This is a genomic window from Frisingicoccus sp., assembly GCF_048388605.1.
Classification (GTDB): domain Bacteria; phylum Bacillota; class Clostridia; order Lachnospirales; family Lachnospiraceae; genus Frisingicoccus.
Window position 1 is genome coordinate 1 of the sequence record NZ_DBGCTU010000038.1, and the last position, 57,671, is coordinate 57,671.

The window sequence follows — 57,671 nt, forward strand, 5'->3', positions numbered from 1 at the left end:
TTCGGTTGTAAGTATTAAAGGCTTTGGCGTATTCATGGTTATACTCCTTTCGATAGCACTGATTAGAGTATAACACAAAACAAATAAAAAGTGTAGTCAAATAATAGATGATGTACTAGATGAAGTCCGGATAAGAAAGGAAGAGCTTTAGATGAATCTTATAGTTTCGGGAGAGAAGAAAACATTTGCGGATGGAATTACTGTCCGTGAGCTGATCCAGATTGAAAATGTAGAGACACCGGAGTATGTGACCGTGTCATTAAATGACGAATTTGTGGAAAAAGCAGCCTTCGGGTCAACCCTGTTAAAAGACGGAGATGCGGTGGAATTTATTTATTTCATGGGTGGAGGTTTGTTAAAATGGCATTGACAGATGGGCAGCTGGAACGTTATTCCAGGCATATCATATTAAAAGAAGTTGGCGTAAAAGGTCAGAAAAAGCTGTTGAACAGTAAAGTGCTCATTATCGGGGCCGGCGGCCTCGGAGCGCCGGCAGCCATGTATCTGGCAGCCGCCGGTGTGGGGACCATCGGCATTGCTGACGCGGATGAAGTCGATCTTTCAAATCTTCAGCGTCAGATCATCCATGCCACAGAGGATGTGGGAAAGGCAAAAGTGGAATCGGCTAAAGAAACGATGGAACGGATGAATCCGGATGTTATTGTGCATACTTACCGGAAATATGTCATGGCGGACAATATTAGGGAATTGATTCGGGATTATGATTTTGTTATTGACGGTACGGATAATTTTCCGGCCAAATTTTTGATCAATGATGCCTGTGTTATGGAGAAAAAACCTTTTTCCCATGCAGGGATCATCCGCTTTAAAGGACAGCTGATGACTTATGTGCCCGGGCAGGGGCCGTGTTATCGATGTATTTTTCAGTCTCCTCCTCCGAAGGATGCGGTGCCGACCTGCAAACAGGCCGGGGTCATCGGCGCCATGGGCGGTGTGATCGGAAGCCTTCAGGCAATGGAAGCCATAAAGTATATACTTGGTGTGGGTGAACTGCTTGTCGGGAAACTTCTGACCTATGATGCGCTTAAAATGGAATTCCGTACGGTTCCCCTTCCTAAAAAGGTATCGACATGTGCCGTTTGCGGCGATCATCCGACAATTACCGAATTGATCGATTATGAACAGGCTGTCTGTGATTTGTGAGGTTAGATATCATGCTGTTTATTAAGAGACGAGACTATCTGAATATGATCTCCTATGCCGAACAGGGGCTGCCAAATGAAGTGTGCGGTCTTCTGGGCGGTTTGATTGACGGTGATATAAAGATAGTAAAGAAAATATATTATTTAACAAATGTGGATGCAAGCAGAGAGCATTTTTCGATGGACCCGAAGGAGCAGTTTGAGGCCATAAAAGATATGCGAAGAGAGGGACTTCAGATGATCGGAAATTTTCATTCCCACCCGGAGTCTCCGTCCAGACCTTCCGAAGAAGATAAAAGGCTGGCTTATGATCCGAAAATCCGGTATCTGATACTTTCTCTTATGAATCGTCATCAACCGGTGTTAAATGCTTTTGAGATAAAAAAAGGACGGGTATCCATAGAAGAAATTCAGTTCATATAATTTATATACAGGATGTCCTGCGGTTCATTTCAGATGGCTGTCAGGGCATTTTCTGTGATCAAATGTGAGGTGCAGGAAATGAAATTTAATACACAATTATTACATGGAAAGGGCGTAGGTAAATATCCGGATGGGGCGACGATACCTCCGATTTCCCAGGTCAGTGCATTTGCCTATGAAACAGCGGAAGAGTTGGAGAAGATATTCGATAATAAAGCGCCGGGGTATGCTTATACCCGTATCGGAAATCCCGTGGTGGCGGAGTTTGAACGCCGGGTGAACGACCTGGAAAAAGGGATTGGCGCGGTAGCATGCGCATCAGGTATGGCGGCTGTGACGGCTGCGCTTTTAAACATTTTGGGTGCGGGCGATGAGATCATAGCAGGCAGCGGCTTGTTCGGCGGGACTATTGATCTGTTTGGAAATTTCGAGGCTCTGGGTATCCGCACAAAATTTGTCCGCCATATCACGGTGGAGGAAATTGAACCGCTGATCACGGAAAAAACGAAGGCAGTTTTCGGCGAGGTCATCGGTAATCCGGGGCTGGATATTATCGATGTCCGGGCGGTTTCGGAATTTTTGCATGACAGGGGAATTCCATTCATAGCGGACAGTACAACAGCTACCCCTTATTTGTTTCAGCCGATTGCCTGTGGAGCCGACATTGTCATTCATTCTTCATCCAAGTACATTAACGGCGGCGGAAATTCCATCAGCGGTGTGATTGTTGACAGCGGTCGGTTTAAATGGGATGTAAGCAGATATCCCGGGCTGGAAAAATATAAGAAGTTTGGACCGTTTGCTTATCTGGCCAGGCTGAGAAATGACATTTGGAGGAATATGGGAGGCTGTCTGGCGCCGATGAATGCTTTTTTAAATATTATCGGTATGGAAACGCTTGGCCTGCGCATGAAGACCATCTGCAGCAATGCCCGTCAATTGGCCCTGGCAGTGAATACTCTTGACGGTATTTCGGTCAATTATCCGCTGCTCCCGGGAAATCCATATGAGGCTTTGGCACGACAACAGTTTAATGGTTTTGGCGGCGGCATCCTGACATTGCGGCCGGGTTCAAAGGATAGGGCCTACAAGTTAATGAATCGATTGAGATATACTTTAAATGCGACAAATATTGGAGATATAAGAACACTTGTAATTCATCCTGCATCCACAATTTATGTTCATAGTACGGAGGCTCAGAGGGAGGCGGCCGGTGTATATGAAGATACCATTCGAGTGAGTGTGGGGATTGAAGATGCGGAAGATTTAATTGAAGATTTTGTTTCAGCCATTCAGTCTTTACAATAAAATCCAGCTGGGGGATTGACGCAGCTGGAAAATAACACTATAATACATAGTAAACAGATGGGATTTGTATATAAAAAGGCGTGAAAAAAATGGGTTTTGATTTGGATGATGCAGATGAGAGAATGATAAAATCCTATTTAATATGTAGGAATTAATATGTAGGAAAAAATATCAGAAGAGAATTGGGGAGGCAAAAACATGAGTGATGAGATTGCAACGTCGATCAGACAGTTAAAAGAAGAAAAGGATGCGGTGATTCTTGCCCATTATTATGTAGATGGAAAAGTACAGGAAATTGCCGATTATGTAGGAGATTCTTATTATCTGGCCGAGCTGGCTGCGAAAGTTCCCCAGAGCGTGATTATCTTTTGCGGTGTTTCTTTTATGGGTGAGAGTGCAAAGATTTTAAATCCCGGCAAAAGGGTCATTATGGCTGACAGGTATGCGGACTGTCCGATGGCCCATATGGTGGATTTGGAACGTATTCGGGAAGTCCGCAGGGAACATCCGGATGCAGCGGTTGTCTGCTATGTGAATTCGACTGCGGAAATTAAGTCGGAATCGGATGTTTGTGTGACCTCTTCCAATGCGGTAAAAATTGTACGGAAGCTTCCGAATAAGAAAATATTTTTTATACCGGATAATAATCTGGGGCGTTATGTGGCAAAACAACTTCCGGAAAAGCAGTTTATCTTCCATGATGGTTTTTGCCATGTTCATAAGAGTATACATAGGGAAGAAGTGTTAAAAGCAAAGGAAGTACATCCTGAGGCACTGGTACTTGCTCACCCGGAGTGTACAGAAGATGTGCTGGAACTGGCAGATTTTATCGGAAGCACCTCCCAGATCATCGACTATGCCACAAATTCTGATGATAAAGTTTTTTTAATCTGTACCGAGATGGGCATTTTTTATGAGCTTCTGATGAAAAATCCGGATAAGAAATTTTATTCGGTGGGGCATCGTCAATTCTGTCCGAATATGAAACGGATTCACCTGGAGAGTGTTCTTACGGCTTTACAGTCGTTGGAACCGGAGGTGGAATTGGAAGAAGAACTTCGCAAAAAGGCAGAACGGCCTTTACAAAAAATGTTAGAACTGGCAAAATAAAAGAAGATCCGGGGCGGGATGCTATCGAAATATCATGAAGACAGCGGAGGAGAGTATGGAATCAATAGAAATAGAAGATCTGTTAAAGTTGGACAGCGGCACTGTCACTATTGTTGATATACGGACAGATGAGGATTATCGCCGGGGCACTATACCTCATGCGATTCATATTCCGAAGGATGAGGTCTGCCGGAGACTGAGGGGGCATGAGTTATCGGAACCCCTGTATATTATGTGTCATACCGGTGAACGGAGCAGGGAACTTGTAAACGAGCTGGAAAAAGAAGGATATCCGGCCATCAATGTTTCCGGCGGTTATCGGGCTTTTTTGCGTTATCAGCTCAGTCATTTTCTGGAAGAAAAACCGGCGGCGGCCCGAAAGACCTCGGAGATTGAGCGGAGTATCATTACAACCTACAGGAAGTCGATCTGGCGCAGGTTTACGAAGGCAGTTCACGATTATGAACTGATTCAGGAGGGCGATCGGATTGCGGCCTGTATTTCCGGCGGCAAGGATTCAATGCTCATGGCAAAGCTTCTTCAGGAACTCCAGAAACATGGCAAAGTACATTTTGAACTGGTGTTTCTTGTCATGAATCCGGGTTATAATGCAGATAACTGGAAAATTATTCAGGATAATGCAAAGCTTCTGGGGATTCCTTTGACTGTATTTGAGAGTGATATTTTTGATACGGTGGCGGCGATTGACAAAAATCCATGTTATCTCTGCGCGCGGATGCGGCGGGGATATCTCTATTCCCATGCAAAAAAATTGGGATGTAATAAAATTGCCCTGGGCCATCATTTTGATGATGTGGTTGAGACGATTTTAATGGGGATGCTTTACAGCGGCAAGATTGAGACGATAATGCCGAAGCTTCACAGTCAGAACTTTGAGGGGATGGAACTGATTCGGCCGATGTACATGGTGAGAGAGGCGGATATCAAAGCCTGGAGAGATTATAACCGGCTCCATTTTATCCAGTGTGCCTGTCGATTCACGGAAAACTGTTTAAGCTGCGGCGGCGAACAGGGTTCTAAACGGGATGAAATGAAGGAGCTGATTGCTGAATTCCGCAAAAAAAGCGATGTTATTGACAAAAATATTTTTAAGAGTGTTCATAATATTAATTTAAAAACGGTGATTGGCTATCATAAAGGCAGTATGACCTATAATTTTCTGGATGATTATGATATGATGGATAAAAATAATCCGAATTTGCGGGATAAATAGGAGTTTTGTATGGATGTTGCAGGAAAACTGATTCAAAATCATGAACTTTCACGGGAAGAATATATAGATCTTCTGGAGAATTGGAAAAATCCGGAAACGGCGAAAAGTCTGAGGGAAGCGGCTGTGAAGCTGCGTAAGCAGTATTACGGCGATAAGGTTTATACCCGCGGACTGATTGAATTTACGAATTATTGCAAAAATAATTGTTATTATTGTGGTATCCGCCGGGGAAACGTTCATGCTGAGCGATATCGGCTGAGCCGGGAAGAAATTCTGGACTGCTGTGAAAAGGGATATGCCCTGGGCTTTCGGACTTTTGTGCTGCAGGGCGGCGAGGATCCCTATTATACGGATGAACGGATGGCGGAGATTATTCGCTCCATTCGCCGGGCCTATCCGGACTGCGCGATCACCCTTTCCATTGGGGAAAAATCCTATGAGAGTTATAAGTTGTTTAAAGAGGCGGGGGCAAACCGATATCTGCTCCGGCACGAAACGGCCAGCGATGAGCTTTACCAACAGCTTCATCCGGCGGAAATGCTGCTGTCCCATCGGAAACAGTGCCTCTATGATTTAAAGTCTCTCGGATATCAGGTGGGCGCCGGTTTTATGGTCGGCTCTCCGGGACAGAAGACAGAACATCTGGCAGAAGATCTGGTTTTTCTAAAAGAACTTCAGCCCCAGATGGTGGGCATCGGGCCGTTTATTCCCCATCATGAGACAAAATTTGCCAATGAAGCCGCCGGAAGTGTGGAACTGACACTGTTTCTTCTGTCAGTGATTCGTATCCTTCTTCCAAAGGCGCTGCTTCCGGCCACCACGGCTCTCGGAACAATGGACCCAAGGGGACGTGAAAAAGGACTGGAGGCCGGGGCCAATGTGGTGATGCCAAACCTTTCCCCGGTAAAAAACCGGAGACAGTATGATTTATACGATAATAAAATATGCACCGGTGAGGAAGCGGCGGAATGTCGGGGCTGCCTGGAACGGAGGGTGGCTTCCGTTGGATACCGTCTGGTGGCGGAGCGGGGCGATGCGCTGGTGTAGGATTGTTTGATGTGCAGTTGCGCTGCAGTGGAATTTATTACAAATCCATGATATAATTATTTCATATGTAAGAGATGGACTGGAATTTAGAGTGTGGCGAAAGCTTACATTCGGAAACTTATGCTGAAAGAGGTATAAGTATTTTTTTAGAAGGGACGCTGTATGATGGAAAATGAAGCAATCTTAACGAATGATGAGCGTTATACCATTTTTAAATATGGAAGTTACGTAATCCGGTTTAAGGCTCCGTATTCATTAGAAAGATACACACAAATAAAGGAATGGGATCATGGATATTTAGTAGTTATGGCAAAATATAGTCATAATGCAGAGGCGGAAGAGGAATATATAGATTTGCACCCTATTTTGGAAGGACTTTATTTTGATGCAGATAGCTTTTTGAATCCAATAGAGAAAGTGAGGATTTCTTATGATTGACGTAATAGAGGTAGCTGATAGGGCGGATATGATTATTAATGGCTATGCATTTACAAAAGAGGCTGATTTTATTAAGGTTTTGAATTTAAATAACCCAGAAAAGGCGGTTATGATCGATAAAACAGGGGATGTACTGGAAACAAGTATGGATGACATAGAAATTCAGGTTGTAAAGAGATATTGGGATAAAAATAAAGAGTTGTTGGAGGATTAGCATGCCTAAGTACTATGAATATAAGATTGAAGGCTATTATCTCTATTTTACCTCTTTTTGTACGATTGAATGTATGCATGTACATGCAAGCGATAGAAAGCTGACAGAAGCGGGGTCGGCAAAGTTTTTTGTAAAAGAAAACGGTGATAGCGTACTCCAAAATCGCGGTCTGTTAAATGACAGAGAAATAAGAAAGATTCAAATTTTTATAAAAAATAATTATCTTGAAATGTATTTAAAGTGGTCAAAATACAGCCAAAAGGGTTTTTTACGAAAAATAGAGGTTTATCAGGAAGATGGATTGAAAAAAATGCAGGGTGTATTGTTGAATGTTAGAACAGAGAAATTTTTCATTGACAATACTTTTTAACTGCATTATAATAAATTCAAATTAAAACCGATGAGCAAGAGTAGTAGCTTTGACGGCATATTCCCAGAGAGTTGCGGATGGGTGGAACCGCAATATATGAGTGAAAGTGAATGGACTTGTGAGGGCAAACCGAAATCTGTATATGGGGAGTATATTCAGATGGTAGGGGCGACGGTAATCCGGCCGTTAGAGCGGAGCATGTATGATGGTACATGGCTGAGAGCATTCTTGAAAGAGAATGAATATAGGTGGCACCGCAGGAAAATTTACCTGTCCTATTGAGTTAATAGGACAGGATTTTTTTATTTAGGAAAGGAAGGTAGAAAGATGACAGAGAAACAGCAGATCCCTTACAAAATTTATCTTGAGGAAAATGAGATGCCGAAGCAGTGGTACAATGTCCGGGCAGATATGAAAAATAAACCGGCGCCGCTTTTAAATCCGGGGACATTACAACCGATGACGGCGGAAGAATTGGGCGGCGTGTTTTGTGATGAGCTCGTAAAACAGGAGTTGGACGATACAACGGCTTATTTTGATATTCCGCAGGAGATTTTGGATTTTTATAAAATGTACCGTCCGTCACCGCTGGTTCGGGCCTACTGTCTGGAAAAAGCATTGGATACGCCGGCGAAGATCTACTATAAATTTGAAGGAAATAATACATCCGGAAGTCACAAACTGAATTCAGCCATCGCCCAGGCTTATTATGCGAAACAGCAGGGCTTAAAGGGCGTAACAACGGAAACCGGCGCCGGACAGTGGGGAACAGCTCTGTCTATGGCCTGTGCTTATCTGGGACTGGATTGTAAAGTATATATGGTCAAATGTTCTTATGAGCAGAAACCGTTCCGCCGGGAGGTTATGCGGACTTACGGTGCCAATGTAACGCCGTCCCCGTCAGAGACTACAAATGTGGGACGTAAGATCCTGGCAGAACATCCGGGAACAACGGGAAGTCTTGGCTGCGCCATTTCGGAAGCGGTGGAGGACGCGACAAGCCATGAAGGTTATCGCTATGTTCTCGGTTCGGTTTTGAACCAGGTGCTTTTGCATCAGTCTGTTATCGGCCTGGAAACAAAGGCCGCATTGGATAAATATGGTATTCATCCGGACATTATCATCGGCTGTGCCGGCGGCGGTTCCAATCTGGGCGGATTGATTTCTCCGTTTATGGGTGAAAAGCTCCGGGGTGAGAATGACTACCGGTTTATTGCGGTGGAACCGGCCAGCTGCCCAAGTTTTACCCGGGGTAAATTTGCCTATGATTTCTGTGACACGGGAATGGTTTGTCCGCTGGCAAAAATGTACACTCTGGGCAGCGGCTTTATTCCGTCCGCGAATCATGCCGGCGGTCTCAGATATCATGGAATGAGTTCTATTCTTTCCCAGTTATATCATGATAAATTAATGGAAGCTGTTTCTGTTGAGCAGACATCCGTATTCGAGGCAGCCACTAAGTTCGCGCGGATCGAAGGTATTCTTCCGGCTCCGGAGAGCAGTCATGCCATTAAAGTGGCCATCGACGAGGCTATGAAATGTAAAGAAACCGGCGAGGAAAAAACGATCGTATTCGGATTGACAGGCACAGGATATTTTGATCTGGTTGCTTATGAAAAATTCAACAATGGTGAGATGAGCGATTATATCCCGACAGATGAAGATCTGGCGGTTGGTTTTGCCGGCCTCCCAAAAGTTGACTGAGAATGGATTTGTCAAAGCCGCTGCATCTGCGATTTATAAAACCGTTGATGCAGCGGTTTACTTTTGCACGTTTATTTTTACGCGTTCGGCGGCAAATTTTGTTGACTTTAGTCGGGCGTTATGCTACCATAAATACGTATTTTTTGACAATGAAACAAAATAACAATTCATTCAAAACGGAGGTATGAAAAATGAAATTGAAAAAGTTTCTTGCACTTGCACTGGCCGTAACAACGGTATTGTCCATGAGTGTACTCACAGGATGTTCTTCCAAAAAAGAAGAAACATCTGCAAAAGAAACTACAGCTGAGACAACAGCCGAGACAGGGGCTGAAGGTGAAGAAGCAGCAGGCGCTAAGGTAGATATGGCGGATATCAAGATTGGCTTTATCTTCCTTCATGATGAGAATTCTACTTATGATAAGAACTTCATCGATGCTGCCAATGCCGCAAAGGAAGCTCTTGGTCTTTCTGATGAGCAGGTTATCTTTAAAACCAATATTCCTGAAAGCAGCGAATGTTATGAAGCCGCAGCGGATCTGGCTGACCGCGGATGTAATATCGTGTTTGCCGACAGCTTTGGACATGAACAGTACATTGCACAGGCAGCAGCAGAATTCCCGGAAGTACAGTTCTGCCATGCAACAGGAACAACCGCTCACACAGCAGGTCTGGCTAACTTCCACAATGCTTTCGCATCAATCTATGAAGGCCGTTACCTCGCAGGTGTTGCCGCAGGCATGAAATTAAATGAAATGATCGCTGCAGGCGAATTTACAGAGGAAGAAGCAAAAATGGGTTATGTTGGCGCTTACACATATGCTGAGGTTATTTCCGGATATACATCCTTCTATCTTGGCGCTAAATCCGTATGCCCAACCGTTACAATGGATGTACAGTTTACGGGAAGCTGGTATGATGAGACAGCTGAAAAAGAAGCAGCAAATACTCTGATCAACGGCGGATGTAAATTGATCAGCCAGCATGCAGATTCCATGGGTGCACCTACAGCCTGTGAAACCGCCGGTGTTCCGAATGTATCCTACAACGGAAGTACAGTAGCTGCCTGCCCGAATACATTTATCATATCTTCGAAGGTTGACTGGACTCCTTACTTTGAATATATTGTAAACTGCGTTGCCAACGGCGAAGCGATCGATGCTGACTGGTGTGCAGGATTTGAAGAAGGTTCCGTTGCATTATCTGAAATCAATGAAGCTGCCGCAGCTGAAGGCACAGCAGAAGCGATTGAAGAAGTTAAGGCGAAATTAATTTCCGGTGAAGTTCATGTATTTGATACAACAACATTTACAGTTGATGGAAAGAATCTGGATTCCTATATGGCTGATGTTGATACCGATGCAGACTATACGCCGGATACAGAAGTAATTTCCGATGGATATTTCCATGAGTCCGAGATGCGGTCCGCACCGTATTTTGACCTTCGTATCGACGGAATTACAACTCTGAATGAGATGTTCTAATTTGAAATTTCATCCAACCGGGCGGGGCATAAACTGTCCCGCCCGTATGTTTTTTATGGTATACAGGAGGAATTATGGAGGAACAAAAAAACGCGGCTATTGAATTGCGCAACATCACTAAAACCTTTGGAAAGGTTGTTGCGAATAAAAATATCAGTCTTCGTGTGAACCGCGGCGAAATCCTTTCCATACTCGGAGAAAACGGCAGCGGCAAGACGACCCTGATGAATATGATCTCAGGTATTTATTTCCCGGATGAAGGACAGATTTTTATTGACGGCAAAGAAGCGGTCATCGCATCCCCGAAGGATGCCTTTGATTATAAAATAGGTATGATTCATCAGCATTTTAAGCTGGTGGATATTTTTACGGCTGCCGAGAATATTGTCCTGGGCTTTGAGGAAGAGGGCGGTTATAATATCCGCCGTTCAGCCAAAAGGATTCTTGAGATCAGCGAACAGTACGGATTTCATCTGGATCCGATGAAAAAGATATATGAAATGTCTGTTTCCGAAAAGCAGATGGTGGAAATTATCAAAGTATTGTACCGCGGGGCCGATATTCTGATCCTGGATGAGCCGACGGCGGTATTAACTCCGCAGGAGACCCAGAATCTGTTTGAAATACTGCGCCGTATGCGTGCAGACGGCAAAGCTATTGTTATCATCACCCATAAGCTTCATGAGGTCCTTTCCCTGTCTGACCGGGTGGCTGTTTTGCGTAAGGGCGAGTATATCGGCACGGTAATGACGGCGGAAACCGATGAAGCACAACTGACTGAAATGATGGTTGGCAAGAAGGTTTCTTTGAATATTGAGCGCAGCGAGCCGGTGAATACGGTAAAACGTTTGGAGGTCCGCAATGTCAACTGCAGGGAACATGGAGTGCAGATCTTAAAGGATGTGTCCTTTGAGGTGAATTCCGGGGAAATTCTCGGCATTGCCGGTATTGCGGGAAGCGGCCAGAGAGAATTGCTGGAAGCCATCGCCGGACTTCAGGGGCTCCAGAGCGGTGAAATTTTTTATTACGATCCGAAAAACGGTGAGAAATGTAATTTGAGGGATAAGACGCCTCTGCAGATCCGGGATATGGGTGTGCGTCTTTCGTTTGTTCCGGAGGACCGTCTCGGCATGGGCCTTGTCGGAAATATGGATATTACGGATAATATGATGCTTCGGAGCTATCGTAACGGCAAATCCGTATTTGTTAAGAGAAAGCCGCCGAAGGATCTGGCGGAGCATATCATTGAGCAGCTGGATGTTGTAACGCCGAGTGTCAGCACGCCGGTACGCCGACTGTCGGGAGGTAATGTGCAGAAGGTGCTTGTCGGACGGGAGATTGCCGCGTCGCCGACGGTACTGATGGCAGCCTATCCGGTTCGGGGGTTGGATATTAATTCCTCATATCTTATTTACAATCTGTTAAATCAGCAGAAAAAGGCAGGAGTTGCCGTGATTTTTGTCGGGGAAGATCTGGATGTATTATTGGAACTCTGCGATCGGATCATGGTTATCGGTTCCGGCAGAATCACGGGAATTGTTGATGGACGTACAGCAACAAAAGAGCAGATTGGTTTACTGATGACAAAAGCAGATGGAGGGAAAGCGCATGAACAGTAAAAAGAAACATGAGCCGAAGTTTCATATCGCCAAGCGGGATGACCTTGTATGGTGGAAATCCTGGCTGATCCGTATTTGCGCGGTAGCGGTGGCCCTGATCGTATGTGCATTGGTGACGGTGGTTCTTACCGGGGAAAATCCGATCAGTGTCTATGTGAAGATGTTTGACGGCGCTTTTGGAACAAAGCGGAGAACGTGGAGTCTGGTTCAGAATGTTGCCATGCTTTTGTGCGTGTCGCTTGCTGTAACCCCGGCATTTAAGATGCGCTTCTGGAATATCGGCGCCGAGGGACAGGTACTGGTTGGCGGTCTTGCCACGGCAGCCTGTATGATTTTGTTCGGCAATAAGCTGCCGAGCGTTGCTTTGTATGCCCTGATGATTGTTACCAGTTGTCTGGCCGGTGCTGTCTGGGCAGTGATCCCGGCATTTTTCCGGGCAAACTGGAAAACAAATGAGACATTGTTTACGTTGATGATGAATTACATTGCCATCCAGCTGGTGTCCTATTTCACCTATATCTGGTCGGTTCCTAAGGGTTCCGGGCAGATTGGCGTTATTAATCAGTCCACCCGCAGCGGATGGATGCCGTCTCTTGGAGGTTATGATTATCTGCTGAATATTCTCGTTGTGGCAGCTCTGACTGTGTTTATGTATGTTTATCTCCGCAGCAGTAAACATGGCTATGAAATCGCTGTTGTCGGTGAAAGTGAAAATACGGCCCGCTATGTTGGAATTGACGTAAAGAAGGTTATTATCCGTACAATGATTCTTTCCGGTATGATCTGCGGTATTGCCGGACTTTTATTAGTCAGCGGAACCGATCATACAATTACAAGAGATACGGCGGCCGGCCGCGGATTTACAGCCATCATGGTTTCATGGCTTGCAAAATTTAATCCGCTGTATATGATTTTGACCTCTTTTCTGATCGTTTTCCTGCAGAAAGGCGCCATTGAGATATCGACAACCTTCGGACTGAACAGTTCCTTCTCGGACATTCTTACAGGCATAATCATTTTCTTTATTATCGGAAGTGAGTTTTTTATTAACTATACAATTAAAGTTCACAGTTCTAAGAAAGGGGAGAATAAATCATGATTGCATCCTTTATTCAACGTGCCGTTGTTCAGGGAATTCCGCTTCTGTTCGGTTCCACCGGAGAGATCATTACAGAAAAATCCGGGAATCTGAATCTGGGTATTCCGGGAATCATGTATGTCGGCGGTATCAGCGGTGTTATCGGGGCATTTATGTATGAACAGTCTGTGGCGGATGCTTCGGCAATGAATCCGTTTCTGGCGGTCATCATTCCCCTTTTGACCTGTATGCTCGGTTCCCTCTGCATGGGGTTGATCTATTCCCTTCTGACGGTAACTCTTCGGGCTAATCAGAATGTGACAGGTCTTGCGCTCACTACCTTTGGTACAGGTTTTGGAAACTTTTTCGGGGGTTCATTGATTAAACTCGTAAAAAGCGATATGCCGTCCATCAGTTTGACGGCCACAAGTAATTTCTTCCGGAAGACTCTGCCTTTTGCGGGGAAGTTCGGATCCGTCGGCCAGGTGCTTTTTTCCTATAGTTTTCTGGCTTATGTGGCTATCGTGCTGGCTTTGGTCACCTCTTTTGTTTTGAGCAGAACCCGGGTGGGACTTCACCTCAGAGCTGTGGGAGAGAACCCGGCAACAGCGGATGCGGCGGGCATTAATGTCAATCGTTATAAATACGTTGCAACCTGTATCGGCAGTATTATTGCCGGCCTGGGCGGTTTATACTATGTTATGGATTATGCCTGCGGCGTGTGGTCAAATGACGGTTTTGGCGACCGTGGATGGCTCGCCATTGCCCTTGTTATTTTTGCTCTTTGGCGGCCGAATCTGAGTGTCCTGGGATCTATTTTATTCGGTGGTCTTTTTATCATCTATAACTATATTCCAAATCTTGGAATGAGCGACCAGGAATTGTTTAAGATGCTCCCATATGCGGTGACCATCATTGTGCTGATTCTTATCAGTATCCGGGAAAGCAAGGAGACACAGCCTCCGGCCCATTTGGGTGTATCCTATTTCCGGGAGGAAAGATAGATTTATTATTTTGTGTAATGTATACCCTTTCGGGCATCCCGTATGTCAGATGCTTCGCATGGGCGCGCTGCGTCAAGCTCCGCGCGATAAGGTATAGAAAATGCCGCCGCATCCGTGATTGTATTGATCATGGGTGCGACGGTATTTTTATGTGGGTGCGCCGGGCGGCGCACATTTCTAACCGGTGCAAGTCCGGAATCTGCCCGGTAGCGGGAAGGATATAGCCGAAGGCAGGGGTGTCCATTGTGAATTGGTAGATGGTGGTGTGCAAAACAATTTCAAAAAATAAAAACAGAAAACATGTTGATAAATTCGAAAACAAGTGGTAGACTATTTCTAAGTAGAAAATAAAAACAGGAAATGTGTTTATAAATTTGGAGGCAATTATGAAACTTCTTCGTATTACAGCGGAAGGATTACCGCTTTTCAAGGAAAAACTGGATTTGAGCTTTTATGCACAACAGAGGGTGGCAGAAGAACATAAAAGTATCTTGTCCTCATTATTTTCAAATATTTATCTGAATTCAGCAAATGGATTTATTGGAATCAATGCTTCAGGAAAGACCTCTGTATTGAAGGTGATTTTGCTTGTTTTGGAATTGCTTAATAATGAGCCAATCAATCATATTGAAACCAGGGATATTTTGGGAGATTCAAAAGAAGTTAAGTTGAATATTTATTTCTTTTCCAGAAAGGCGAATGAGGTTTGCCGATTGGAAACGATTATTGCGGCTAAGAAGAGCAAATCAGAGGGAACAAGCTACAGTATTATTGCAGAAACCTTATGGACTAAGAATACTGGCGAGGTAACGACTCGTAAGGCGATGCTGGATTTTGATGGAAGAGAGCCGGCAATTATTAGAAGTAGTCAGGAAGAGTTTTTGTCCGATGATGTAAGTATTATGATTGCAAGGAATAAGAAGATGAAAGAGCAGGTTCATATTGTTAATCTTCTTAAGTTTACCAATATAAATGTTCTTCCGCTTTCCGAGGATATCCCTGCAGAGGTAATTACATTTCTTGATCCTACAATTGAGAGCCTGCATTTTGACGAGAAAGACAAGAAGCAGATTATTTATTTAAAGTTCAAAGGAAAAGAAGAAATTATTCTTAATCATCCGGTGGAACTCAATAATTATCTTTCTTCGGGTACCGTTAAAGGTATGATAACCTTCACTTTGGCACAAGAAGTATTACAAAGTGGTGGCTATATTGTTGTAGATGAAGTGGAAAACCATTTCAATAAGGAAATTGTTACAACACTGATGCGTTTCTTTATGGATAGCAAGTTGAATAAAAATGGAGGCACACTTATTTTCTCAACACATTATCCGGAACTGTTGGATGAGTATGATCGTAATGACAGCATATTCATTACCAGAAACTGTAATGGCATTACGGTAGAGAATCTGTCGAATATACTGAAAAGAAATGATATTAAAAAGAGCGATGCATATCAAAGCGGTTTCCTTGAAGGTACGACTCCAACATACGAGGCATACATGCAGCTAAAGAAAAGTATTGCTGCAGCTCTTGTTTAGGAGGTGCCTATGGAATTAGCAAGATATAAGGCGTGTATCTGTGAGGGTTCAGCTGAAAATGCTATCATGGATATACTCCTGGATCATAACCTTCTAATCTTTTCCAGAGAAGAGATGATTGAGGAGGAAGTGATTCGCTGCAGAGAAGGCAAGAAATTTGAAGAAAAGTATTTGAGAAAAGGATTTGTGGATAAGATTTCTGTAATAAGGATTCTTGATTCAAGGCGTGAAAACTTTAAGCTAAGTAAAGCATATGCCAGTAAGGTGGATGTTATAAATGTAATTACGGCACCGGAGATTGAGATGTTGATTATCTTTAATGAAGATAAATACAAGGAATTTAAAAAATCCGGAAAGAAGCCGAGTGGTTTTTGCAAAGAGGATCTGAAAATGACAGAAGTAAAGTCATATGATTTTGTGAAGGGCTATTTTAGTGATCCAACCGTTCTTGTAGCGGCGATAAAAAAGTATCATGAGATGTCGAAAGTTCAGAAGGGTGAATATACTTTGTTGGACTTGTTGCGGTAGGATATATGGGAAGGAATATGAGAAGGTGCTTGCAGTAATGTATACCCTTTCGGGCATCCCGTATGTCAGATGCTTCGCATGGGCGCGCTGCGTCAAGCTCCGCGCGATAAGGTATAGAAAATGCCAGTCATTTTTATAATGCCTATATGTGCGCGCGCACGGAAGGCGCAGCAAAAGAAAAGGGCCTTGATTTTATTCAATTCCATTAAAAATTATCGAATATGTAATTAAGAAAATAGGACTGTTAAATTCTGGAAATCAGATTTAACAGTTCTATTTTACTATTAACATGAAGCTTTTTATAGATACTGTTCGTATGTTTCTTTAAAGTACTGGCAGAAATAAAAAGGTTTTCGCATATACAGGCGTTTTGAGTCCCCTGTGCTATCAGGCGGAGTACTTCGGTCTCTCTTGGAGTGAGGTGAAACCGACTGCTCAATGCTTCTGCCTTGCGGTTGTATCGAATATCAGGATAGGAATCTTCAGCATTGAGTTCTCGATACAGGCGAAAAGAAAGATGCTTTTTTAATATTTCAAGTATATAGATTTCTCTGTCTGTGAAATCTTCCATTGTCCGCGGGCGGTAAAGAGAAACAACACCAACAAATCGATTGTTGTAGGCGAGGGACAGGATAGCTTCATAATGAATACCGAAGGGAAGATAAGCCTTTTGATAGTAATCCTGGGATTCGCGGACGCCGGGCGCAAAAAGATCAGTCATTCGATAGGCTTTATTCTGATTAGTCATAAAAATCCATTTCTTATAATCCGAGTTGCAAAGTTCGTTTTCATAGGCATGCATTCTCTCATCCGACAAGCCGATCTGAATGGCAGAATGCATATAATGTTCCGGCGTAGAAAGAAAAAATGTCAGTTTATCGCATGGAATCAGAAGACGAATCAAATCCAAAAAAGTATAGCGCATTTCATTTAAATCTGTGATACTGTTAATTTTAAAAATTAAATCATTAATAAAATTCCAATCATTATCATTTAATTTCATCATAATACCATCTCCCGGAATTAATTTTAGCATAATATGACCATATAAGACAATATTTTTTGATAATTTAAGGGAGTAAAAAATACATCTTTTGGACTATTCATAGAACCCTGAAGTGAACTTTTGGCTGAAGATATTCCCCGGGAGACTCATGAAATGGTACATAAAATCATATTTTTGCTCCATGGAAAAAAATTGTGCAAAAACATAAAATAAAGCCATGAATAAATGTTATTGGAGGAGGAGTTGTAATGAAAAAAGAGAATCGTTGGACTATGTTTTTCCCATTGGTCATCATTTGGGCTGCGGCGATTTTGTTATTCCATGGGATGTGTGCGATTGAGCCAACGCTCGCTGCATCGCCGAAATTGTTCAGCTTTGGAGACTGGCTGGCACGGTCGCAGGATGGCATACTTTATAAAGTATTTTGGACCATTGGAGACTGGACGGACTGCCAGGGTTTTCGGTCATTGCCGGGAGGCGCTGCACTGGTCCTTTCAGGGCTTATCGTTCATTTTATTCTGAAAAAAGGATGCAAAGCAAAAATGTATCCGGTGGCAGCGCCGCTGGGAGTTATGCCGCAGATCATATTGACCGGTTTTGTAGGCGTCGGACTTGCCACTGCATTGTATGGTTCCGGCCTTTCGGCAGGCTGGCTTCCGACCTTCCTGCCGTGCTGCACGATTCCGGCAGCGCTGGTTCTGACTTATGGTTCCCATTGGACAGTATGGTTGACCGGTGGCGTTATGGGATGTCTTATTCAATACCCACTTTCGGTGTTGGCGAATAATCTGGCCGGAATCATAGGAATTCCGCCGATATGTACGTTCACGATTCTGGCTGTCGGGTTCGGCGGTATCGTGATGACTGAGATTTATCGCTTTCTGCCATGGTGCCGGGCGGCGGCTAAAGATGAGAATAAGCGTGTGTTCCATCCTTATGAAACGGTAAATGCGCCGGTTCCGGAGGCGACTGTCGGATGGTATATCCGCCGCTTTCTTGCAGATTTTACCGATTTATTATTTTTTGGAAATGAATGGGTCGGCATTTGTTATATTGGGGGTCTGACGCTGTCCTGGGCTTTAAACCCGGCACATATTTGTTACGGCGTTCCCCGGTTATATCCGGCGATGCTCTGCGGCATGATGCTCGGGACAAGCCTGGCAATCTTTCTTTGGTATCCGAAATATAAAGAACTTGGGGCCTATAACACATTTTGCGTCAATGAAGTGATGGCGGTTGTTCCATTGTTTTTTGGACTGGCCGGGGAAGCAGCCACATTTAATCCAATCTTTCTTATTGTCATGGCTATTATTTCGGCCGTTATCTGTCCGCCATTTTGTGCGGCGGTCAGCGGATGGATTGGAAAATTGACGTTTAAGCGTTATGAAGGCGCTTGTGCAGGGGTTATCGCTGCGGCGCCGACACTGGGGCTCAGCATTATTTTGATCACATTGATATTTAAGGGCTTTTTAGCCGTTGGATTATTTTAATATTTAAGGAGGCGCATTTTATGGCAAAGGTAGCAGTTGTTGCAATGAATTGTAAGTTTGATAAGGCTTATAACATGGAAAAGTTTCTTCACTATATTGAAGAGGCTGCAGAGCAGGGAGTAGAGTTGATTCTCTTTCCGGAGGTTGCTCTTCAGATGTTTCCGCCGTCAATGGCGGAGGTCGATCCGGAGGCAGGGTTATATCAGCAGAGAGAAGCAGAGTTAATACCGGAAGGACCTTCAACCCAGACGCTGATCGCAAAAGCCAAGGAACATAATATGTATATTGCCTGGGGCATGGCAGAGAGAGACCCGAAACGGATTGATGTTCTCTACAACAGTTGTGTGCTCGTAGGACCGGAGGGCTATGTCGGACATTATCGAAAAGTACATAATCCGTTGACGGAGAGATTATATTATTTCCCTGGAAATGAATATAAAGTATTTGATACAAAATTAGGAAAAATCGGCATCATGATCTGTTTTGACAAAGCATTTCCGGAGGCAGCCCGTTCACTGGCGGTTCAGGGCGCGGAATTGATCCTCTGCCCGACAGCATGGCCGTCCGTGGAAAAAACAGAAGACTGTCCGTCTTTATATACTTATAATGTCTTTGACAGGGCTCGTGCGGCAGAGAACATGGTGTGGTTTGTTGGCGCCAATCATGTGGGACATTATGAAAAAGGGGACGAATGTGGTCATAGCCATATTATCGACCCATATGGAAAAGATGTATGTAACACATATTATGAAGAAGGAATGGCTGTAGCAGATATTGATATCCAGGGTGAATATATACGCGCCCGTCATTATGGAATGATGATGAGTAATCTTATTAAAGATCGTCGCCCGGATACCTATGGCGCATTGACAGAAATTAACGAATATTCGTTAATGAATGGCCTCGGCGCTGTAACTGAAAAATAAATTCATAACATAGGCACAAAAACTTGCATAAATTTCAAAAACAGGGTAAAATAGTACCATGGTATTTATGGAGTGATTAGAGCGGAAATATCCCTGACAAAGGTGTCGGAATATATTTCCGCTTTTTTTCAAAAAAGGTATGTGAGGCGGAAAAGTTCATGAGTGAAGAATCAACCATTTTAAGTGTCGGAATTGATATCGGAACTTCCACAACCCAGGTCATTTTCAGTCGGCTGACCTTTAAAAATTCAGCCGGATATTTTGCTGTGCCTCATATTGCCATTGTGAATAAAGATGTGGTTTATAAAAGCGATATTTATATGACGCCTCTGCGGAATCAATATATGATCGACGGGGAGAAAGTTCGGGATATTGTGGCCGGAGAATTCAGAAAATCGGGCTTCACCCCGGCGGATACCCAAACCGGGGCGGTCATTATCACCGGTGAGTCGGCGAGAAAAGAGAATTCGGAGATCGTGCTTCGGGAACTCAGCAATTTTGCCGGCGAATTTGTTGTGTCGACGGCGGGGCCGGATCTGGAGGCAATCATTGCCGGAAAGGGCAGCGGGGCCCGTCAATACTCCATTGATAATCAATGTACGGTGGCGAATCTGGATATCGGCGGCGGTACGACCAATGTGGTGCTCTTTGATTCGGGCGAAGTCATTGGAAAGGGCTGTGTGGATATCGGCGGACGGTTGTTGAAGGTGACGCCTGACAGCCGGGTCGAATATATCAGCGACAGTGTAAAGCGGATGTTGGATATGGACGGCATATCGCTACATATCGGGGATGAGGTCTCCTATGGAACAGTTTATCGCATCGGCGAGATCATGTCAGACCTTTTATACCAATGGCTGTGCCGGGAGGATAATCGGCTGTTGTCGGCGATCATGACGCCGGGCAGTTCGGAGTTTAAATTTGATAAATCGATTCGGGCCGTTTGTTTTTCCGGCGGTGTGGCGGATTGTATTTACCATCCGTCCGAGGGCGCCTGGGCCAGATATGGGGATATGGGTGTCGTGCTCGGCGAGGCGATCCGGGCCAGCCGGTTGTTTTCGGATTTTCGGGTGATCGAGGCGAAGGAGACGATTCGGGCGACGGTGGTCGGCGCCGGAAGTTATACGACTTCCGTGTCGGGGAGTACGATCACATATAACAGAGATGTTTTTCCGCTGAAAAATATTCCGGTATTGAAGTTGAATGAGAACGAGCAGCAGGATTGTTTCGCGGGGCAGACAGAAGGGCTTATGGAAAAGCTGAGATGGATGCAGGCGCAGAGTGATTCAAAGCAGCTGATCCTGGCGATGAAGGGAAAGAAGAATCCTTCTTATATGGAAGTAAAACGTCTGGCCGCCTGTCTGGTGTCTGCGCTGGATGCCCTTTTGCCGGAAGGCCAGCCGATGCTGATCGTTTTAGAATATGATATGGCGAAAGCCCTGGGGCAGATGATGATGCAGCTTTCAACCGGGCATCCGAGGGATGTCATTTGCATTGATTCTGTTCAGGTGGAGCAGAATGATTTTGTAGATATGGGGAAACCGCTTGTAAACGGACTGGTTATTCCGGTGGTGGTTAAAACCTTGATATTTGGATAAGGTGGTGCAGTATGGCGTACAAAACATTATTAGGCGGGCAGATTTTTACCTTTGATTCCGTGAAGGAAGTTATGGCAAAGGCAAATGAAGAAAAGTCCGGGGATATTTTAGCCGGAGTGGCAGCCACGTCCGATTTGGAAAGGATTGCCGCAAAGGAAGTGCTTTCAAATATGTTATTGAAAGATCTGAGGGAAAATCCGGCGGTTCCTTATGAAGAAGATGATGTGACCCGGTTAAATCAGGACAGTATCAATGAAGTGTTTTATAATAAGATAAAAAACTGGACTGTCAGTGATCTGCGGGAATGGATTTTGAGCTATTCCACGACAGAAAGGCAGCTTCGTGATATGTCCCATGCGCTGACCAGTGAGATGGTGGCCGGCGTTGCAAAGCTGATGACCAATCTGGATCTGATCTACGGGGCTCAGAAAATTCAGGTTCCGGCCAGATGTAATACGACCATCGGCCTGCGGGGAACGATGGCAACCCGGCTTCAGCCGAATCATACAACGGATAATGTGGAAGGAATTACAGCTTCTTTATTTGAAGGCCTGAGTTACGGCTGCGGCGATGCCTTGATCGGCCTGAATCCGGTGAATGACACCGTATCCAGTCTGGCCGAGGTGCTGCGGCGGTTCGACGAAGTGAAAAATAAATTTGAGATACCGACTCAGATCTGTGTGCTCGGTCATATAACAACTCAGATTGAGGCGGTAAAACAGGGAGCTCCCTGCGATATGATCTTCCAGTCCATTGCGGGCAGTGAAAAAGGCAATAAAGCTTTTGGTTTTACAACGGATACGATTCGGGAGGCAAAAGCCCTGCTGAAAAAGCAGGGAACGGCAGTGGGACCGAATGTCATGTATTTTGAAACAGGGCAGGGTTCAGAGCTTTCCTCCGATGCCCATTTCGGCGCGGATCAGGTGACGATGGAAGCCCGTTGTTATGGTTACGCCAGAGAGTTTGCTCCGTTTATGGTCAATACGGTTGTCGGATTTATCGGACCGGAATATCTTTATGACAGTAAACAGGTCATCCGGGCCGGGCTTGAGGACCATTTTATGGCGAAGCTTTCCGGTGTGCCGATGGGCTGTGACTGCTGTTATACGAATCATATGCAGGCGGATCAAAATGATATTGAAAACCTCGCCCTGCTTCTCGGAGCAGCCGGCGTGAATTACATATTAGGCGTACCGAGCAGTGATGACATTATGCTGAACTATCAGACAAATGCCTATCATGATGTGAATGCGGTGCGGGAAACTTTAGGAAAACGTCCGATCAGAGAATTTGAGATCTGGTTGGAGAAAATGGGAATCATGGAAAATGGGCGTTTGACAGAAAGGGCAGGCGATCCAACCATTTTCCTGAGCAGAAAATAGGGGAGGATGCCAATGTTAACACAAAGTCAGATTGATGCCATTGCCGAGGCGGTCATTCAGAGCATGAAGCCGGCGCCGGCCCCGAATACAGAAAACAGTGCGGGAGCCGCCGCGGGAAATCCTTCGATGCGGCGGGGAGCAGACCTGAAAAAGGACAAGCCGGTGGAAGCTTCCGAAGTTGTCCCGCTGGGCGCGTCGTTTATGATGGAAAAATCCACGGCGGGATCGGACTCGAAAAAAAGAAGTCCGGCAAATGAAGATGGGTTAGTGGACATTACATCTCCGGAGGTCAAGGCTGTTCCGCTGCTTGATCATATTGAGGACAGGGAAGGCCTGGAGCGAATGATGTCCCGGACACCGGCCCGGATCGGCGTCGGAAACTGCGGTCCGAGATTAAAAACAAAAACAATGCTGACTCTTCGGGCCGACCATGCGGCGGCCAGAGATGCGGTCTTTATGGATGTGAGCCAGGAACTTTTGGACAGGCTTGGCCTTTTCACCGTGGAAACTCAGTGCGTGGATAAGACCCAGTTCCTGACCCGGCCGGATCTTGGGCGGATTTTTCCGCCGGAGGGGCTGGAAACGATTAAATCCAAATGCGCCCATGATGTGGATGTGCAGATTTATGCTTCGGATGGTTTGTCCTCCACGGCGGTGGAAGCAAATCTTGAAAATATATTGCCGATCATCACCGATGGCCTGAAGGCCAGAGGACTGAAAGTCGGAACGCCGTTTTTTGTGAAAAACGGCCGGGTGGCGGCGATGGACCAGATTTCGGAGGCACTGAATGCCACGGTAACCTGTGTGCTTTTAGGCGAGCGCCCGGGGCTGGCAACAGCGGAAAGTATGAGCGCCTATATCGCCTATAAGGCGACGGTGGGAATGCCGGAGGCCCGGCGGACGGTTGTTTCCAATATCCATTCGAGAGGTATTCCGGCGGTGGAAGCCGGGGCTTATATCGTGGATGTTATTCAGAAAATTCTGGAAGCCAGGGCCAGCGGAGTTGAACTGAAAAAATAGGAGGGCCTCATATGAAACATGATAAAATAAAGACGACGGTCCTCAGTGTAAAGATGATCCCGAATGCGGATTTAATGCTGAGAGAGGCGTTGAATCTGCGGGAGGATGAGCGGAGCCTGGGGCTGATCACGACAGATTGTGATGATGTTTCCTATGCGGCGCTGGATGAGGCAACAAAAAAGGCGGAGGTCCGGGTGGCCTACGCCCGGAGTATGTATGCGGGTGCGGCCAATGCCAGTACAAAGCTGGCCGGAGAATTTATCGGTATTCTGGCCGGCAGAAATCCGGCGGAAGTGCGGAGCGGCCTGGATGCGGCGATTCAGTATATTGAGCGGGACGCCTGTTTTTATAGTGCCAATGAGGATGATTCGATCGTCTATTTTGCCCACTGTATTTCCAGAACAGGCAGTTATCTGTCCGAAGCGGCCGGTGTCCGGGAGGGAACGGCGATGGCCTATCTGATCGCGCCCCCGCTGGAGGCGATGGTCGGTCTGGATGCGGCTTTGAAAGCTGCCCAGGTGGAATTGAAAGTGTTTTATGGGCCGCCGTCGGAGACAAATTTTGCCGGAGGGCTGCTCACGGGGGAACAGGCTGCCTGTAAAGCCGCCTGTGAAGCCTTTGCGGAAAGTGTCAATAATATTGCGGATCATCCGCTGATTTATTAATTTAATTTATAGAAATAATCGGGAAAGGAGAATATATATGGGACTTGATATGGACCTGCAGTCAATCCAGGAAGTCAGGGATTTGATTCGGGATGCAAAAAAAGCCCAGGAAGTTTTCGGAACTTTTGACCAGCAGAGAGTTGATGGAATCGTCAAAGCGATTGCGGAAGCCTGTGCGGCGAATGCGGAGCGGCTGGCTAAAATGGCTGTCGAGGAGACCGGGTTTGGTGTCTGGCAGGATAAGGTGCTGAAGAATCTTCTTGGCAGTACCATTACATATGAATCTATCAAAGACATGAAAACTGTTGGTGTGATTCGGGAGGACGGCGCGAAGGGAATTATGGAAGTCGGTGTTCCTATGGGAGTGATCGCCGCATTGATCCCATCGACAAATCCAACCTCCACGGTAATGTACAAAACATTAATATCATTAAAGGCGGGCAATGCCATTGTGATCAGCCCTCATCCGGGTGCAAAGAATTGTATTCTGGAGACGGTAAATGTGATTCAGGAGGCGGCCAGAAAGGCCGGAGCGCCGGAAGGCCTGATCGGGGTCATACGTTTGACAACGATGGAGGCCACGGATGCGCTTCTGCAGGACAGAAACATTGGCGTTATTCTGGCTACCGGCGGTGAAGCCATGGTTCATGCCGCTTACAGCTCAGGCAATCCGGCCATCGGCGTCGGGCCGGGCAACGGTCCTTCCTTTATTGAGCGGACAGCCAATATACCGGAAGCAGTTCGCCGGATTTTTGACAGTAAAACCTTCGATAATGGAACCATTTGCGCTTCGGAACAGTCTATTGTGACAGAGAGATGTATCGAAGCCCAGGTTGTCGAGGAAGTGAAACGGCAGGGCGGTTATTTTATGGATGAAGCCCAGTCAGAGAAAGTTGCAAAGTTTATTCTGAGAGATAATGGAACGATGAATCCGAAGATTGTCGGAAAATCGGCCCAGGCGATTGCGGATATGGCGGGAATTCAGATCCCGGCGGGAACAAGGGTGCTTTTATCCAGACAGACAGAAGTATCCAAAAAGAATCCGTATACCCGTGAGAAACTTTGCCCGCTCTTAGCCTTCTTTGTGGAAGAAGGCTGGCAGGAAGCCTGCGAGCGGAGTATTCAGATCCTTCAGAATGAGGGCGCCGGTCATACGATGACAATTCATTCCGAGGATACGGATGTTATTCGGGAATTTGCCTTAAAGAAACCGGTATCCCGGCTGCTTGTAAATACGCCGGGCGCTTTAGGCGGCGTCGGAGGAACGACCAATCTTGCTCCGGCATTGACACTGGGCTGCGGCGCGGTCGGCGGCAGCGCCACATCGGATAATATCACGCCGATGAATCTGATCAATATCCGCCGGGTTGCCTGCGGAGTTACTGAGCTTTCAGATATCCGAAAGAAATATCATGTTCCGGTTCCGGAACAGGCGGCATGCTGCCGGACAGCGGGAAGTGCCGTTCCGGCCGGTGGACTTACCGCGGAGGATGTGGAAGCGATCACCCGGGCGGTATTGGCAAAATTAAGAGGTTAATAATAAAAAATATAAAAGGATTTTAAAACAAGGAGGATAAATATTATGGCAGATGTAGTACAGGCTTTAGGAATGATTGAAACAAAAGGTTTGGTTGGCGCAATTGAAGCAGCCGATGCGATGGTAAAAGCAGCAAACGTTACATTGATTGGTAAAGTGCATGTCGGCGGCGGACTTGTTACGGTTATGGTTCGCGGCGATGTCGGCGCAGTTAAGGCAGCAACAGATGCAGGTGCGGCAGCAGCAGCCAATGTGGGTGAATTGATCAGTGTTCATGTAATTCCGCGTCCGCATGAAGAAGTTGAATACATCCTTCCTACTTTAAAATAAAACAGACAGGTTTGGATGGATTAAAGAAGAGGTTTGGTTATGAAAATTTTAACAGAAACCATGCTGAGAGCCGCTGCGCTTGCAGAAAGTACAACCGAATATCGCGTTGAACCGGATGTGTTTGTGACGCCGCTTGCCAAAGAATATCTCCGGGACAGAGGGATTTCTCTGGTAATTATGGAAAGTCAGCCGGCGGTGATGACCAGAACACCTCTTCCCGGCCATGGCCAACGTACATATATTGACGCTGAGACGGGGGCAGGCTACGGTGAAAAGCCGGAGTATATGACCCATTTGCGGGGAAACCTTCTGGTGCCGAAAACCCATCCCCGGATTGAATTCCGGGGGCAGCTGGATACGCTTCAGGCAGAAATCATCTGTCTTCAGGCGGAGGCCTGCGCGCAGAAGCAGGAAAGGCTGGTGACGGATCTGGGCGATATTCTGTATGGAACCCGGTGTGTTTTGGGCGCCGAAGTGAAAGAAGAACCGTTACAGCCGATGCGGATTCTCGGCATGACGGATAAAGAGCTGCGGGAACATTCCCACAACGTAAAAAAATATTTCGGAATGGATCATCCGATCCCGGATTACACCATGGGCCGGATGGCGGCGGATTTAAACCGCCTCCGGACAAAGGTGCGGGAAACAGAGCTCTCCGCGGCCCATGCCTTTATGACGGCAGACGGCGTTGTGGAGCGCCCGGATATTATACAGCATCTGAATCGTCTGAGCAGCGGTGTCTATATTGTATTTTGCCGATGGCTGGCAGGTTATTATGAGGGAGGCAGAAAGTCATGAGTGCAGAGAGAAAGAAAATTTTAATCGAAGCCTCCGGCTGCCATGTTCATTTAACCCAGGCTGCCATTGAAACACTTTTCGGGCCGGGGGCCGTTTTGAAAAAACGACGGGATTTATCCCAACCCGGGGAGTATTTAAGCGAACAGAGAGTGAAACTGGTAACCAAAGACGGCTGTGTGGAAAATGTTGCTGTTCTCGGGCCGCCGAGGGGTGCTGTTCAGGTCGAATTGTCCAAGACGGACTGTCGGAAGCTGGGCTTGACGGCCCCGGTGAATTTGTCGGGAAATCTCGATGGGGCGTCCGATGTGATGATCATCGGTTCCCATGGTGAACTGAAGGCCAGCGGAAGCGTGATCGTGGCGCGCAATCATATTCATATGCGTCCTCAGGATGCGGAGGCCTACGGCGTTCACGACGGTGACAGAGTCCGGGTGGAAGTAGAAAGTGACCGAAAGGTTATTTTTGAAGATGTACCGATTCGGGTCAATGAGAAGTTTGCTCCGGCAATGCATATTGATTTTGATGAGGCCAATGCCTGTGGGTACCGGGTGGGTACTGAAGCATTTATTCTGTATGGCACGCCGTGTGACGGTAAGGGGGTGTCAGCAATGGATATGGAACAATTAATTAATGAAGTAGTGAAAAATGTCTGTGCCGTATTAAGTGAGGAACAGCAGAAAAGGAGCTGCAGCCGGACCGGCAGCAGTGCGGCGGTATGTTCCGACGGCGGGACAAAAGCCTCTGTTTCGGAAACCGGGCATTCAGGAAATATTATCCATGAAAAGCTGGTAACGGAGAAGCTGGCGAAGGAACTGGTGAATGATTGTGCCTGCGGAACGCTGCGTTTTGCAAAGGGCGTTATCATCACACCGGCCGCAAAGGATATCTTTAAGGCCGAACATAAACAGATAGAAATCGTTTAAGGGGGGCTTATATGCTGATCTGCAGAGTAATCGGACACGTATGGGCAACTAAAAAACAGGATGCCTTAAACGGACAGAAACTTATGATTGTAAAAGAGACAGAGACAGCCCAGGGAAAAGGGGATGTGTTTGTCGCCGCGGATATGGTCGGCGCCGGCGTGGGCGAAGATGTGCTTGTTGTTACGGGCAGCACGGCCAGGCGGGCCGCCGGAAAAGAAGGTGTTCCGGTGGACAGCGCAATTGTAGGTATTATAGATTCTATGGAAATCATGAAAGAAAACAGGAACAGGAAGTGAATCCATGGACTTATTGAATTGTATTAAAGAGGCGGGCATCGTCGGCTGCGGCGGTGCCGGTTTTCCTACCCATGTTAAGTATGCCGGCGGGCCGGTGGAATATCTGATCATCAACGGAGCTGAGTGCGAACCTTTGCTGCGCACGGACAGATATATTATGAAGCATCTGGGTTACCGGGTGGTTTCGGCGGTGGAAGCTGTCGGAGAGATGCTCGGTGCAAAGGAATGCCGGCTTGCTCTTAAAAAGACATATACAGAGGAAATCAAGGCTTTGGAAAAGGTATTAAAGGAGCGCGGCTCGAAAGTGAAGCTGGCGAAAATGGACAGCTTCTATCCGGCCGGAGATGAGCAGACCATGGTTTATGAGGTGACGGGGCGGATTGTTCCGCCGGCGGGAATCCCTCTGGATGTGGGCTGTGTGGTTTCCAATGTGGCAACAATGCTTGGTATCAGCGATGCCATGGAAGGCAAAAGCTTTACAAAAAAATATTTGACGGTCACAGGCGAGGTGAATCAGCCGACAGTGCTGCATGTGCCGGTGGGAACATCCTTTGACACATGTATTGCTCTGGCCGGAGGTACTCGGAAATCCAGATATTTTGTCGTATCCGGCGGACCGATGATGGGTGCGCGGATGACGATGGAGGAAGCGAAAACGGCGGTGGTGACCAAAACAACTTCCGGTATTCTTATACTTCCGGAGGATGGAAGCATTGCGCAGAAAACGCAGATTTCTCTGCAGCATATGCTTAATCGTGCCCGGTCCGCCTGTATTCAGTGCAGCTACTGTACTCAGATGTGTCCGAGACATTTGATCGGCCATCCGCTCCAGCCCCATAAGATCATGCGAAAACTTGCCATGTCGGGCGATGTGACGAAAATTTTAAATGACAAGGATGTGCGGAACGCGGCGATTTGCTGCGAGTGCGGTATCTGTGAAGAATATGCCTGTCCGATGGGCTTACAGCCAAAACGGGTAAATCAGGTGCTCAAAGGTGCACTTCGGGAGGCCGGTATCCGTTATTCGAGAGAAACGGATGTCTATAAGGCGGATCCTAACCGGGAAGGCCGGAAAATTCCGGCAGGCCGGGTGGCAGCCCGTGTGGGTGTGATGCCATGGTATGATCTAAAGATCGATACCTGCGTTGAGGGAACGCCGGACAGAGTAGAAATCCCTGTCAGCATGCACATCGGCGCACCGTCGGAGGCGGTTGTTAAAACCGGCGATATGGTGACAGAAGGACAGTTGATCGCACGTATTCCGGAAGGCGCTATGGGCGCAAATATCCATGCCAGCATTTCCGGAAAGGTGGTTTCCGTTGGAAAACGGATCATCATTGAAAGGACGGGTAGATGACGATGATTGAGACGGTAGGTTTTCTTGAACTGAACAGTATTGCAAAGGGTGTGGAGGCTGCCGATGCCATTTTAAAGGCGGCACAGGTGGAATTATCCTTTGCAAAACCGGTATGTCCGGGAAAATACAGTATATTATTTACGGGGGAGGTTGCGGCGGTCAAGGCTTCCCTGGATGCCGGAATGGCTGTCGGAGAAAGCCATGTGGTGGATTCGACGGTGATTCCGAGAGTTCATCCCCAGGTGATCGATGCTATTAATCAGGCAACGGATTTTCATGGCAAAGGCGCCATCGGTGTGATGGAATTTTACAGTATTACAGCGGCTGTTTACGGCGCCGATGCGGCGGTCAAAGCGGCTAATGTGACCCTGCTCGACGTGCGTCTCGGCATGGGCCTTGGCGGTAAATCCTTCGTGGTTATGACCGGGGATGTGGCTTCAGTCAAGGCTTCCGTGGAAGCGGGCAGCGAGGAAGGAAAGAATAATGGCTTACTTGTTTCCAGCGTGGTGATTCCAAGTCCGCGGCCGGAAATTTTTGAAAGTCTGATGTAATCCGAGGTGAACAGCGTGGAAAATGTTTTTGAAGATAAACAAAGGGTTATTCAGGAATACGTGCCCGGTAAGCAGACGACCATGGCTCATCTGATCGCCAACCCGGAAGAGGATCTATATACAAAACTGGGGGTTATCACAGAGAAACGGGGAGCCCTGGGAATTATGACGATCACGCCGAGTGAAGCAGCGATTATCGGCGCCGATGTGGCGACGAAGGCGGCGGCGGTAGATATTGTGTTTGTGGACCGTTTCAGCGGTTCACTGGTGATCTGCGGCGACGTATCCAGCGTGGAGGCGGCATTGATCGCGGTGAATGATACGCTGGCCGATGTTCTCGGATTTAGTCCGGCCAAAATAACCCGCACCTGATGGGAGGAAAAAAATGAAAAAATTAATGCTCATTGGGAAGGTGTCCTGCGGAAAAACGACGCTGTGCCAGTATTTGACAAATCAGGCTATCAGTTATAAAAAAACACAGGCCCTGGAGGTGACGGACAATATTATTGATACGCCGGGAGAGTATGTGGAGCGGCGCCAGTTTTATCAGGCATTGTCCGTGACGGCGCTGGGGGCCGATGTGGTGCTCCTCTTGCAGGATCCGACGGATATGACTTTCACCCTTCCGCCGGGGCTTCAGGCCATGTTTCAGAAACCATTGATCGGCGTGATTACAAAAAGTGATCTGATTAAGGATGAGGCGCAGCTGACTCGGGCAGAAAAAAGTCTGACGCTGGCCGGCGCCCGTCCTATTTTTAAAATTTGCAGTCTGAACGGCGAGGGAATTAAGGAACTTGTCGATTATCTGACAGAAGATATTGAATAAAGGCTTCTCCGATAAGGGAAAGGGAGGCCTTTTTCTTTTTTATCAGGCAGATTTCACGGCGGGGAATATTTTTTTCCAAAGTAAGCCTGAAAATTTCTCCCCGTGACAGGGCATCTTCGGCAAAGGGTTCGGGCACCATGCCGATGCCCAGTCCGCTGCGGATGACCGGGACAATCAGATCGCTGGTAGCCAGTTCGATATCCGGTTCGGGGGCGAGATTGCTGCTGTGAAAAAAATCATTGAAGAACTGGCGGGTCAGCGTTCCTTTTTCCATGGAAACCAGGGGATAATTCATCAGTTCTTTCAGGGTGACGGTGCGTCCGTCCAGCTCGGAGAAGGCTTTTCCGGCAATCATAATGTCCTGAAAGTCCGTCAGAGAGGTGACGGATAAATCCTCATGTTTATAGCCCTTATTGAGGACAAGAACAGCGAAATCAATATGACCGCTTAATATTTCCTGAAGCATTTCCGGGGTATTGGAATTGAAAAGCTTCAAACGGATGCCGGGATGATCCTTGCGAAAATCAGTGAGGATCGGAATCAGATAATGATGCAGGGTTGTTTCGCTGGCGCCGATGGCGATCAGTCCCTCCGAAAAGTTTTTTGCCGCTTCGAGGCTGGCTTCCGCCTGAAAGATGGTTTCGCAGGCCGCGGCGATCGAGGCATAAAATTTTTCACCTTCCGGCGTGAAGCGGACCCCTTTTTGAGAGCGTATAAATAGGGAACAGCCAAGCTCCCGTTCCAGGGAGCGGATGGCGTGGGTGACGGAGGGCTGAGTGACATAGAGGGCCTTGGCGGCGGCGGTGATATTCTGATATTTTCCTACATAATAAAAGGTACGATAAAAGTCAAAATTCATGAAGGGCATCCTTTCCATAAATGATATTAATAGACAATATAAAATTCATTGATTTTATTTATCAAATATTTTATAGTATAATTCCATTCGGAAATAAAAGCAATAAGGGAAGGATGAAAAACATGATAAAAGATTTGACTGAAGGAAATCCTCAAAAGGTACTTTGGCAGTTCACCATTCCGATGTTTATCAGCGTGGTGTTTCAGCAGTTGTATAATATTGCAGACAGTGTTATTGCGGGAAAGTTCGCCGGAGAGAACGCTTTGGCGGCGGTCGGCGCCTCTTATCCGATCACCATGATTTTTATGGCGATCGCCGTGGGAAGTAATGTGGGCTGCGCCGTTGTGATCTCTCAGTTTTTTGGCGCCAAAGAATATGGAAGGATGAAAACAGCCGTGTTTACGACCCTGTTGTCCTCTTTTGTTTTGTCCGTTATCCTCATGGCTGCCGGACTTTTAGGAACCCGGGGATTAATGCGGATGATACATACACCGGAAAATATTTTTTCGGATGGCGCGTTGTATCTGAGAATTTATATCGGCGGCTTTCTTTTCCTGTTTTTATATAATGTTGCTACCGGTATATTCACTTCACTGGGGGATTCGAAGACGCCGCTGTATTTTCTGATCGGCTCTTCACTTGGAAACATTGCCCTGGACACCTGGTTTGTTGCCGGCTTTCACTGGGGAGTGGCCGGGGTGGCCTGGGCGACCTTTATAGCCCAGGGAATTGCCTGTGTACTGGCTCTTTTAACTCTGATAAAACGGCTCCGGACTGTGAAAACGAAAGAAAAGTATGATATTTTTTCTTTTGTGATGCTGAAAAAAATCAGTTTGATCGCTGTTCCGAGTATTTTACAGCAAAGTTTTGTGTCGGTGGGGAATATTTTTATTCAGAGCCTGGTGAATTCTTTTGGCTCCTCCGTTATCGCCGGATACTCGGCGGCCATTAAGCTGAATACTTTTTCAATCACCTGTTTTTCAACTCTCGGAAACGGTGTGTCCAGTTTTACGGCCCAGAATCTGGGAGCGGGAAGGGTGGACAGGGCAAAAAAAGGATTGCGTGCCGGAGTTCAGATGGGACTTCTGACAGCGATACCTTTTTTCATTGCCTTCTTTATTTTTGGCCAGAATATGGTACAATTATTTATGAGCGATGATGCGTCTGCAGTGGCATTCAACACAGGGATCACCTTTCTGAAAATTGTATCTCCCTTTTATTTTGTCATTTCCATTAAGCTTGTGGTTGACGGAATGCTCCGGGGAGCAGGTGCGATGTTTTCCTTTATGGTCGCCACCTTTACGGATTTGGTTTTAAGGGTTATATTATCCTACATATTGGCAGCGGCTTTCGGGGCAACGGGAATCTGGCTGTCCTGGCCGATCGGCTGGTTCATTGCCACGGTACTGTCCGTCTTCTTTTACTGGCGCGGTAAATGGGCAGATAAATTCAGAGCAGAGTAATAAACGGAAGGAGAGCTTTGGTATGGCGGAAAAAGTGATTATTTGTATTGGACGGGAGTATGGCAGCGGCGGCCGGGAGATTGGCGAAAAGCTGTCGGAAAAACTTGGAATTCCGTGTTATGACAAGGTGTTGTTAAAGCAGACGGCCATTGATTCCGGTCTGGCCCAGTCTCTGTTTGAAAATGCAGATGAAAAACGTACCAGCTGGCTTTTAAACGGCTTCTGCTCCGGTAATCCGACGGCGGATGCGGCGATGATCACATCGATGGATTATCTGACAAATGACAGCCTGTTTATGATGCAGAGCCGGACGATTCGCAAGCTGGCATCGGAGGGGTCCTGCATTTTTATCGGACGGTGTGCGGAATCTGTTCTTGAAAATTTTGAAGGAGTGATTTCCGTCTTTATTCATGCGGATAAGGATGACCGGGTAGAACGGATTATGAAACGCCAGAATATTGACAGAAAACGGGCTGAAAGTTTAATGAATAAAATCGATAAACGCCGTGCGGGTTATCATAATTATTACAGCGAGTCCAAATGGGGGCGGAGCGCATCTTACGATATGTCCATTTCCAGTTCCAGATTTGGCATTGAGGGCACCGTGAATATGATCGCAGAGGCTGTGAAATATAACTGAATATGAGTAGATTAAAATGCAGAGTCTTAATCAATGATTAAAACTCTGCATTTTTTATGTACAAAAAATTAAAATTTGAAAAAAGGTTGTGTTCTTCAAGCGACGATGATATAATCGAATACAAATTCCGACCGACTGGTCGGACGGAAAAAGACAGCCAAAAGCGAGCAGCAAAAGGAGGACAAAAAATGCCGCGATTTAGTGTAAAAAAACCTTATACGGTTGTAGTGGGAGTTATCATCGTCATTATCCTCGGCTTTGTAGCCTTTACGAAGTTGTCAACGGATTTGTTGCCGAGTATGAATCTTCCCTATGCGATCGTAATGACCACCTATCAGGGCGCCAGCCCGGAGCAGGTGGAAACGGTGGTGACGGGGCCGATTGAGTCATCGATGGCGACGGTCAGCAATATTAAGCATATAAGTTCCACCTCCAGCGAGAATTATTCTCTGGTCATTCTTGAATTCAACACGGATGCAAATATGGATTCGGTGACAATTGAGATGCGGGAAAGTCTGGACTTGATTGAATCCTACTGGCCGGATGAAGTCGGAACGCCGATCATTATGAAATTGAATCCGGATATGATGCCGGTAATGATGGCGGCTGTTTCCGGCGATGGAATGACCACAGAGGAAGTCAGCAAAATTTATAATGATAAGGTCAGTTCGGATATTAACAGTATGGACGGTGTGGCGTCCGTGTCTGCTTCAGGTCTGATCGAGTCTTCGGTTCAGGTGCTTCTGGATGAAGAGAAGCTGGCCGATTTAAATGACCGGCTTACAGGAAAGATCAATGAAAAATTTGATGAAGCCCAGGGAGAATTGGATTCGGCGAGATCAGAGCTAGAGAATGGAAAGAGTCAGCTTGAAAGCGGCAAGAAAACGGCGGCAGAGCAGATGGCCGGAGCTGAAAGCCAGATATCTTCCGCCCAGTCGGAGCTGGCCAAAGGCGAAAATGAAATCGCCATCCAAAAGGCCCAGCTGGCAGATAAGGAAGCGGAATTACTCCAGATGGAAGGTATACTGACAAAAGCAGAGGAGGAATATCAAAGTCTGCTTGCCCAGGAAAGTGAGTTAAATGCCCTGGCAGAGCAGTACGCTTCTCAGGCTTCGGAACTGGCTGCGAAAAAGGCAGCGCTGGAGGCGGAGAAAGCGGCCCTTGAATCGGAGGAGGGTCAGGCGGCTTATGCGGAACTGGCCAATACATTGAACACTTTGCAGGCCTCCATTGAGGAACTTGAAAAACAGGAAAATATTTCAGAGGAAGATAAAGTCAGACTGGAAACCTTAAAGGCTCGATTGACGGAGGTTCAGACCCGGATATCGGAGATTGATGCCCGAAAAGAACAGATTCCGGCAGAATTGGCCCAGTTGGATGCGTCCATCGCTGAATTTACCAGTGCTTCCGGCGATGTGTCGGCAAAGCTGGCAGAGCTGGCTGTTTTGAAAGCAACTTTTGAATCTCAGAAGGAGTCTCTGGATGAACTGCGGACTCAGATCGCTGCGGGCAAAGCGGCGATCGAACAGGGCAAGGCTGCTATTGCGCAGGCCGAATCGGAGGTGGCGTCCGGCAAAAAGACGCTTTCTCAGGCGGCCTCTGAGTTAAGTAAAAATAAGGCGTTGGCGACCGTGGAAATGAGTACGGCGGACGCTAAGATCGCCCTGGGCGAAACCCAGCTTGAGGAAGCTCAGAATCAGCTGAATGAAACAAGAGATTCCACCCTGGACAGCTCGGATATCCGGAAAATTTTGACCATTGATATGGTTAAGGGAATTCTGACAGCCCAGAATTTCTCCATGCCGGCCGGTTATGTAACGGAAGACGGCCGGGATTATATGGTGCGCGTCGGGGATAAGCTTGGCAGTATCGAGGATATTGAAAATCTTGTGCTGATGGATTTATCGGAACAGGGACTGGAAACGGTTTATCTGAAGGATGTGGCGGATGTAGCCATTGTTGATAACAGTTCGGAAGTTTATGCGAAGATGAATGGAGCGCCGGGAATTTTGATCTCTGTGGAAAAACAGAATGGGTATTCTACAGCGGATGTGGCCCGCCGGGTGCGCGAATACATGGCTTCGGATAAGGTGGCTGAATATGGCCTTGAAATGACGCCGTTAATGGATCAGGGAATTTATATTGATATGGTGATCGAATCTGTATTGAGCAATTTGATCATCGGAGCCATTCTGGCGATCATCGTCCTTTTCCTGTTCTTAAAAGATATAAAACCAACCTTTATCGTGGCGGTTTCTATTCCGGTCAGCGTTCTTTTTGCCATCGTGCTGATGTATTTTACCGGGGTAACGATGAATATCATTTCTCTTTCCGGTCTGGCCCTCGGCGTTGGTATGCTGGTGGATAACTCTATTGTTGTTATTGAAAATATTTACCGGCTGCGCGGGGAAGGACTGCCGGTGAAAAAGGCGGCGATCCAGGGGGCAAAACAGGTTATGGGAGCAATTATCGCGTCCACCCTGACAACGATATGTATCTGGGCGCCTATCGTATTTACAGAGGGTATTACGCGGCAGCTGTTTGTCGATTTAGTGCTGACTATTGCCTATTCGCTGCTGGCCAGCCTCGTGGTAGCTTTGACGGTAGTTCCGATGCTGTCCTCCAAAATGCTGAAAAAGAATACAAACAAGCAGTTTGCCTTCTTCGATAAGGCCTTGGATAAGTATGAAACGGCTCTGCGCTGGTCATTAAAGCATAAGGCGGTTTTATTGATCGCGGTTTTTGCCCTTCTTGTGGGAAGTATGGCAGGAATTCTTTCACGGGGCATGGAGTTTATGGGAACAACGGATTCACCGCAGATTTCTGTCAGTGTGGCGCTGGATGATGAAACGACCTTTGATGAAGCCGTGGAGGTTTCTGATGAAATTATGACGCGCATACAGACATTGGATGATGTGGATGATGTCGGAGCAATGCTCGGTTCCGGCCTGAGTATGATGTCTTCCATGGGAACGACGGCGACAGATTCCATTTCCATGTATGTTATTTTGAAAGATGATCGGAGCATGACCAGCAACGAGGTGGCTGCGGAGATTGAAAAAATGACGGCCGATATGGACTGTGAAGTGACAGCCAGCGGTTCCACCATGGATATGTCTGCCCTGGGCGGAGCAGGGATCAGTGTAATGATTAAAGGGAAGGATCTGGATGTCCTGCAGGAAATCGCATCGGATTATGCCGGAATACTGGAAAATATCGAGGGCACGGTGGATGTTTCGGACGGCCAGGAAAATCCGTCGCCGGAACTTCGTGTCACCGTCAACAAGAAGGAGGCTATGCTTCATAATCTGACGGTAGCCCAGGTGTATCAGCAGGTAGCGGCAGTGGTCGCTTCGGCGACATCGACGGCAACGTTGTCCACGGATACGGAGGATTACAGTATTTATGTCCGGGATGAGGCAAATGAAAATATGACGCGCCAGGATGTGCGCAATCTTAAATTGACTTCAACCAACCAGGCAGGGGAGGAAGAGAAAGTTGCCCTGTCGGATATTGCGGAAATCTCAGAGCGCACAGGCCTGTCTGCTGTCAACAGGGATGGGCAGCAGCGTTATATCAGTGTAAGCAGCGGTGTGGATGATGCTCATAATACGACCCTCGTGGCGGATGAATTCAAGAAAGCCGTGGAGGACTATGAACTTCCGGAAGGATATTCCGTGGAATTTTCCGGAGAAACAGAATCCATTAATGAGGCGATGGGACAGCTGCTGCAGCTTTTGGGCCTTGGAATTGTCATTATGTATCTGATCATGGTGGCCCAGTTCCAGAATCTGCTCTCGCCGTTTATCGTTATGTTTACCGTGCCTCTGGCCTTTACCGGAGGATTTCTCGGACTGCTGCTGACAGGCAATATTCTGAGTGTCATTGCCATGGTTGGATTTGTTATGCTCTGCGGTATTATCGTCAATAACGGTATTGTCTTTATTGATTATACGAATCAGCTCCGGCAGGAAGGAGTGTCAAAGATTGAGGCGCTTGTTGAGACAGGGCGGACACGTATGCGTCCGATCCTCATGACTGCACTGACAACGATTCTTGCCATGTCCACGATGGCTCTCGGGTTTGGCGATGGAAGCGATATGGTTCAGCCGATGGCGATCGTAACGATCGGCGGTATGATTTATGGAACCTGCCTGACCTTGTTTGTCGTACCGGTCATTTACGATATATTTAACCGAAAAGAAATTATTCCGGCGGAGGAAGTGAGCGATGAGTTGTAATAAAGATAATTATCCGAAGGCGATTGCCGTCTGCGAGGCCGTATTGCGGCTTATGAGGGATAAAAGGGATATTACTGCCATGACAGTTTCGGAGATAGCCAGAGAGGCGGGGATCGGGAAGGGAACGACCTATGATTATTTTTCTTCGAAAGAAGAAATTATCGCAAAATCCCTGATCTATGGCTATCGAAAGCTGATCGATACGGCAGTAGAGCAGATGAAAAGCTGTGAAACTTTAAAAGAAAAACTGTATTCCCTCCAAAATTTGGCGGAATGTTCGGAAAGTATCAATTCTTTTATGGAAATGCTGGAAAAGCTTGCTAAAAAATGGGATAAAATGCAGGATTATATTGTTACAGCTTTTGAATATGACAGAATTCATATCGCATATGTGGAGAAGCTGATGGATGATCTGATAGATGCCGCCCATAAAGAGCGGCTTATCAGTGAGGGTACGGATGAAGACTATGTAAAGTATGTTTTTGTCTCGGCTGTCCAGAATATTGTCGGGCCGCTCCGCCGCATTATGGCTAAGGAAAATGTGGTTAGTAAAGAAAAATGGATGGACTATCTTTATCAGATGATAGTGGCATCGCTGGCTTATTCCGGGAGATAAACCGTTTCCTTTTCAAATGCTTTGCCATCTTGAAGAAAATGAGGTATAATAGAAGGCGAGGTTATAGAAAAGGTATGGTGAATTAATGGATATTCGATTGTCGGTGACTCAAAATCAAATATTGTCTCAAAAAATGATACAATCGATGGAAATACTTCAGATGAGTTCTCAGGAATTGAATGAGTATATTAAAGAGGTTGCATTGGAAAATCCTGTGGTTGATATTGAAGAAGCCTATGAGACGCCGGACAAGGCGGCGGATTTGGTGAAAAAGCTGGAATGGCTGGATTCGATTGACGAGCGAAACCGTATTTATTACCGCCAGGAATATAGCAGCGAGGATGCGAATGACAAGCGGTTAATGGATTACAGTGAGAATATGGGCGAAGAATTGTCAGAATATGTGATGGACCAGTTGTTGACTGTGGAATTGACGGATCTGCAGTATGATGTCATACAGTTTATGGTTTACTCTCTGGATTCCAAAGGGTATATGGAGGAAGATCTGGAGGAGGTCGCCGCCCGCTTTGGCACGGATGTTGCCTTTGTTGAAAGCCAGTTAAAACTTTTGCAGAGTTTGGATCCGGCGGGTGTCTGTGCCAGAAATCTTCGGGAATGTCTGCTTTTGCAGCTGGACAGGGAGGACGAAGAGGATGAGGTGGCGCGGAGGATCGTGTCGGATTATCTGGAATTGCTGGGAAAAAATCAGCTCCATGTTATCAGTAAAAAATTAAAGCTGCCGATGGAGCGGATTATCGAGGCCTGTAATCACATTAAGGAATTGAATCCGAAACCGGGCAGTGGTTTTGACGCCAGAGGTCATTTAAAATATATTACGCCGGATGTTACGGTGGTGAAGCTGGCCAATTATTATGAGATATTGTTGAATGAGTATACATATCCAAAGATAGGTATTAATCATTTCTATAAGCAGATATTGGAAAGCGAATCATCAAAAGAAACGCAGACATATATTATAGATAAGATCCGTCAGGCCGAATGGATTCAGAATTGTATCGGGCAGCGAAATTCCACATTAATGCGGGTCGCAAAATGTATTGTGGATTATCAGGCGGATTTCTTTAAGTCGGGGACCGGTCATCTGAAACCGTTGAGGCTCCAGGATGTGGCCGAGATTCTTGAAGTTCATGAATCTACAGTCAGCCGTGCGATTCGAGATAAACATCTTCAATGTTCCTGGGGGATTTTCCCGCTGAATTATTTCTTCTCGAAGAGTATTGCCGCTGGGAACAGCAGTGGTAAGATCACCACGGAGCAGGTGAAAAAGCTGATGGCTGCGATTATCGAGGAAGAGGACAAAAAGAAACCGCTGAGTGACCGTGTGATAACGGAACGGCTTGTAGAGCGGGGCGTGAAAATAAGCCGCCGGACAGTGGCGAAATATCGGGAAGAAATGGGCGTTAAAGACGCCAGCGGTCGAAAAAGTTTTCAGTAGATAAAGACGGATTGATTTAAAGGGACACATTTTTATGGATTTTTTCAGAAGTGGGAGAATTCGTGAGAATGTGTCTTTTTGCGTTTGACGTTCATTAAATCGAATTGACGGGGGCAAAGATTGGGCGTATAATTTTTTCAAGAATTCAGGAAAAAACAGGAGTATGACGATATGACAGATAAATTATATGAAAAAAATCCATATATTCGGGAGTTTGACGCCCGGGTGACAGAATGTGAGGCAAAGGGGGACATATATCGGATATGCCTGGATAGATCCGCCTTTTTTCCGGAGGGCGGCGGCCAGCCGGGAGACAGGGGATGGCTTGGCGACGCGGTGATTTCCGACACCCATGAGAAGGCTGGAAAGGTATGGCATTATGCGGACAGGCCTTTGGAGATTGGCTCGGAGGTCCGGGGACGTCTGGACTGGGCGTTCCGATATTCAAATATGCAGAATCATGCGGGGGAACATATTGTTTCCGGGTTGATCCACGGAAAATATGGCTGCGATAATGTGGGATTCCATATGGGCAGTGAAGCGATCACGCTGGATATTAACGGTGAGCTGACGGAAGAGCAGGTGCGGGAAATAGAAATGAAAGCCAATCAGGCTATTCAGGAAAATGTTCCGATACAGGCGGTCATACCTCCGAAGGAGGAGCTTGCCCGAATGAATTATCGAAGTAAAAAAGAGTTGGACGGGGATGTGCGGATCGTGGAGATTCCCGGCTATGACCGGTGTGCCTGCTGCGGAACCCATCCGTTCCGCACAGGAGAGATCCGCCTGATTAAAATTTTATCCGTGCAGAATTATAAAGGCGGGGTGCGGATCTCTATGCTTTCGGGGAATCGGGCTGTGGATGATTATATGGAAAAACACGACAGTGTAGTTAAAATATCCCATCTGCTGTCGGCAAAAACCGGGGAGATTTCCGGTGCGGTGGAACGTCTTCAGAAAGAGATCGGCGATTTGAAATTTAAAATGGTTCAGATGAAACGGGAAATGATGGCGGTAAAAGCGGAAAACGCGGCGGTTTCGGGAAATGCGGTCTGCGTTTTGGAAAACGATCTGGAGGGAAGCGATTTGCGGGAATATGCCAATCTTCTTTCAAAACGGGCTGAGCGGGTGCTTGTTTTATCCGGCGGCAGCGATAAACGATATCGCTATGTATTGATCGATGCCGGGCGGCAGGCCAGGATCTATGGCAAAGAAATTCAGAAACTGTATGCGGGAAAGGGCGGCGGCTCCGATCAGATGATCCAGGGAACGCTGGCCGGAGATGCGGCGGCGGTACGACAGTGGTTTGAGACGGCCGACATCTCAGAAAGAATGTGAAAACCGGGCAGAGGGAGGAGAAAATAATGCACCAGATTGTTGTTTTAGACGGTTATACATTAAATCCGGGGGATTTATCCTGGAAGTCTTTGGAGGATATCGGCGAAGTCCGTATTTATGATCGGACAGAGGCAAAGGATATCCCGGAACGTATCGGGGATAGCGATATTGTGCTGACAAATAAAACTGTGCTGACGGAGGAAACATTGAAAGCCTGTCCGACTGTCCGGTATATTGGCTGTATGGCGACGGGCTATAATGTCATCGATGTGGCGGCGGCAAATAAACTGGGAATGACAGTGACAAATATTCCGGCTTATGGAACAGAAGCGGTCGCCCAGTTTACAATGGCTCTTCTTCTTGAGATCACATCCCGTGTAGGTATGCACTCGGAGGCGGTAAAGCAGGGACAGTGGTCAGCCTGCCCGGATTTTTGCTTCTGGAATGCGCCGCTCATGGAGCTTGCCGGAAAAACGATGGGTATTATCGGTTATGGGGCGATCGGACAGTCGGTGGCGCGGAAGGCGGAAGCTTTTGGAATGGAAGTTCTGGCTTATCGGCGGACGCCGGACAGATCGATGGAAACGGAACATTGCCATATGGTTTCCATGGATGAAATTTACGAGAAATCGGATATAATTACGCTTCATTGCCCGTTGACGGCAGAAAATGAAGAAATGATCAATCGAGAAACGATCGGACGGATGAAAGACGGCGTTATTTTATTGAATACGGGCCGGGGAAAATTAATTTGTGAGGCTGATCTGCGGGACGCTCTGAACAGCGGTAAAGTGGCCGGAGCCGGTGTGGATGTTGCTTCCGTGGAGCCGGTACATCCGGATAATCCGCTGCTCCAGGCAAAAAATCTCTGGATGACGCCGCATATTGCATGGGCGCCGAGAGAGACAAGGCAGCGGCTGATGGATATTCTTGTGTCGAATATTAACGCATTTTTGGACGGCCATCCGGTGAATGAGGTTCATTGAGGCATCAGGCCATCGGGAGAGAAAAACCGCGGGTGTGTCAGGCAAGAATATCCGGTGGAATTTCATCCTTTGCATAGGGATAGACGGTGAATTTCTGATTTAAGTCGCAGGTTGCCAGAAATACGTCTTTCACATTGGAAATGCCATAGGTTTGGAGCTGGCTTTTCAGCCATTTCTCATCTTTGCCGGAAGCCCTGAGATTTCCCGGCATAATGTGTCCGTCGATGATGAGGGTGGCGACGGGAGCATCCGTGTCCGGCATCAGCTGCATATCCTTTGGCGTTAACGGACGGCTGCTGCTTTTCGGAAGAAAGCTGATATGCCCGTTTTCTTCCAGAATGGCGGATTGAAGCTGAGATATATCAAAATATCCATTGACACGGCATTGAGCCAGAAATTCATTAATATCGATTTTTGCTTTGCGGAAATTTTTTTCAAAAAGTTTTCCGTTGTTCAGCAGGAGGGTTGGTTTTCCTGCGATAATTCTTCGGGCCCGGATGGATTTACTGCTCCACCAGGATAAGAGAATGGCGGCGAGAGCATAGACGATCATGGCAACCAGCGGTTCGACAAAGCTGTCATCCAGCGAAGTGGCCATTTCGGCGGCGATATTTCCGATAGTGATGCCGTTGACGTAATCAAACATGCTCATCTGGGAGAGCTGCCGGTATCCCATCAATTTGCATAAAACAAAAAGTTCGACAATCGATGCGATGGATAGTACAATAATATAAAGAACCTGCATAGAAACACTCCTTTTCTTTCGAGAGAACTTATTTTATGGAGAATAGTATGTATCAAATGCAGGAAAAGTATGCTAAAATAGGAAGGAATTCATAATGAAGATTTATGGATCGCCGGGCAGCAGCTTTTTAGAACTTACCGGTTTGGACACAGTTCCGGCACCGGTGATTTCTCTGGTTGGCGCCGGAGGCAAGACAAGCCTGATCTATGAAATATCCGGAGAATTTTCAAGTCGAAAAATTCATCACGGGGTTTTCACAACAACACATATGTGGCCGGTGTCGGCATCGGCTTTCCGGCATACTTTGGGCAGTCGGACATCATCCGGAAAGACGGGGCCTCCAAAAGAGGAAGACATACAGAAATTATTCGCGGAGAAAATACCGGTTTTAATCGAAGCGGACGGTTCACGGGGATTTCCGTGCAAAGCGCCGGAGGCATGGGAGCCGGTATTAAGAGAAGAGACGACCCACGTGTTGGGGGTGATCGGCGCCGCATGTCTCGGAAAAACGGTTGCCGGGAGCTGTCACCGCCCCGGACGGGTCATGGAGCTTTTAAAATGCGGCCCGGAACACAGGCTGACGCCCGGGGATTTGGCTGAGCTTGGGGCCAGTCCATTGGGACTGAAAAAGAATGTGAAGAAGGGACAATGGTTCGGCATTGTCATTAATCAGGTGGATACAGAGGGGCTGTATCGTGAGATCAAACAGATAAGAGAACAATTTTATCAAAAAGGGATCGAGCATGTCTTTTTTGCGAGAATGATCGATAAATGAAATGGAGAACGGTGATGGAGGTATTGATCAAAGGGGCCGGAGACCTGGCAACGGGTATCGGATGGCGGTTGGTTAGAGCCGGATACACGGTGTGGATGACGGATCTGGAGATTCCCACGGCCGTCCGGCGAAGCGTTTCATTTTCAAGGGCTGTCTATGAAGGCGAGGCCGAAGTTGAGGGCATCCGGGCAAAATTTGCGAAAAATTTTGAGGACGGAAGAAGGATAGCTTCCGAAGGACTTATCCCGGTGTTTGCGGATGGGGAGGCAAAGATTTTAAAATCTCTCAGACCGGAAGTCCTTGTGGACGCGATTATGGCAAAGAAAAATATTGGAACAAAGATAGATGATGCGGCGCTGGTGATCGGCGTGGGGCCGGGGTTCACGGCCGGCGCAGACTGCCATCGGGTGATTGAGACAAAGCGGGGGCATTACCTTGGGAGAGTTATCGATTCCGGCAGCGCCATACCGAATACGGGTGTTCCGGGAAATATCGGCGGTTATACGGTGGAACGGATTATCCGGGCAGCCGGAGATGGACGTTTTGTCCCCCTTGTGGATATCGGCGATACGGTGGAAGCGGGGCAGACAGTGGCTGTGTCGGGCAGCCTGCCTGTAAAAGCGCGGATTTCGGGAATTGTCCGTGGGATCCTGCAGGAAGGGGTATATGTGACAAAGGGAATGAAAGCCGGAGACATTGATGCCCGATGTGAAAGGAATCATTGTTTTACCATATCAGATAAGGCCAGAGCTATCGGCGGCGGAGTCCTTGAGGCTGTCTGCGGTTGGGAGCATGGAATATAGGAGGAAGAGATGTATACCATACAAGGCTATGTAAAAGTAAAGAGCCTGGAGGAAGCTTACGAATTAAATCAGAAGAAAAGCTCAGCGGTGATCGGCGGCGGAATGTGGCTGCGTCTTGGCAGCCGGGCTATCGGGACGGCTATAGACTTGAGTGATTTGGAGTTGGATCGAATCGAGGAGACAGAGGATGAATTTATCATCGGCTGTATGACTTCTCTGCGGAATATTGAATGTCATGAGGGATTAAACCGATATTTTCATGGAATGATGAAGAATATGTTAAAGGGGATCGTCGGCACTCAATTTCGCAATATGGCAACCATCGGAGGAAGTCTGTATCAGCGGTTTGGTTTTTCAGATCCTCTGACAGCGTTTTTGGCGCTGGATACAACGGTGGAAATGTATGCCGGAGGCATGATTCCTCTGGATGAGTTTGTTTCCATGAATTATGACAGAGATATTTTAGTGAGAATTCATGTAAAGAAGGATGGCCGTCGGGCGGCGTATCAGAGCTTTCGGAATACAAAAACAGATTTTCCGGTGCTTGCCGTCGGCGCGTCCAGAATGGCCGATACATGGAAGGTTACGATCGGAGCCCGCCCGGCCAGGGCAGTGACTGCGGAGAATTCGGAAAAACTGTCGGACAGATTGGCCGGAGATTTGCCGGAGGAAGCGGTCGAAAGAGTGATTCGGGAGTTTGCGTCGGAGGTCAGCGAAAAGGTGCGTTTCGGAAGTAATATGCGGGCCGGCGGCGAATACCGCCGGATGTTGTCGGAAGTGCTTATTTACAGGGCAGTGAGGGATATCCTGTCCCAATCGGAAGAGCAGGAAATGTAGAGGTGGGGCGGATATGAAGATAAAGCTTTGGATAAATGATAAAATATATGAAGATCATATTGAACCGGATCTGATGTTGATAGACTATCTCAGGGATAAGGGGTTTAAAAGCGTCAAATGCGGCTGTGATACGACAAACTGCGGACTGTGTACGGTCTATATGGACGGAAAAACTGTATTATCCTGCGCCGTTCCTGCTGCGAGGGCTTCCGGGCATCGGATCACGACTCTGGAGGGCATGGCAAAGGAAGCGGAAGAATTTGCCCGTTTTATGGCGGCCCAGGGCGCAGAGCAGTGCGGCTATTGCAGTCCGGGATTGATCATGAATGTGCTGGCAATGGCAAAGGAGTTAAAAAATCCGACAGAGCAGGAGATCAAAGAATATCTTGCCGGAAATCTTTGCCGCTGTACCGGTTATGAAGGCCAGTACCGGGCAATCCGCAATTACCTGGGGGCAACTCAGGCCGATTATCAATTGTTTGGAAAAGGGGAGGTCATTGAAGGTGTCCGATAAAAAATCTTATATCAACCAGCGGGTCGTAAAAAAAGACGCAATGGCTTTAATGGCCGGAAAACCTTTATTTACTGATGATTTAACGACAAAGGATTATCTGATCGTCAAGGCGCTTCGAAGTCCCCATGCCTTTGCGAAAATTGTGTCCATCGATACTTCCGGGGCAAAACTTGTTCCCGGAATAGAATGTGTGCTTACTTATAAAGATGTGCCCCGTATTCGTTTTACAGAGGCAGGTCAGACTTATCCTGAAGCCAGCCCTTACGACCGCTATATTTTGGAAGATGTGGTCCGCTATGTGGGGGACGAGGTCGCCCTGGTCGCGGGAACGACAGAAAAGGCAGTCAACAAAGCCCTGAAATTGATCAAAGTCAACTATGAAGTGCTTACGCCGGTATTGGATTTCCGGAAGGCAAAGGATAATCCGATTGTGATCCACCCGGAGGAGGACTGGACTGCCATGATGCCGGTTGGCGGAGACAACCGGAGAAATCTCTGCGCAACGGACGGTTACACCGATGGGGATGTGGAGGCCGTGCTGGCAGAGTGTGTTTATGTGGTGGAAGGCACCTATCATACGCTGGCAAATAATCAGGCGATGATGGAGCCCTTTGTGACAAGCACAACGCTGGATGCCTATGGCCGGCTTGTGGTGACAAGCGCGACCCAGATTCCTTTTCATGTCCGGCGGATCGTTGCCCGGGCCCTCGGGATCCCGAAATCGAAGGTGCGGGTGATCAAGCCGAGGATCGGCGGCGGCTTTGGCGCCAAGCAGACGGCTGTGTCGGAGGTTTATCCGGCGATCGTCACCTGGTTGACGGGAAAACCGTGTAAAATGATATTTACCCGGCAGGAAGTTATGATCGCCTCCACTTCAAGGCATGAAATGGAAGTGACTGTCCGGGTGGGCGCGGATAAAAACGGACGACTTCAGGCTATTGATCTATATACATTGTCAAATACAGGGGCTTATGGCGAGCATGGCCCGACGACTGTCGGCCTTTCCGGTCATAAATCCATATCCCTTTACGGGCCGTTAAAGGCCAGCAGGTTTACGGCGGATGTGGTTTATACAAACACTATGTCGGCCGGCGCTTACCGGGGCTATGGAGCTACTCAGGGTATTTTTGCGCTGGAATCGGCGATGGATGAGCTGGCGGCGAAAATGGGCATGGATGCCATGAAGCTTCGCGAGATAAATATTATTCAGGAAAATATTCCTGTTGCTTCATATTATGGAGAGACTTTCCAGTCGGTCGGCCTGCAGCGATGTCTGAAAAAGGCGAAAGAAATGATCGGATGGGATGAAAAATATCCGGCGAAGGATATGGGCAACGGCAAAGTCCGGGCCGTCGGCGGCGCATTGGCCATGCAGGGCTCAGGCATTTCCGGTGTGGACCAGGCAGCGGTGGAGCTCCGTCTTGGCGACGGGGGCACTTATAATCTTCTGATCGGCGCAACAGATATGGGGACGGGCTGTGATACCATTCTGGCCCAGATGGCGGCGGAATGTCTGGAGTGTGATCTGGATAAAATATCGGTTCACGGCGTGGACACGGATGTTTCACCCTATGATACGGGTTCCTATGCGTCCAGCACGACCTATGTGACCGGGGGTGCGGTGATTAAAACCTGCGAGACCCTGAAGAAAAAAATGGCGGCTCTGGCCGCCGAGAAGATGGATTGTTCCATCGACCATGTGGAATTTGACGGCTCCCGTTTTTATTCGACAGAGGATGAGAAGGAAATCTCATTGACGGATCTGGCAGATGCCAGTCATTTTAACCGAAATGATGTGATGAGCGCATCGGAAAGCTTTACATCGCCTGTATCGCCGCCGCCTTTTATGGCCGGAATCGTTGAGATTGAGCTGGATAAGGAAACGGGACAGGTGGAGGTTATCGATTATGCGGCCGCGGTGGACTGCGGAACGCCGATCAACCGGAATTTGGCCAGGGTTCAGACGGAGGGCGGTATTGTTCAGGGCATCGGCATGGCGCTTTTTGAGAATATACAGTATCGGGATGACGGCATGATGATGAATAACTCTTTTATGCAGTATAAGATTCCGACACGAATCGACATGGGAAGAATACGTGTGGAATTCGAGAGTACCTATGAACCGACAGGTCCTTTCGGGGCGAAATCCATCGGTGAAATCGTCATTAACACACCGTCTCCGGCGTTGGCCAATGCAATTTATAATGCCTGCGGCGTCCGGCTTCGCGAGTTGCCGATGACGGCTGAGCGGATTAAGATGGGCATGGTCGCCCTGGAAAAATGATGAATATCGGCATTATTTTGTTGGCAGCGGGTGAAGGAAAGCGCTTTGGCGGCAATAAACTGACGGCCCTGTTGAAGGGAAAGCCGATGTACTTATGGACCCTTGAGAAATTGGAGGGGTTGGAGACAGCGATACCTCCGGTGGTTGTGACCGGGGTGCCGGAGATTATTTCGGCGGCAGAGGACCGGGGCATGATCGCTGTGTGGAACCGGGAGCCGGAGCTTGGAATATCCCATTCTATCCGCTTGGGAATCTGCAGGGTCGGGCAGCTGTGTCCGGAGATTGAGGGGATTCTTTTTATGGTCTGCGACCAGCCCTGGCTGAAAAAACGGACGCTGATCCGCATGCTGTCCGAGTTTACCGGTGGAATATTGGCTGTGAGGAATGGAAAAAACACAGGAAATCCGGTCATATTTTCACACATATATATGGAAGAATTGAGTCGGCTCACCGGGGATACGGGAGGACGCCGGGTATTGAGTCGGCATATGGAGGATGTTCGGTTTCTGGAGGTTGATGACAGCCGGGAACTTCAGGATATTGATACATGGGAACAATTAAAAATGTCAGAGAGACAGGAGGAAAATTAATGGATACAATTTATATGAACCAGTTGGCATCCCTCGTGCCAAAGGGTGAAGGGGTGGAAGAGGCTATGGCAGCGGCGGCTGGCATGGATATATCTGAAATTCAGAAAATGGCCGATGAAACAAGAGCTGAGTTAAATAAATTATTTCATGGGCCGGGGGCAGAGTCTGTGGTCTTTACACCGGGTGTCGGCGCTGCTTTGGATGCTGTGATCCGGGCGCTTTTTAAGGATGGCGATCATGTGCTGATCTCATCTATGGAAAGCGACGATGTGATGAATGCGCTGAATGATATTGGCCATGAGGCGGACAATGGTGTTTCCGGCGGTGTGGAATATACACGGATGCCGTGCAATGAGAAGGGACAGCTTGTTTTATTTGACCCGTTAAAGGGAGAAAAGGGCTTTGACGCGGTGGAAAAGCTGCTTCGGCCAAATACGAAGGCTGTGATCGTGAACCATGCTTCAGAGGTCAGCGGAACCATTTTGCAGGCAAAGGAAATTGCTGAGTTTGCCAGAAGACATGGGCTGCTTGTGATCGTCAACGTGGCTCAGACGGCCGGCTGTGTTCCGATTTTTATGAATATATGGGGCGTTGATGTGATGACCTTCTCCGGCGGCTATGGACTTTATGCGACGGAAAAAATCGGCGGCTTTGTTGCCAGTGAGCGGGCTGCGGCGCTGCTTGGCGGCGCGGATATGCGGGAAAAATTTGAGCAGGATCCGCTGGATGCGGCATCTATTGCAGGTCTTCACAGGGCTTTTAGATTTATTGAGGAAAAGACCCTGCATACGCTCAGCAGTATGGGTCGTCAGAGAGTGGAACAGTTTATCCGTAAAATTCAGCATGTCAATGGCGTGCATATTATCGGGCCGGGATATAAGGACCGGATTCCGGTAATCTCGATTCAGACGGATTTTATGGAAGAAACAGAGCTGGAGGAAACATTGAAGAATGAATATGGCATTGTGATTCAATCCGGCCTGCATCATGCGCAGGAAGCGCATAAGACGCTGGGGACATATCCGAGAGGAACCGCCAGATTTTCATTTAACTATTTTAATACGGAAGAAGAAGTTGAAAAATTAACACAGGCATTATGGCAGCTTACGGTGCGGAGTGATAAAGTATCGGATGTAAAGCGCATGCCGAAGGAATAGAAACGAGTGTTTGTGATGCAAAACGTATATTCAGACTTGTTGAGCATATTGCGGAGCGGTCAGCCGGCAACCTTATATACGCGAAAAACAGGAGATGGCCGGGCTGAAAAATGGGTCGAATCGGGAAATGCCGGTTCAGCGGAGAAAAACGCCGATTTCCAGGAGTATTATATGCCGGAAGAACGGCTGATCATCCTCGGCGGCGGCCATGTATCGCGCCCTCTGGCTCTTTTTGGAGCAGAATGTGGTTTTGCGGTGACAGTAGTTGATGACCGGCCTTCCTTTGCCGGCCGAGACCGGTTTCCGAAGGCCCGGCAGGTGCTGTGTGAAAGCTTTGAGCGATGTTTTGATAAATTAAATATAACATCCGGCGATTATGTGGCGGTGGTGACCAGGGGACACCGTTATGATATGGATTGTCTGCGCGCCTTGCTTTCCGGGAAAGAGCCGGCCTATATGGGCATGATGGGCTCCAGGCGGCGGGTATCGGAGATCAGGAAAGTTCTGTTGTCGGAAGGTTACGGGGAAAAGGCCATTGACAGTATTCATATGCCGATCGGACTGCCGATCGGTGCCCTGTCTCCGGCGGAGATCGCCGTATCTGTTCTTGCGGAGATGATCCAGAAACGCCGGGATAACCGTCTTCCCGTGGAAAAAGCTGCCGCGGATGCGGATTTTCGAGTTCTTGAAAAGCTGGCTGCGGAAAACGGCCCCTGCGCAGTGGCAACGGTGCTTTCAACTAAGGGCCCGACGCCGCGGCAAAGCGGCGCCAAGATGATTGTCTATCCGGGAGGAAAAATTTACGGAAGTATCGGCGGAGGCTGTGCTGAGGCCGCGATCATACGGGAAGCTCTTCATTATATAGGAAGTGACAGATGCACGGTAAAGACCGTGGATATGACGAAGGATGTCAGTGAGGAGGATCTGATGGCCTGCGGAGGCGTTATGGATGTATTTATTGAAGGCAGCAATGTAAAGACATATATAGAGTGACAAAATGGAGGTAAATGAAATGACGAAAACAGTAATTAACGCAAAAAAAGCACCGGCGGCCGTAGGGCCATATGTACATGCGGTAAAAGCGGGGAATCTGGTATTTACTTCGGGACAGATCGGCCTGATTCCTGAGACGGGTGTTCTGGCGGAAGGCATTGTTGCCCAGACAGAGCAGGTATTAAAAAATCTTGGCGCTGTTCTTGAGGAAGCCGGTCTGAGTTATGAAGATGTGATCAAAACCACGGTTTTTCTCGATGATATCAATGACTTTGCAACGGTCAATGAGATTTATGCAAAATATTTTATCGGGGATGCCCCGGCCCGCTCCTGCGTGGAGGTTGCTGCTCTTCCAAAGGGCGCTCTCATTGAAATCGAGGTCATCGCGGCAGAAAAATAGGCGAATATTTTTCGGTATTTCAGGTGTTATATCTAAAAGTTGTTAATTTGATAACAACGGGTAAACCTTGATTATGCACAAAAGTTATTGAAAATCAAACTAAAAGTTGTGGATAATAGCGAAATAATACCTTTACTTTTCGGACAAATTGCGGTAGAATGAAGTTGGTAGCAAACAGTAATAGGAAAAAGAAGTTAAAAAAATGTCAAATTTGCTGTTCGCACTAAAAAACAGAAAACAATATACCAAACAATTCACAGTAGGAGGGCACTATGAAAAAAGTATTTATTGTGGGCGCAGGACAGATGGGACTTGATATCGGACAGGTTATGGCTAAGACAGGATATCAGGTAGTATTTAATGATATGTCCGAAGAAATTCTGGCAACTCAGGTTGGAAAACTTGAAAAAGGCCTTGACAAGATGGTTTCCAAGGGGAAAATGACAGAAGAGAAAAAAGCAGATATCATGTCTAAAGTTTCTACCTCTGTTTCCTTAGATGCAGCAGCAGATGCTGACCTTGTTATTGAAGCAATCGTTGAAAATGTACAGGTTAAAAAAGATCTGTTTGCAAAACTTGATGCACTCTGCAAACCGGAGACAATTTTAGCAACGAATACATCTTCTATTTCCATTACAGAAATCGCATCCGCTACAAAGCGTGCGGATAAAGTCATCGGTATGCATTTCTTCAATCCGGCAACAGTGATGAAGCTGGTTGAAGTTATCAATGGATTAAATACATCCAAAGAAACCTTTGATACAATTTATGAATTGTCTAAAGAAATCGGTAAGGACCCAGTAGAGGTTAAAGAAGGACCTGGATTTGTTGTTAACCGTATCCTTATTCCGATGATCAACGAGGCCGCTATTGTTCTTGAAGAAGGACTGGCTTCCGCAGAGGATATTGATAAATCCATGAAACTTGGATGCAATCATCCGATGGGACCTTTGGCTCTCGGCGATTTGATCGGCCTGGATACATGTTTACACATCATGGATACTTTCTATGCTGAAACATGTGATTCCAAATATCGCGCATCCCGTCTGATGAGACAGATGGTTCGCGGCGGAAAGCTTGGAAGAAAGACAGGCGAAGGATTCTTCAAATATTAATTCTTTTATTGAATAAGAAATGTCTCGCGGTCAGGGAAATTTCCCTGACCGCATTTTTTTAGCTTTACTTTTTGTTGTTTATAGCATAAAATGTAAGAGTATGTAAACGCAGCTTAGTTTACAACTGTTGTACGAATACTTTTAAGGAGCTGAGATTTTATTATGGTTAAAGCAATCGTTGGCGCAAACTGGGGAGATGAAGGAAAGGGTAAGATTACCGATATGCTTGCAGAGGAATCGGATATCATTGTCAGATTCCAGGGCGGAAGCAATGCAGGACATACGATCATTAATGATTATGGAAAATTTGCTCTTCATATTCTTCCGTCGGGCGTGTTTTATAACCACACCACCAGTGTTATTGGAAATGGCGTGGCCCTGAATATTCAGAATTTGGTTAATGAGATTGATTCTCTGGTAAAACAGGGAGTTCCGCAGCCGAAGGTGCTTGTGTCCGATCGGGCACAGATTCTTATGCCGTACCATATTCTGTTTGACCAGTATGAGGAAGAACGTCTGGGAGGCAAATCCTTTGGCTCCACAAAATCCGGTATTGCACCATTTTATTCCGATAAATATGCAAAGACAGGTTTCCAGGTGAATGAGCTTTTTGATGATGAGGCTGTATTAAAAGAAAAAGTTTACCGGGTGCTTGAAACAAAAAATGTACTTGTAGAGCATTTATATCATAAGGCTCCGATAGATCCGGAAGAGATATTCCGGGAACTTTTGAAATACAGAGAGATGGTTCGCCCGTTTGTATGTGATGTTTCCGTATTTTTGCGGGATGCCATTAAAGCAGGCAAGAAGATTTTGCTTGAAGGACAGCTCGGCTCATTAAAGGACCCGGATTTTGGTATTTATCCGATGGTAACGTCTTCTTCCACGCTGGCTTCCTATGGCGCGATCGGCGCCGGGATTCCGGGATATGAGATCAAAGATGTTGTCACTGTTGTCAAGGCCTATTCCAGCGCGGTAGGCGCCGGGGAATTTGTTTCTGAGATCTTTGGCGCTGAGGCCGATGAGCTTCGCCGTCGGGGCGGAGACGGCGGTGAATTTGGAGCGACAACCGGGCGGCCGAGACGTATGGGCTGGTTTGACGCTGTGGCTTCCAGATATGGATGCCGGATGCAGGGAGCAACCGAAGTGGCGTTGACCGTTCTGGATGTTCTCGGATATCTGGATGAACTGCCGATCTGTATCGGATATGAGATTGACGGTAAAGTGACACGGGATTTTCCGCCGACACCGCAGCTTAAAAAAGCAAAACCGGTATATACGACTTTGCCTGGCTGGAAGACGGAAATTCGCGGTATTACAAAATATGAAGACCTTCCGGAAAACTGCCGGAATTATATCGAGTTTATCGAAAAAGAGCTGGAGGTTCCGATCACTATGGTTTCCAATGGTCCGGGACGGCATGAGATCATTCATCGTCAGAGCAGTCTGACAAAATAAATTTCATAAAATATAAAAGGCATAAAGGCGTGTCGCGAAGCGCCCTTATGTCTTTTATTTTTTCACGGAGTATATGATTAAAGAAAATTGTGAAAATTTAGACAAATAAGGCGAAATATGTAAAACAGGTTAAAAATACCAAAAGATTATGAAAAATAGACAATAATTGGTTTACAATTCATACAATTTATGTTAGAATAGCAATGACGGATAGAGCTGGAGAGAGAATGTCATGGGTATTCCTTTCTGCTCTTTTTATGGTTTATAAGGACTTTTTAATATAGGTCCAAAAAAAGGAGGAGAAACTATGAAAAAGATGACTAAGAAATCATTGGCAGTTGCTTTAACTGGAGCAATGTGCCTGGCTTTGGTTGGCTGCGGCGGCGGAGAAAAGAAAGAAACAACTGCCGAGACAACTGCCGAAACAACTGCCGAAACAGGCGGCGAGACAACAGCAGCTGCTGAAGGCGGCGAGGATCTGAACGCTTTGAGCCTGGAGGAACTTACTGAAAAGGCAAAAGCAGAAGGCCATGTTGAATCCGTTGGTATGCCTGATGAATGGGCTGACTGGGGTTCATTATGGACAGCAATGAGTGAAACTCACGGTCTCACACATAATGATACCGATATGAGTTCTTCTGAGGAACTTCAGATGTTCGCAACAGAAGGTGAGAACGGCACAAAGGATATGGGTGATGTTGGATACGGTTTTGCAGGACAGGCTGTTTCCGAAGATCTTGTTCAGGGATATAAGACTTCCTATTGGGACAGTGTTCCGGACTGGGCTAAAGGCGAAGACGGCAAGTGGATGGTTGCATACACAGGTGTTACAACATTCCTTGTAAATACAGAGCAGGTTGAAAATGTACCGACATCCTGGCAGGATATCCGTGAAGGCGACTACAAAGTTGCCCTTGGACCTCTTACCGGTGGTAACGCACAGGGCGCATTTATCGCTTCCGCATATGCATTCGGCGGCGATATGAACAATCTTGAGCCGGCATTTGAATTCTGGACAGAGATGGCAGAAGCAGGCAGAATCAATACACTGGATATCACACAGGCAAACTTTGAATCCGGTGAGATCGCAGTTGGCGTTGTATGGAGCTTCCAGGGTATTCCTTACAGCAAGAACATCAGCCAGTATAAGATGACAGCAGTTGTTCCTTCTGACGGTTGTCTTCAGAACGGATACGCTTCTGTAATCAACAAATATGCACCGCATCCACATGCAGCAGCTCTTACAAGAGAAGTTATGTTCAGCGATGAGGGACAGACATATCTTGCACTGGCAGGTGCTATGCCTACAAGAGAAGATTTTGAAATCGCAGAAGAATATGCTGACCAGGTTATCAGCAAAGAAGATATCGCGGATGCAGTTCTGATCTCAGATGCAGATACTTATTCCGCAGCTTGTGAAACAGCTAAAACACGTTGGGAAGAAGAAATCGCTCCATTACTTGTACAGTAACTATTTATAATCTAATCGAAACATATGGGGGTGCAAATTCCTGCACCCCCATTTTTAGATTAGAGAATAAGGCTCTGGCGCATCCAGATAAATAAAATGATAGCATCAGACAGGAGTTGAATTGAATGAAAAAGAAAACGTACATCTATTTACTTGCGTTAGTGCCATTCTTGCTTGTTGCGTTACTCTATGAAATCGTACCGTTGATCACGGTTGTTTTGAAGAGTTTCCGGCCGGATGGGGGAACGGGCTTTACGCTGGAAAATTATCAGGCTGTTTTTTCAAAACTGATTTATCAGAAGGCGATTCTTAACAGCTTGAAGATATCCCTGACATCTGCGATCGCAGGTATTATCATTGCCTTTCTCGGGGCTCGGGCCGCGCATCAGCATCAGGGGAAATTAAATAATATATTTATGACCGTGTTGAATATGGTCTCCAATTTTGCCGGTATTCCACTGGCCTTCGCTTATATGATTCTTTTGGGCAATGCCGGGTTGATTGTAAGTATCGGTAAAGAATTCGGCATTGACATGTTGGCTAATTATAATTTGTATACAATGAATGGCATGAGCCTGATTTACATATATTTCCAGATTCCGTTGTCCACGCTTCTTTTGATACCGGCATTTGACGGTGTACAGAAGCAGTGGAAAGAGGCATGTACACTTTTAGGCGGCACGCCGGGACTTTTCTGGAGAAAAGTCGGTATTCCTGTGTTAATGCCGAGTATTCTCAGCACTTTCAGTGTTTTGTTTGCTAATGCTCTGGCCGCTTATGCAACGATTTACGCGTTGATGATGGACAACATTGCCCTTCTGCCGGTTCAGATCGCAGGCTGCTTCACCGGTGAAGTAAAGATACGTGCCGGCCTCGGCGGCGCATTGTCTGTTGTGATGATGGTTATCATGGTCATTATGATTTTGATTACCAATGCTTTGAGCAGAAGATTCCAGAAGGGAGGCAATAGAAAATGAAGAAAAAAAGCGCAGGTTCTATAGCTGTTATGCTTATTGTTATGATTTATCTGTTGATTCCGCTGGTAATTTCCATTATCTATTCGATGTTCCATAAATGGACAGGCATACTGCCGGAGGGATTCAGTCTGGACAACTATACATCTTTGTTTTCAGATGCCAATTTCCTCTCATCGGTGGGACGTTCCATTGGAATGTGTATCGTTCCGATCATATTGACGATCATTATTGTTTTACTGGCGTTGTTCGTAACAACCATTTATTTTCCGAAACTTGAGAAGTATGTGCAGATCATTTGTATGATTCCATATACGATTCAGGGTGTTATTCTTTCTGTCAGTATTTTGTCCTTATATGTAGGAACGAAATCCATTTTAAGTAATCGACTGGTTATGCTGATGGGTGCATATTGTATCGTTATTCTGCCTTATATTTATCAGGGTATCCGAAACGGTATGCGGGCAGTGAATATGCTGACATTGATTGAAGCGGCAGAGATGCTTGGAGCTTCCAAGATTTATGCTTTCTTCAGAGTCGTTGTGCCGAATATTATCTCAGCGATTATTGTATCGTCACTTTTGGCCGTTGGTATTATCTTTGGTGATTATGTTCTGATTCGAAATCTTGCCGGAACTTCGGCTCCGAATATGCAGATATTCCTCTATCAGACAATGAAGAGTGATAGTACAAAGGCAAGTGCAGTATTTGTAATTATTATGTTTGTAACTTTCGTAATTACAGCAATTGTATTATTCCTGAAGAGCCGTGAAGGCAGAGGAAGAGCACAGAAAAAATAAAGGAGTGATGAGAAATGTCGTATATTCGATTTGAAAATATAACTAAAAGTTTTGGGAAAAATGAAGTTTTAAAAAATATTAATCTGGAAGTTGAAAAAGGGCAGCTTGTAACACTTCTCGGGCCTTCGGGCTGTGGAAAAAGTACATTGCTCCGTTGTCTGTCCGGTTTGGAAACCGTAACCTCCG

The 57,671-nt window shown here is 46.8% G+C and carries 57 protein-coding genes and 1 other annotated feature (1 of these 58 running past the window's edge); of the genes, 54 read left to right on the plus strand and 3 right to left on the minus strand.

What is annotated here, in order from left to right; all coding sequences use genetic code 11:
- Positions 1-151 precede the first annotated feature (151 nt).
- From thiS to ACMN7X_RS09720, 17 genes are all read left to right on the plus strand, one after another.
- Entirely contained in the window at positions 152-370 is a 219-nt protein-coding gene (gene thiS, locus ACMN7X_RS09640) for a sulfur carrier protein ThiS (RefSeq protein WP_418747256.1), read from the plus strand.
- Positions 361-1,164, plus strand: a complete 804-nt coding sequence (gene thiF, locus ACMN7X_RS09645) for a thiazole biosynthesis adenylyltransferase ThiF (protein WP_418747257.1) — start codon at positions 361-363, stop codon at positions 1,162-1,164. The genes thiS and thiF overlap by 10 nt, the downstream gene beginning before the upstream one ends.
- Before the next feature lie 11 nt (positions 1,165-1,175).
- Positions 1,176-1,586, plus strand: coding sequence for a M67 family metallopeptidase (locus ACMN7X_RS09650; RefSeq protein ID WP_418747258.1), 411 nt, complete (start codon positions 1,176-1,178; stop codon positions 1,584-1,586).
- Between the two features lie 78 nt (positions 1,587-1,664).
- The gene (locus tag ACMN7X_RS09655) at positions 1,665-2,894 is read left to right on the plus strand and encodes an O-acetylhomoserine aminocarboxypropyltransferase/cysteine synthase family protein (RefSeq protein WP_418747259.1); all 1,230 of its coding nucleotides are present in this window, start codon (positions 1,665-1,667) and stop codon (positions 2,892-2,894) included.
- A gap of 198 nt (positions 2,895-3,092) precedes the next feature.
- Positions 3,093-4,004 carry a quinolinate synthase NadA gene (nadA, locus tag ACMN7X_RS09660; protein WP_418747260.1) on the plus strand — a complete coding sequence of 304 codons (912 nt, stop codon included), beginning with the start codon at positions 3,093-3,095 and terminating at the stop codon, positions 4,002-4,004.
- Positions 4,005-4,059: 55 nt separating this feature from the next.
- Positions 4,060-5,238: an ATP-binding protein gene (locus ACMN7X_RS09665; RefSeq protein ID WP_418747261.1), complete on the plus strand. Its 1,179-nt coding sequence runs from the start codon at positions 4,060-4,062 to the stop codon at positions 5,236-5,238.
- Between the two features lie 9 nt (positions 5,239-5,247).
- A complete protein-coding gene (gene hydE, locus ACMN7X_RS09670) occupies positions 5,248-6,285 on the plus strand; it encodes a [FeFe] hydrogenase H-cluster radical SAM maturase HydE (RefSeq protein WP_418747262.1) in 1,038 nt (345 codons plus the stop codon).
- 162 nt (positions 6,286-6,447) lie between these two features.
- Entirely contained in the window at positions 6,448-6,723 is a 276-nt protein-coding gene (locus ACMN7X_RS09675; RefSeq protein ID WP_418747263.1) for a DUF7724 family protein, read from the plus strand.
- Positions 6,716-6,937 (plus strand): DUF7723 family protein, encoded by a 222-nt coding sequence (locus ACMN7X_RS09680; protein ID WP_418747264.1) that lies wholly within the window; start codon positions 6,716-6,718, stop codon positions 6,935-6,937. Before ACMN7X_RS09675 ends, ACMN7X_RS09680 begins: the two co-directional genes overlap by 8 nt.
- Position 6,938: 1 nt before the next feature.
- Positions 6,939-7,307 carry a DUF4160 domain-containing protein gene (locus ACMN7X_RS09685; RefSeq protein WP_418747265.1) on the plus strand — a complete coding sequence of 123 codons (369 nt, stop codon included), beginning with the start codon at positions 6,939-6,941 and terminating at the stop codon, positions 7,305-7,307.
- A gap of 21 nt (positions 7,308-7,328) precedes the next feature.
- Positions 7,329-7,588: a binding site (T-box leader), on the plus strand.
- A 46-nt stretch (positions 7,589-7,634) separates the two neighbouring features.
- Entirely contained in the window at positions 7,635-9,011 is a 1,377-nt protein-coding gene (locus ACMN7X_RS09690; protein WP_418747266.1) for a TrpB-like pyridoxal phosphate-dependent enzyme, read from the plus strand.
- A gap of 191 nt (positions 9,012-9,202) precedes the next feature.
- Positions 9,203-10,495, plus strand: coding sequence for a BMP family ABC transporter substrate-binding protein (locus tag ACMN7X_RS09695; protein WP_418747267.1), 1,293 nt, complete (start codon positions 9,203-9,205; stop codon positions 10,493-10,495).
- A 74-nt stretch (positions 10,496-10,569) separates the two neighbouring features.
- Entirely contained in the window at positions 10,570-12,114 is a 1,545-nt protein-coding gene (locus ACMN7X_RS09700; RefSeq protein WP_418747268.1) for an ABC transporter ATP-binding protein, read from the plus strand.
- The gene (locus tag ACMN7X_RS09705; RefSeq protein ID WP_418747269.1) at positions 12,104-13,213 is read left to right on the plus strand and encodes an ABC transporter permease; all 1,110 of its coding nucleotides are present in this window, start codon (positions 12,104-12,106) and stop codon (positions 13,211-13,213) included. The genes ACMN7X_RS09700 and ACMN7X_RS09705 overlap by 11 nt, the downstream gene beginning before the upstream one ends.
- Positions 13,210-14,196 (plus strand): ABC transporter permease, encoded by a 987-nt coding sequence (locus ACMN7X_RS09710; protein ID WP_418747270.1) that lies wholly within the window; start codon positions 13,210-13,212, stop codon positions 14,194-14,196. Before ACMN7X_RS09705 ends, ACMN7X_RS09710 begins: the two co-directional genes overlap by 4 nt.
- Positions 14,197-14,582: 386 nt before the next feature.
- A complete protein-coding gene (locus ACMN7X_RS09715; RefSeq protein WP_418747271.1) occupies positions 14,583-15,737 on the plus strand; it encodes an AAA family ATPase in 1,155 nt (384 codons plus the stop codon).
- Between the two features lie 9 nt (positions 15,738-15,746).
- Positions 15,747-16,265, plus strand: coding sequence for a hypothetical protein (locus ACMN7X_RS09720; protein ID WP_418747272.1), 519 nt, complete (start codon positions 15,747-15,749; stop codon positions 16,263-16,265).
- Between the two features lie 244 nt (positions 16,266-16,509).
- Here ACMN7X_RS09720 and ACMN7X_RS09725 read toward each other — a convergent pair whose 3' ends face one another.
- On the minus strand, positions 16,510-17,271 hold the full coding sequence (locus ACMN7X_RS09725) for a LuxR C-terminal-related transcriptional regulator (protein WP_418747273.1): 762 nt from the start codon (positions 17,269-17,271) through the stop codon (positions 16,510-16,512).
- Between the two features lie 248 nt (positions 17,272-17,519).
- On the opposite strand from ACMN7X_RS09725, the gene ACMN7X_RS09730 reads away from it, so the two are divergent.
- The 15 genes from ACMN7X_RS09730 to ACMN7X_RS09800 all read left to right on the plus strand — a co-directional run bounded on the left by ACMN7X_RS09730 (position 17,520) and on the right by ACMN7X_RS09800 (position 30,970).
- Positions 17,520-18,761, plus strand: coding sequence for a hypothetical protein (locus tag ACMN7X_RS09730; protein ID WP_418747274.1), 1,242 nt, complete (start codon positions 17,520-17,522; stop codon positions 18,759-18,761).
- Between the two features lie 20 nt (positions 18,762-18,781).
- A complete protein-coding gene (locus tag ACMN7X_RS09735; protein ID WP_418747275.1) occupies positions 18,782-19,687 on the plus strand; it encodes a carbon-nitrogen hydrolase family protein in 906 nt (301 codons plus the stop codon).
- A gap of 158 nt (positions 19,688-19,845) precedes the next feature.
- The gene (locus ACMN7X_RS09740) at positions 19,846-21,285 is read left to right on the plus strand and encodes an ethanolamine ammonia-lyase reactivating factor EutA (protein WP_418747276.1); all 1,440 of its coding nucleotides are present in this window, start codon (positions 19,846-19,848) and stop codon (positions 21,283-21,285) included.
- A gap of 11 nt (positions 21,286-21,296) precedes the next feature.
- A complete protein-coding gene (locus ACMN7X_RS09745) occupies positions 21,297-22,667 on the plus strand; it encodes an ethanolamine ammonia-lyase subunit EutB (protein ID WP_418747277.1) in 1,371 nt (456 codons plus the stop codon).
- Positions 22,668-22,679: 12 nt separating this feature from the next.
- The gene (eutC, locus tag ACMN7X_RS09750) at positions 22,680-23,687 is read left to right on the plus strand and encodes an ethanolamine ammonia-lyase subunit EutC (RefSeq protein WP_418747278.1); all 1,008 of its coding nucleotides are present in this window, start codon (positions 22,680-22,682) and stop codon (positions 23,685-23,687) included.
- Positions 23,688-23,698: 11 nt separating this feature from the next.
- A complete protein-coding gene (gene eutL, locus ACMN7X_RS09755; protein ID WP_418747279.1) occupies positions 23,699-24,352 on the plus strand; it encodes an ethanolamine utilization microcompartment protein EutL in 654 nt (217 codons plus the stop codon).
- A 37-nt stretch (positions 24,353-24,389) separates the two neighbouring features.
- Positions 24,390-25,889 (plus strand): acetaldehyde dehydrogenase (acetylating), encoded by a 1,500-nt coding sequence (locus tag ACMN7X_RS09760; RefSeq protein WP_418747280.1) that lies wholly within the window; start codon positions 24,390-24,392, stop codon positions 25,887-25,889.
- A gap of 45 nt (positions 25,890-25,934) precedes the next feature.
- Positions 25,935-26,219 carry a BMC domain-containing protein gene (locus ACMN7X_RS09765; RefSeq protein WP_418463580.1) on the plus strand — a complete coding sequence of 95 codons (285 nt, stop codon included), beginning with the start codon at positions 25,935-25,937 and terminating at the stop codon, positions 26,217-26,219.
- Positions 26,220-26,258: 39 nt separating this feature from the next.
- Positions 26,259-27,017 carry a hypothetical protein gene (locus tag ACMN7X_RS09770; protein ID WP_418747281.1) on the plus strand — a complete coding sequence of 253 codons (759 nt, stop codon included), beginning with the start codon at positions 26,259-26,261 and terminating at the stop codon, positions 27,015-27,017.
- Positions 27,014-27,940: a phosphate propanoyltransferase gene (pduL, locus tag ACMN7X_RS09775; protein ID WP_418747282.1), complete on the plus strand. Its 927-nt coding sequence runs from the start codon at positions 27,014-27,016 to the stop codon at positions 27,938-27,940. Before ACMN7X_RS09770 ends, pduL begins: the two co-directional genes overlap by 4 nt.
- An 11-nt stretch (positions 27,941-27,951) precedes the next feature.
- Positions 27,952-28,236 carry a EutN/CcmL family microcompartment protein gene (locus ACMN7X_RS09780; protein ID WP_418747283.1) on the plus strand — a complete coding sequence of 95 codons (285 nt, stop codon included), beginning with the start codon at positions 27,952-27,954 and terminating at the stop codon, positions 28,234-28,236.
- A gap of 4 nt (positions 28,237-28,240) precedes the next feature.
- Positions 28,241-29,593 carry a 4Fe-4S dicluster domain-containing protein gene (locus ACMN7X_RS09785; RefSeq protein ID WP_418747284.1) on the plus strand — a complete coding sequence of 451 codons (1,353 nt, stop codon included), beginning with the start codon at positions 28,241-28,243 and terminating at the stop codon, positions 29,591-29,593.
- A complete protein-coding gene (locus ACMN7X_RS09790) occupies positions 29,590-30,144 on the plus strand; it encodes a BMC domain-containing protein (protein WP_418747285.1) in 555 nt (184 codons plus the stop codon). The genes ACMN7X_RS09785 and ACMN7X_RS09790 overlap by 4 nt, the downstream gene beginning before the upstream one ends.
- An 81-nt stretch (positions 30,145-30,225) precedes the next feature.
- Positions 30,226-30,516 carry a BMC domain-containing protein gene (locus ACMN7X_RS09795; protein WP_418747335.1) on the plus strand — a complete coding sequence of 97 codons (291 nt, stop codon included), beginning with the start codon at positions 30,226-30,228 and terminating at the stop codon, positions 30,514-30,516.
- 13 nt (positions 30,517-30,529) lie between these two features.
- The gene (locus ACMN7X_RS09800; RefSeq protein ID WP_418747286.1) at positions 30,530-30,970 is read left to right on the plus strand and encodes a EutP/PduV family microcompartment system protein; all 441 of its coding nucleotides are present in this window, start codon (positions 30,530-30,532) and stop codon (positions 30,968-30,970) included.
- Here ACMN7X_RS09800 and ACMN7X_RS09805 read toward each other — a convergent pair.
- A complete protein-coding gene (locus ACMN7X_RS09805) occupies positions 30,930-31,829 on the minus strand; it encodes a LysR family transcriptional regulator (RefSeq protein ID WP_418747287.1) in 900 nt (299 codons plus the stop codon). The two genes, ACMN7X_RS09800 and ACMN7X_RS09805, sit on opposite strands and share 41 nt — an antisense overlap.
- 122 nt (positions 31,830-31,951) lie before the next feature.
- Between ACMN7X_RS09805 and ACMN7X_RS09810 the strand changes: the two genes are divergently transcribed.
- From ACMN7X_RS09810 to ACMN7X_RS09840, 7 genes are all read left to right on the plus strand, one after another.
- Positions 31,952-33,292, plus strand: a complete 1,341-nt coding sequence (locus ACMN7X_RS09810; protein WP_418747288.1) for an MATE family efflux transporter — start codon at positions 31,952-31,954, stop codon at positions 33,290-33,292.
- A gap of 22 nt (positions 33,293-33,314) precedes the next feature.
- Positions 33,315-33,932 (plus strand): AAA family ATPase, encoded by a 618-nt coding sequence (locus tag ACMN7X_RS09815; RefSeq protein ID WP_418747289.1) that lies wholly within the window; start codon positions 33,315-33,317, stop codon positions 33,930-33,932.
- A 188-nt stretch (positions 33,933-34,120) separates the two neighbouring features.
- Entirely contained in the window at positions 34,121-38,173 is a 4,053-nt protein-coding gene (locus ACMN7X_RS09820; protein WP_418747290.1) for an efflux RND transporter permease subunit, read from the plus strand.
- The gene (locus tag ACMN7X_RS09825) at positions 38,163-38,789 is read left to right on the plus strand and encodes a TetR/AcrR family transcriptional regulator (RefSeq protein ID WP_418747291.1); all 627 of its coding nucleotides are present in this window, start codon (positions 38,163-38,165) and stop codon (positions 38,787-38,789) included. The genes ACMN7X_RS09820 and ACMN7X_RS09825 overlap by 11 nt, the downstream gene beginning before the upstream one ends.
- A gap of 85 nt (positions 38,790-38,874) precedes the next feature.
- Positions 38,875-40,245, plus strand: coding sequence for an RNA polymerase factor sigma-54 (gene rpoN / locus ACMN7X_RS09830; RefSeq protein ID WP_418747292.1), 1,371 nt, complete (start codon positions 38,875-38,877; stop codon positions 40,243-40,245).
- A 171-nt stretch (positions 40,246-40,416) separates the two neighbouring features.
- Positions 40,417-41,583, plus strand: a complete 1,167-nt coding sequence (locus ACMN7X_RS09835; RefSeq protein WP_418747293.1) for an alanyl-tRNA editing protein — start codon at positions 40,417-40,419, stop codon at positions 41,581-41,583.
- Between the two features lie 26 nt (positions 41,584-41,609).
- Positions 41,610-42,569: a D-2-hydroxyacid dehydrogenase gene (locus ACMN7X_RS09840; RefSeq protein ID WP_418747294.1), complete on the plus strand. Its 960-nt coding sequence runs from the start codon at positions 41,610-41,612 to the stop codon at positions 42,567-42,569.
- A gap of 37 nt (positions 42,570-42,606) precedes the next feature.
- On the opposite strand, the gene ACMN7X_RS09845 is transcribed toward ACMN7X_RS09840, so the two are convergent.
- Positions 42,607-43,314 (minus strand): DUF421 domain-containing protein, encoded by a 708-nt coding sequence (locus ACMN7X_RS09845; RefSeq protein ID WP_418747295.1) that lies wholly within the window; start codon positions 43,312-43,314, stop codon positions 42,607-42,609.
- 94 nt (positions 43,315-43,408) lie between these two features.
- On the opposite strand from ACMN7X_RS09845, the gene yqeC reads away from it, so the two are divergent.
- From yqeC to ACMN7X_RS09920, 15 genes are all read left to right on the plus strand, one after another.
- Complete coding sequence (gene yqeC, locus ACMN7X_RS09850; RefSeq protein ID WP_418747296.1) at positions 43,409-44,089, plus strand: selenium cofactor biosynthesis protein YqeC; 681 nt, start codon at positions 43,409-43,411, stop codon at positions 44,087-44,089.
- On the plus strand, positions 44,086-44,892 hold the full coding sequence (gene yqeB, locus ACMN7X_RS09855; protein ID WP_418747297.1) for a selenium-dependent molybdenum cofactor biosynthesis protein YqeB: 807 nt from the start codon (positions 44,086-44,088) through the stop codon (positions 44,890-44,892). Before yqeC ends, yqeB begins: the two co-directional genes overlap by 4 nt.
- A 9-nt stretch (positions 44,893-44,901) precedes the next feature.
- Complete coding sequence (locus ACMN7X_RS09860) at positions 44,902-45,729, plus strand: FAD binding domain-containing protein (protein ID WP_418747298.1); 828 nt, start codon at positions 44,902-44,904, stop codon at positions 45,727-45,729.
- A 13-nt stretch (positions 45,730-45,742) separates the two neighbouring features.
- Positions 45,743-46,243, plus strand: coding sequence for a (2Fe-2S)-binding protein (locus tag ACMN7X_RS09865; RefSeq protein WP_418747299.1), 501 nt, complete (start codon positions 45,743-45,745; stop codon positions 46,241-46,243).
- Between the two features lie 40 nt (positions 46,244-46,283).
- Positions 46,284-48,527 (plus strand): xanthine dehydrogenase family protein molybdopterin-binding subunit, encoded by a 2,244-nt coding sequence (locus ACMN7X_RS09870; protein ID WP_418747336.1) that lies wholly within the window; start codon positions 46,284-46,286, stop codon positions 48,525-48,527.
- Positions 48,524-49,117 carry a nucleotidyltransferase family protein gene (locus ACMN7X_RS09875; protein ID WP_418747300.1) on the plus strand — a complete coding sequence of 198 codons (594 nt, stop codon included), beginning with the start codon at positions 48,524-48,526 and terminating at the stop codon, positions 49,115-49,117. Before ACMN7X_RS09870 ends, ACMN7X_RS09875 begins: the two co-directional genes overlap by 4 nt.
- Positions 49,117-50,274: an aminotransferase class V-fold PLP-dependent enzyme gene (locus tag ACMN7X_RS09880; protein WP_418747301.1), complete on the plus strand. Its 1,158-nt coding sequence runs from the start codon at positions 49,117-49,119 to the stop codon at positions 50,272-50,274. Before ACMN7X_RS09875 ends, ACMN7X_RS09880 begins: the two co-directional genes overlap by 1 nt.
- Positions 50,275-50,289: 15 nt before the next feature.
- Positions 50,290-51,267: an XdhC family protein gene (locus tag ACMN7X_RS09885; RefSeq protein WP_418747302.1), complete on the plus strand. Its 978-nt coding sequence runs from the start codon at positions 50,290-50,292 to the stop codon at positions 51,265-51,267.
- Between the two features lie 19 nt (positions 51,268-51,286).
- Entirely contained in the window at positions 51,287-51,667 is a 381-nt protein-coding gene (locus ACMN7X_RS09890; RefSeq protein ID WP_418747303.1) for a RidA family protein, read from the plus strand.
- Between the two features lie 272 nt (positions 51,668-51,939).
- Positions 51,940-52,782: a 3-hydroxybutyryl-CoA dehydrogenase gene (locus ACMN7X_RS09895; RefSeq protein ID WP_418747304.1), complete on the plus strand. Its 843-nt coding sequence runs from the start codon at positions 51,940-51,942 to the stop codon at positions 52,780-52,782.
- Positions 52,783-52,944: 162 nt separating this feature from the next.
- On the plus strand, positions 52,945-54,240 hold the full coding sequence (locus ACMN7X_RS09900) for an adenylosuccinate synthase (RefSeq protein WP_418747305.1): 1,296 nt from the start codon (positions 52,945-52,947) through the stop codon (positions 54,238-54,240).
- Positions 54,241-54,547: 307 nt separating this feature from the next.
- The gene (locus ACMN7X_RS09905; RefSeq protein WP_418747306.1) at positions 54,548-55,711 is read left to right on the plus strand and encodes an ABC transporter substrate-binding protein; all 1,164 of its coding nucleotides are present in this window, start codon (positions 54,548-54,550) and stop codon (positions 55,709-55,711) included.
- Positions 55,712-55,836: 125 nt separating this feature from the next.
- On the plus strand, positions 55,837-56,688 hold the full coding sequence (locus ACMN7X_RS09910; RefSeq protein ID WP_418747307.1) for an ABC transporter permease: 852 nt from the start codon (positions 55,837-55,839) through the stop codon (positions 56,686-56,688).
- Entirely contained in the window at positions 56,685-57,485 is an 801-nt protein-coding gene (locus ACMN7X_RS09915; RefSeq protein WP_418747308.1) for an ABC transporter permease, read from the plus strand. The genes ACMN7X_RS09910 and ACMN7X_RS09915 overlap by 4 nt, the downstream gene beginning before the upstream one ends.
- Before the next feature lie 14 nt (positions 57,486-57,499).
- On the plus strand, positions 57,500-57,671 hold the start of the coding sequence (locus ACMN7X_RS09920; RefSeq protein WP_418747309.1) for an ABC transporter ATP-binding protein. It continues 836 nt past the right edge of the window; the window shows 172 of its 1,008 coding nt (coding positions 1-172); the start codon lies at positions 57,500-57,502; its stop codon lies off the right edge, out of view.

Excerpts from the sequence above, each read along its gene's own strand:
- ACMN7X_RS09700 (WP_418747268.1), top strand. The coding sequence starts at position 10,570 with ATGGAGGAACAAAAAAACGCGGCTATTGAATTGCGCAACATCACTAAA.
- yqeB (WP_418747297.1), top strand. The coding sequence starts at position 44,086 with ATGAAATGGAGAACGGTGATGGAGGTATTGATCAAAGGGGCCGGAGAC.
- ACMN7X_RS09915 (WP_418747308.1), top strand. The coding sequence starts at position 56,685 with ATGAAGAAAAAAAGCGCAGGTTCTATAGCTGTTATGCTTATTGTTATG.
- ACMN7X_RS09650 (WP_418747258.1), top strand. The coding sequence starts at position 1,176 with ATGCTGTTTATTAAGAGACGAGACTATCTGAATATGATCTCCTATGCC.
- thiF (WP_418747257.1), top strand. The coding sequence starts at position 361 with ATGGCATTGACAGATGGGCAGCTGGAACGTTATTCCAGGCATATCATA.
- ACMN7X_RS09805 (WP_418747287.1), bottom strand. The coding sequence starts at position 31,829 with ATGAATTTTGACTTTTATCGTACCTTTTATTATGTAGGAAAATATCAG.
- ACMN7X_RS09760 (WP_418747280.1), top strand. The coding sequence starts at position 24,390 with ATGGGACTTGATATGGACCTGCAGTCAATCCAGGAAGTCAGGGATTTG.
- ACMN7X_RS09880 (WP_418747301.1), top strand. The coding sequence starts at position 49,117 with ATGGATACAATTTATATGAACCAGTTGGCATCCCTCGTGCCAAAGGGT.
- ACMN7X_RS09865 (WP_418747299.1), top strand. The coding sequence starts at position 45,743 with ATGAAGATAAAGCTTTGGATAAATGATAAAATATATGAAGATCATATT.
- ACMN7X_RS09655 (WP_418747259.1), top strand. The coding sequence starts at position 1,665 with ATGAAATTTAATACACAATTATTACATGGAAAGGGCGTAGGTAAATAT.
- ACMN7X_RS09770 (WP_418747281.1), top strand. The coding sequence starts at position 26,259 with ATGAAAATTTTAACAGAAACCATGCTGAGAGCCGCTGCGCTTGCAGAA.
- ACMN7X_RS09715 (WP_418747271.1), top strand. The coding sequence starts at position 14,583 with ATGAAACTTCTTCGTATTACAGCGGAAGGATTACCGCTTTTCAAGGAA.
- ACMN7X_RS09825 (WP_418747291.1), top strand. The coding sequence starts at position 38,163 with ATGAGTTGTAATAAAGATAATTATCCGAAGGCGATTGCCGTCTGCGAG.
- ACMN7X_RS09780 (WP_418747283.1), top strand. The coding sequence starts at position 27,952 with ATGCTGATCTGCAGAGTAATCGGACACGTATGGGCAACTAAAAAACAG.
- ACMN7X_RS09815 (WP_418747289.1), top strand. The coding sequence starts at position 33,315 with ATGGCGGAAAAAGTGATTATTTGTATTGGACGGGAGTATGGCAGCGGC.
- ACMN7X_RS09790 (WP_418747285.1), top strand. The coding sequence starts at position 29,590 with ATGACGATGATTGAGACGGTAGGTTTTCTTGAACTGAACAGTATTGCA.
- ACMN7X_RS09720 (WP_418747272.1), top strand. The coding sequence starts at position 15,747 with ATGGAATTAGCAAGATATAAGGCGTGTATCTGTGAGGGTTCAGCTGAA.
- ACMN7X_RS09840 (WP_418747294.1), top strand. The coding sequence starts at position 41,610 with ATGCACCAGATTGTTGTTTTAGACGGTTATACATTAAATCCGGGGGAT.
- ACMN7X_RS09875 (WP_418747300.1), top strand. The coding sequence starts at position 48,524 with ATGATGAATATCGGCATTATTTTGTTGGCAGCGGGTGAAGGAAAGCGC.
- ACMN7X_RS09765 (WP_418463580.1), top strand. The coding sequence starts at position 25,935 with ATGGCAGATGTAGTACAGGCTTTAGGAATGATTGAAACAAAAGGTTTG.
- ACMN7X_RS09870 (WP_418747336.1), top strand. The coding sequence starts at position 46,284 with ATGGCTTTAATGGCCGGAAAACCTTTATTTACTGATGATTTAACGACA.
- rpoN (WP_418747292.1), top strand. The coding sequence starts at position 38,875 with ATGGATATTCGATTGTCGGTGACTCAAAATCAAATATTGTCTCAAAAA.
- nadA (WP_418747260.1), top strand. The coding sequence starts at position 3,093 with ATGAGTGATGAGATTGCAACGTCGATCAGACAGTTAAAAGAAGAAAAG.
- ACMN7X_RS09820 (WP_418747290.1), top strand. The coding sequence starts at position 34,121 with ATGCCGCGATTTAGTGTAAAAAAACCTTATACGGTTGTAGTGGGAGTT.
- ACMN7X_RS09885 (WP_418747302.1), top strand. The coding sequence starts at position 50,290 with ATGCAAAACGTATATTCAGACTTGTTGAGCATATTGCGGAGCGGTCAG.
- ACMN7X_RS09910 (WP_418747307.1), top strand. The coding sequence starts at position 55,837 with ATGAAAAAGAAAACGTACATCTATTTACTTGCGTTAGTGCCATTCTTG.
- ACMN7X_RS09665 (WP_418747261.1), top strand. The coding sequence starts at position 4,060 with ATGGAATCAATAGAAATAGAAGATCTGTTAAAGTTGGACAGCGGCACT.
- ACMN7X_RS09705 (WP_418747269.1), top strand. The coding sequence starts at position 12,104 with ATGAACAGTAAAAAGAAACATGAGCCGAAGTTTCATATCGCCAAGCGG.
- ACMN7X_RS09845 (WP_418747295.1), bottom strand. The coding sequence starts at position 43,314 with ATGCAGGTTCTTTATATTATTGTACTATCCATCGCATCGATTGTCGAA.
- ACMN7X_RS09795 (WP_418747335.1), top strand. The coding sequence starts at position 30,226 with ATGGCTCATCTGATCGCCAACCCGGAAGAGGATCTATATACAAAACTG.
- ACMN7X_RS09730 (WP_418747274.1), top strand. The coding sequence starts at position 17,520 with ATGAAAAAAGAGAATCGTTGGACTATGTTTTTCCCATTGGTCATCATT.
- pduL (WP_418747282.1), top strand. The coding sequence starts at position 27,014 with ATGAGTGCAGAGAGAAAGAAAATTTTAATCGAAGCCTCCGGCTGCCAT.
- ACMN7X_RS09895 (WP_418747304.1), top strand. The coding sequence starts at position 51,940 with ATGAAAAAAGTATTTATTGTGGGCGCAGGACAGATGGGACTTGATATC.
- ACMN7X_RS09890 (WP_418747303.1), top strand. The coding sequence starts at position 51,287 with ATGACGAAAACAGTAATTAACGCAAAAAAAGCACCGGCGGCCGTAGGG.
- ACMN7X_RS09680 (WP_418747264.1), top strand. The coding sequence starts at position 6,716 with ATGATTGACGTAATAGAGGTAGCTGATAGGGCGGATATGATTATTAAT.
- yqeC (WP_418747296.1), top strand. The coding sequence starts at position 43,409 with ATGAAGATTTATGGATCGCCGGGCAGCAGCTTTTTAGAACTTACCGGT.
- ACMN7X_RS09860 (WP_418747298.1), top strand. The coding sequence starts at position 44,902 with ATGTATACCATACAAGGCTATGTAAAAGTAAAGAGCCTGGAGGAAGCT.
- ACMN7X_RS09695 (WP_418747267.1), top strand. The coding sequence starts at position 9,203 with ATGAAATTGAAAAAGTTTCTTGCACTTGCACTGGCCGTAACAACGGTA.
- ACMN7X_RS09745 (WP_418747277.1), top strand. The coding sequence starts at position 21,297 with ATGGCGTACAAAACATTATTAGGCGGGCAGATTTTTACCTTTGATTCC.
- ACMN7X_RS09690 (WP_418747266.1), top strand. The coding sequence starts at position 7,635 with ATGACAGAGAAACAGCAGATCCCTTACAAAATTTATCTTGAGGAAAAT.
- ACMN7X_RS09835 (WP_418747293.1), top strand. The coding sequence starts at position 40,417 with ATGACAGATAAATTATATGAAAAAAATCCATATATTCGGGAGTTTGAC.
- ACMN7X_RS09735 (WP_418747275.1), top strand. The coding sequence starts at position 18,782 with ATGGCAAAGGTAGCAGTTGTTGCAATGAATTGTAAGTTTGATAAGGCT.
- ACMN7X_RS09800 (WP_418747286.1), top strand. The coding sequence starts at position 30,530 with ATGAAAAAATTAATGCTCATTGGGAAGGTGTCCTGCGGAAAAACGACG.
- ACMN7X_RS09675 (WP_418747263.1), top strand. The coding sequence starts at position 6,448 with ATGATGGAAAATGAAGCAATCTTAACGAATGATGAGCGTTATACCATT.
- ACMN7X_RS09905 (WP_418747306.1), top strand. The coding sequence starts at position 54,548 with ATGAAAAAGATGACTAAGAAATCATTGGCAGTTGCTTTAACTGGAGCA.
- eutL (WP_418747279.1), top strand. The coding sequence starts at position 23,699 with ATGAAACATGATAAAATAAAGACGACGGTCCTCAGTGTAAAGATGATC.
- ACMN7X_RS09785 (WP_418747284.1), top strand. The coding sequence starts at position 28,241 with ATGGACTTATTGAATTGTATTAAAGAGGCGGGCATCGTCGGCTGCGGC.
- ACMN7X_RS09725 (WP_418747273.1), bottom strand. The coding sequence starts at position 17,271 with ATGATGAAATTAAATGATAATGATTGGAATTTTATTAATGATTTAATT.
- hydE (WP_418747262.1), top strand. The coding sequence starts at position 5,248 with ATGGATGTTGCAGGAAAACTGATTCAAAATCATGAACTTTCACGGGAA.
- ACMN7X_RS09900 (WP_418747305.1), top strand. The coding sequence starts at position 52,945 with ATGGTTAAAGCAATCGTTGGCGCAAACTGGGGAGATGAAGGAAAGGGT.
- ACMN7X_RS09710 (WP_418747270.1), top strand. The coding sequence starts at position 13,210 with ATGATTGCATCCTTTATTCAACGTGCCGTTGTTCAGGGAATTCCGCTT.
- eutC (WP_418747278.1), top strand. The coding sequence starts at position 22,680 with ATGTTAACACAAAGTCAGATTGATGCCATTGCCGAGGCGGTCATTCAG.
- thiS (WP_418747256.1), top strand. The coding sequence starts at position 152 with ATGAATCTTATAGTTTCGGGAGAGAAGAAAACATTTGCGGATGGAATT.
- ACMN7X_RS09685 (WP_418747265.1), top strand. The coding sequence starts at position 6,939 with ATGCCTAAGTACTATGAATATAAGATTGAAGGCTATTATCTCTATTTT.
- ACMN7X_RS09810 (WP_418747288.1), top strand. The coding sequence starts at position 31,952 with ATGATAAAAGATTTGACTGAAGGAAATCCTCAAAAGGTACTTTGGCAG.
- ACMN7X_RS09740 (WP_418747276.1), top strand. The coding sequence starts at position 19,846 with ATGAGTGAAGAATCAACCATTTTAAGTGTCGGAATTGATATCGGAACT.